50 protein-coding genes are annotated in these 57,305 nt (G+C 67.4%); 30 read left to right on the plus strand and 20 right to left on the minus strand.

Going from position 1 to position 57,305, the window contains the following annotated elements:
• Positions 1-572: methyl-accepting chemotaxis protein (locus B7G54_RS33975; protein ID WP_244289464.1), on the plus strand; the 572-nt coding region annotated here is incomplete at its 5' end.
• Positions 573-689: 117 nt separating this feature from the next.
• On the opposite strand, the gene gabD is transcribed toward B7G54_RS33975, so the two are convergent.
• Positions 690-2,159, minus strand: coding sequence for an NADP-dependent succinate-semialdehyde dehydrogenase (gene gabD, locus B7G54_RS33980; RefSeq protein WP_085043088.1), 1,470 nt, complete (start codon positions 2,157-2,159; stop codon positions 690-692).
• Positions 2,160-2,251: 92 nt separating this feature from the next.
• Positions 2,252-3,535: a 4-aminobutyrate--2-oxoglutarate transaminase gene (locus B7G54_RS33985; RefSeq protein WP_085043144.1), complete on the minus strand. Its 1,284-nt coding sequence runs from the start codon at positions 3,533-3,535 to the stop codon at positions 2,252-2,254.
• Between the two features lie 126 nt (positions 3,536-3,661).
• On the opposite strand from B7G54_RS33985, the gene pdxR reads away from it, so the two are divergent.
• Complete coding sequence (pdxR, locus tag B7G54_RS33990) at positions 3,662-5,173, plus strand: MocR-like pyridoxine biosynthesis transcription factor PdxR (RefSeq protein WP_085043089.1); 1,512 nt, start codon at positions 3,662-3,664, stop codon at positions 5,171-5,173.
• 84 nt (positions 5,174-5,257) lie between these two features.
• Here the strand turns inward: pdxR and B7G54_RS33995 are convergent, their stop codons facing one another.
• The 3 genes from B7G54_RS33995 to B7G54_RS34005 are packed head-to-tail and all read right to left on the minus strand — an operon-like array spanning position 5,258 to position 8,448.
• Positions 5,258-6,748 (minus strand): YfcC family protein, encoded by a 1,491-nt coding sequence (locus tag B7G54_RS33995; protein WP_085043090.1) that lies wholly within the window; start codon positions 6,746-6,748, stop codon positions 5,258-5,260.
• Positions 6,749-6,778: 30 nt separating this feature from the next.
• A complete protein-coding gene (locus tag B7G54_RS34000) occupies positions 6,779-7,552 on the minus strand; it encodes an IclR family transcriptional regulator (protein ID WP_085043091.1) in 774 nt (257 codons plus the stop codon).
• On the minus strand, positions 7,549-8,448 hold the full coding sequence (locus tag B7G54_RS34005; RefSeq protein ID WP_085043092.1) for an N-formylglutamate amidohydrolase: 900 nt from the start codon (positions 8,446-8,448) through the stop codon (positions 7,549-7,551). The genes B7G54_RS34000 and B7G54_RS34005 overlap by 4 nt, the downstream gene beginning before the upstream one ends.
• A gap of 348 nt (positions 8,449-8,796) precedes the next feature.
• Here B7G54_RS34005 and B7G54_RS34010 point away from each other — a divergent pair, with 348 nt between their 5' ends.
• On the plus strand, positions 8,797-9,900 hold the full coding sequence (locus B7G54_RS34010) for a porin (RefSeq protein ID WP_085043093.1): 1,104 nt from the start codon (positions 8,797-8,799) through the stop codon (positions 9,898-9,900).
• 33 nt (positions 9,901-9,933) lie between these two features.
• On the opposite strand, the gene B7G54_RS34015 is transcribed toward B7G54_RS34010, so the two are convergent.
• The gene (locus B7G54_RS34015) at positions 9,934-10,770 is read right to left on the minus strand and encodes a DMT family transporter (RefSeq protein WP_085043094.1); all 837 of its coding nucleotides are present in this window, start codon (positions 10,768-10,770) and stop codon (positions 9,934-9,936) included.
• A gap of 109 nt (positions 10,771-10,879) precedes the next feature.
• On the opposite strand from B7G54_RS34015, the gene selD reads away from it, so the two are divergent.
• The 3 genes from selD to B7G54_RS34030 all read left to right on the plus strand — a co-directional run bounded on the left by selD (position 10,880) and on the right by B7G54_RS34030 (position 13,929).
• Positions 10,880-11,944: a selenide, water dikinase SelD gene (gene selD, locus B7G54_RS34020; protein ID WP_085043145.1), complete on the plus strand. Its 1,065-nt coding sequence runs from the start codon at positions 10,880-10,882 to the stop codon at positions 11,942-11,944.
• Between the two features lie 72 nt (positions 11,945-12,016).
• Entirely contained in the window at positions 12,017-12,598 is a 582-nt protein-coding gene (locus B7G54_RS34025; protein ID WP_085043095.1) for a LysE family translocator, read from the plus strand.
• 251 nt (positions 12,599-12,849) lie between these two features.
• Positions 12,850-13,929, plus strand: a complete 1,080-nt coding sequence (locus tag B7G54_RS34030) for a purine-nucleoside phosphorylase (RefSeq protein WP_085043096.1) — start codon at positions 12,850-12,852, stop codon at positions 13,927-13,929.
• 123 nt (positions 13,930-14,052) lie between these two features.
• Here B7G54_RS34030 and B7G54_RS34035 read toward each other — a convergent pair whose 3' ends face one another.
• On the minus strand, positions 14,053-14,820 hold the full coding sequence (locus B7G54_RS34035) for a hypothetical protein (protein ID WP_085043146.1): 768 nt from the start codon (positions 14,818-14,820) through the stop codon (positions 14,053-14,055).
• 92 nt (positions 14,821-14,912) lie between these two features.
• On the opposite strand from B7G54_RS34035, the gene B7G54_RS34040 reads away from it, so the two are divergent.
• Entirely contained in the window at positions 14,913-15,965 is a 1,053-nt protein-coding gene (locus tag B7G54_RS34040) for an RNA-guided endonuclease InsQ/TnpB family protein (RefSeq protein WP_085043097.1), read from the plus strand.
• Positions 15,966-16,834: 869 nt separating this feature from the next.
• On the opposite strand, the gene B7G54_RS34045 is transcribed toward B7G54_RS34040, so the two are convergent.
• Positions 16,835-17,128, minus strand: coding sequence for a DUF4148 domain-containing protein (locus B7G54_RS34045; RefSeq protein WP_085043098.1), 294 nt, complete (start codon positions 17,126-17,128; stop codon positions 16,835-16,837).
• Positions 17,129-17,523: 395 nt separating this feature from the next.
• Positions 17,524-18,528, minus strand: a complete 1,005-nt coding sequence (gene ceoR, locus B7G54_RS34050; protein ID WP_085043099.1) for a putative multidrug efflux transcriptional regulator CeoR — start codon at positions 18,526-18,528, stop codon at positions 17,524-17,526.
• A gap of 174 nt (positions 18,529-18,702) precedes the next feature.
• Here ceoR and B7G54_RS34055 point away from each other — a divergent pair, with 174 nt between their 5' ends.
• Genes B7G54_RS34055 through opcM form a run of 4 tightly spaced genes read left to right on the plus strand, consistent with a single transcriptional unit; the run spans position 18,703 to position 25,590 of the window.
• Entirely contained in the window at positions 18,703-19,563 is an 861-nt protein-coding gene (locus B7G54_RS34055) for an alpha/beta hydrolase (RefSeq protein ID WP_021156405.1), read from the plus strand.
• A 32-nt stretch (positions 19,564-19,595) separates the two neighbouring features.
• Positions 19,596-20,813, plus strand: a complete 1,218-nt coding sequence (ceoA, locus tag B7G54_RS34060) for a multidrug efflux RND transporter periplasmic adaptor subunit CeoA (RefSeq protein WP_085043100.1) — start codon at positions 19,596-19,598, stop codon at positions 20,811-20,813.
• A 45-nt stretch (positions 20,814-20,858) separates the two neighbouring features.
• Entirely contained in the window at positions 20,859-24,044 is a 3,186-nt protein-coding gene (gene ceoB / locus B7G54_RS34065) for a multidrug efflux RND transporter permease subunit CeoB (protein WP_085043101.1), read from the plus strand.
• 10 nt (positions 24,045-24,054) lie between these two features.
• On the plus strand, positions 24,055-25,590 hold the full coding sequence (gene opcM, locus B7G54_RS34070; RefSeq protein ID WP_085043147.1) for a multidrug efflux transporter outer membrane subunit OpcM: 1,536 nt from the start codon (positions 24,055-24,057) through the stop codon (positions 25,588-25,590).
• A 103-nt stretch (positions 25,591-25,693) separates the two neighbouring features.
• Here opcM and B7G54_RS34075 read toward each other — a convergent pair whose 3' ends face one another.
• Positions 25,694-26,026, minus strand: a complete 333-nt coding sequence (locus tag B7G54_RS34075) for a hypothetical protein (protein ID WP_244289465.1) — start codon at positions 26,024-26,026, stop codon at positions 25,694-25,696.
• Between the two features lie 136 nt (positions 26,027-26,162).
• On the opposite strand from B7G54_RS34075, the gene B7G54_RS38390 reads away from it, so the two are divergent.
• Positions 26,163-26,411: a hypothetical protein gene (locus tag B7G54_RS38390; RefSeq protein ID WP_244289466.1), complete on the plus strand. Its 249-nt coding sequence runs from the start codon at positions 26,163-26,165 to the stop codon at positions 26,409-26,411.
• 65 nt (positions 26,412-26,476) lie between these two features.
• Here the strand turns inward: B7G54_RS38390 and B7G54_RS34080 are convergent, their stop codons facing one another.
• A complete protein-coding gene (locus tag B7G54_RS34080) occupies positions 26,477-27,367 on the minus strand; it encodes a LysR family transcriptional regulator (protein WP_085043102.1) in 891 nt (296 codons plus the stop codon).
• A 99-nt stretch (positions 27,368-27,466) separates the two neighbouring features.
• On the opposite strand from B7G54_RS34080, the gene B7G54_RS34085 reads away from it, so the two are divergent.
• Positions 27,467-27,916, plus strand: a complete 450-nt coding sequence (locus B7G54_RS34085; protein ID WP_085043148.1) for a PACE efflux transporter — start codon at positions 27,467-27,469, stop codon at positions 27,914-27,916.
• 146 nt (positions 27,917-28,062) lie between these two features.
• Here B7G54_RS34085 and B7G54_RS34090 read toward each other — a convergent pair whose 3' ends face one another.
• From B7G54_RS34090 to B7G54_RS34110, 5 genes are all read right to left on the minus strand, one after another.
• Positions 28,063-28,914, minus strand: coding sequence for an alpha/beta fold hydrolase (locus B7G54_RS34090; RefSeq protein ID WP_085043103.1), 852 nt, complete (start codon positions 28,912-28,914; stop codon positions 28,063-28,065).
• 269 nt (positions 28,915-29,183) lie between these two features.
• Positions 29,184-29,513 (minus strand): DUF3579 domain-containing protein, encoded by a 330-nt coding sequence (locus tag B7G54_RS34095; protein WP_085043104.1) that lies wholly within the window; start codon positions 29,511-29,513, stop codon positions 29,184-29,186.
• Positions 29,514-29,535: 22 nt separating this feature from the next.
• Entirely contained in the window at positions 29,536-30,897 is a 1,362-nt protein-coding gene (locus B7G54_RS34100; protein ID WP_085043105.1) for a sigma-54-dependent transcriptional regulator, read from the minus strand.
• The gene (locus B7G54_RS34105; RefSeq protein ID WP_085043106.1) at positions 30,887-32,770 is read right to left on the minus strand and encodes a sensor histidine kinase; all 1,884 of its coding nucleotides are present in this window, start codon (positions 32,768-32,770) and stop codon (positions 30,887-30,889) included. The genes B7G54_RS34100 and B7G54_RS34105 overlap by 11 nt, the downstream gene beginning before the upstream one ends.
• 115 nt (positions 32,771-32,885) lie before the next feature.
• Complete coding sequence (locus B7G54_RS34110; protein ID WP_085043107.1) at positions 32,886-34,250, minus strand: 2-hydroxycarboxylate transporter family protein; 1,365 nt, start codon at positions 34,248-34,250, stop codon at positions 32,886-32,888.
• Positions 34,251-34,684: 434 nt separating this feature from the next.
• On the opposite strand from B7G54_RS34110, the gene B7G54_RS34115 reads away from it, so the two are divergent.
• The 11 genes from B7G54_RS34115 to B7G54_RS34165 all read left to right on the plus strand — a co-directional run bounded on the left by B7G54_RS34115 (position 34,685) and on the right by B7G54_RS34165 (position 45,743).
• Positions 34,685-35,515 (plus strand): MetQ/NlpA family ABC transporter substrate-binding protein, encoded by an 831-nt coding sequence (locus tag B7G54_RS34115; protein WP_085043108.1) that lies wholly within the window; start codon positions 34,685-34,687, stop codon positions 35,513-35,515.
• 11 nt (positions 35,516-35,526) lie between these two features.
• Positions 35,527-36,939, plus strand: a complete 1,413-nt coding sequence (locus tag B7G54_RS34120) for an LLM class flavin-dependent oxidoreductase (RefSeq protein WP_085043109.1) — start codon at positions 35,527-35,529, stop codon at positions 36,937-36,939.
• Positions 36,940-36,957: 18 nt separating this feature from the next.
• Positions 36,958-38,145 (plus strand): methionine ABC transporter ATP-binding protein, encoded by a 1,188-nt coding sequence (locus B7G54_RS34125; RefSeq protein ID WP_085043110.1) that lies wholly within the window; start codon positions 36,958-36,960, stop codon positions 38,143-38,145.
• Positions 38,138-38,794 (plus strand): methionine ABC transporter permease, encoded by a 657-nt coding sequence (locus tag B7G54_RS34130; RefSeq protein WP_085043111.1) that lies wholly within the window; start codon positions 38,138-38,140, stop codon positions 38,792-38,794. Before B7G54_RS34125 ends, B7G54_RS34130 begins: the two co-directional genes overlap by 8 nt.
• 54 nt (positions 38,795-38,848) lie before the next feature.
• The gene (locus B7G54_RS34135; RefSeq protein WP_085043112.1) at positions 38,849-39,691 is read left to right on the plus strand and encodes a hypothetical protein; all 843 of its coding nucleotides are present in this window, start codon (positions 38,849-38,851) and stop codon (positions 39,689-39,691) included.
• Positions 39,688-40,899: an acyl-CoA dehydrogenase family protein gene (locus B7G54_RS34140; RefSeq protein WP_085043113.1), complete on the plus strand. Its 1,212-nt coding sequence runs from the start codon at positions 39,688-39,690 to the stop codon at positions 40,897-40,899. Before B7G54_RS34135 ends, B7G54_RS34140 begins: the two co-directional genes overlap by 4 nt.
• 135 nt (positions 40,900-41,034) lie before the next feature.
• Complete coding sequence (gene zigA, locus B7G54_RS34145) at positions 41,035-42,243, plus strand: zinc metallochaperone GTPase ZigA (protein ID WP_175130447.1); 1,209 nt, start codon at positions 41,035-41,037, stop codon at positions 42,241-42,243.
• A gap of 58 nt (positions 42,244-42,301) precedes the next feature.
• Positions 42,302-43,228: a GTP cyclohydrolase FolE2 gene (gene folE2, locus B7G54_RS34150; protein WP_085043149.1), complete on the plus strand. Its 927-nt coding sequence runs from the start codon at positions 42,302-42,304 to the stop codon at positions 43,226-43,228.
• Complete coding sequence (locus tag B7G54_RS34155) at positions 43,222-43,800, plus strand: 6-pyruvoyl trahydropterin synthase family protein (protein WP_085043115.1); 579 nt, start codon at positions 43,222-43,224, stop codon at positions 43,798-43,800. Before folE2 ends, B7G54_RS34155 begins: the two co-directional genes overlap by 7 nt.
• On the plus strand, positions 43,800-44,360 hold the full coding sequence (locus tag B7G54_RS34160) for a gamma carbonic anhydrase family protein (RefSeq protein WP_085043116.1): 561 nt from the start codon (positions 43,800-43,802) through the stop codon (positions 44,358-44,360). Before B7G54_RS34155 ends, B7G54_RS34160 begins: the two co-directional genes overlap by 1 nt.
• Positions 44,361-44,363: 3 nt before the next feature.
• A complete protein-coding gene (locus tag B7G54_RS34165) occupies positions 44,364-45,743 on the plus strand; it encodes a dihydroorotase (RefSeq protein WP_085043117.1) in 1,380 nt (459 codons plus the stop codon).
• 10 nt (positions 45,744-45,753) lie between these two features.
• Here B7G54_RS34165 and B7G54_RS34170 read toward each other — a convergent pair whose 3' ends face one another.
• Positions 45,754-46,785 carry a hypothetical protein gene (locus B7G54_RS34170; protein ID WP_085043118.1) on the minus strand — a complete coding sequence of 344 codons (1,032 nt, stop codon included), beginning with the start codon at positions 46,783-46,785 and terminating at the stop codon, positions 45,754-45,756.
• Between the two features lie 221 nt (positions 46,786-47,006).
• Positions 47,007-47,852, minus strand: a complete 846-nt coding sequence (locus tag B7G54_RS34175) for a helix-turn-helix domain-containing protein (RefSeq protein WP_085043119.1) — start codon at positions 47,850-47,852, stop codon at positions 47,007-47,009.
• A 196-nt stretch (positions 47,853-48,048) separates the two neighbouring features.
• Here B7G54_RS34175 and B7G54_RS34180 point away from each other — a divergent pair, with 196 nt between their 5' ends.
• Positions 48,049-49,002 carry a DUF2167 domain-containing protein gene (locus B7G54_RS34180; RefSeq protein ID WP_085043120.1) on the plus strand — a complete coding sequence of 318 codons (954 nt, stop codon included), beginning with the start codon at positions 48,049-48,051 and terminating at the stop codon, positions 49,000-49,002.
• Entirely contained in the window at positions 48,999-49,724 is a 726-nt protein-coding gene (locus tag B7G54_RS34185; protein ID WP_085043121.1) for a site-2 protease family protein, read from the plus strand. The genes B7G54_RS34180 and B7G54_RS34185 overlap by 4 nt, the downstream gene beginning before the upstream one ends.
• Before the next feature lie 71 nt (positions 49,725-49,795).
• On the opposite strand, the gene B7G54_RS34190 is transcribed toward B7G54_RS34185, so the two are convergent.
• Positions 49,796-51,175, minus strand: coding sequence for an MFS transporter (locus B7G54_RS34190; RefSeq protein WP_085043122.1), 1,380 nt, complete (start codon positions 51,173-51,175; stop codon positions 49,796-49,798).
• Positions 51,176-51,422: 247 nt separating this feature from the next.
• On the opposite strand from B7G54_RS34190, the gene B7G54_RS34195 reads away from it, so the two are divergent.
• Positions 51,423-53,000, plus strand: coding sequence for an aldehyde dehydrogenase (NADP(+)) (locus tag B7G54_RS34195; RefSeq protein WP_085043123.1), 1,578 nt, complete (start codon positions 51,423-51,425; stop codon positions 52,998-53,000).
• Between the two features lie 197 nt (positions 53,001-53,197).
• Positions 53,198-53,749 (plus strand): hypothetical protein, encoded by a 552-nt coding sequence (locus B7G54_RS34200; protein ID WP_085043124.1) that lies wholly within the window; start codon positions 53,198-53,200, stop codon positions 53,747-53,749.
• Between the two features lie 138 nt (positions 53,750-53,887).
• On the opposite strand, the gene kdgD is transcribed toward B7G54_RS34200, so the two are convergent.
• Positions 53,888-54,802 carry a 5-dehydro-4-deoxyglucarate dehydratase gene (kdgD, locus tag B7G54_RS34205; protein WP_085043125.1) on the minus strand — a complete coding sequence of 305 codons (915 nt, stop codon included), beginning with the start codon at positions 54,800-54,802 and terminating at the stop codon, positions 53,888-53,890.
• Positions 54,803-55,031: 229 nt separating this feature from the next.
• On the opposite strand from kdgD, the gene garD reads away from it, so the two are divergent.
• The gene (gene garD, locus B7G54_RS34210) at positions 55,032-56,585 is read left to right on the plus strand and encodes a galactarate dehydratase (protein ID WP_085043126.1); all 1,554 of its coding nucleotides are present in this window, start codon (positions 55,032-55,034) and stop codon (positions 56,583-56,585) included.
• Between the two features lie 289 nt (positions 56,586-56,874).
• Positions 56,875-57,267: a nuclear transport factor 2 family protein gene (locus tag B7G54_RS34215; RefSeq protein WP_085043127.1), complete on the plus strand. Its 393-nt coding sequence runs from the start codon at positions 56,875-56,877 to the stop codon at positions 57,265-57,267.
• The last annotated feature ends 38 nt before the right edge of the window (positions 57,268-57,305 follow it).

Below are 57,305 nucleotides of genomic sequence, written 5' to 3' on the forward strand. Positions count from 1 at the left end.
ACCAGTTGTCGGTGTCGGCGAGCGAGGCGGCCGGGCGCGGCGGGCAGGCGGTGAGCGAGGTGGTCGCGACGATGAACGACATCACCGCCAGCTCGCGCAAGATCGCCGACATCATCGGCGTGATCGACGGCATCGCGTTCCAGACCAACATCCTTGCATTGAACGCGGCGGTGGAGGCGGCGCGGGCCGGCGACCAGGGGCGCGGTTTCGCGGTGGTTGCCGGCGAGGTGCGGGCGCTCGCGCAACGCAGCGCGAATGCGGCGAAGGAAATCAAGACGCTGATCGGCGCGAGCGTCGATCGGGTCGAATCGGGCGCGCGGATCGTCGACGGCGCAGGCAAGACGATGGAGGACATCGTCACGCAGGTGAAGCGCGTGTCGGACCTGATCGCGGAGATCAGTTCGTCGACGGCCGAACAGAGCACGGGAGTCGCACAGGTCGACCAGGCGGTGGTGCACCTGGACAACATCACGCAGCAGAACGCGGCACTGGTCGAGCAGAGCACGGCGGCGTCGGAGAGCCTGAAGCAGCAGGCGACGCGGCTGGTGGAGGCGGTGAACGTGTTTCGGTGAACACGGAGACAGAGATGACGCGGGCACAACGGAGAGGGACGCCGGCCCGCGTCGGACCGCCCGGTTCCGGCCGGGCGGCCAGGGCCTGTCACCCAAGCGGCGCCAGGCCCTGAACCGTCAGACGGCGAGGCAGAGGTACTTGATCACGACGTAGTCGTCGATGCCGTAGTGCGAGCCTTCGCGGCCGAGGCCCGACTGCTTCACGCCACCGAACGGCGCGACTTCGTTCGAGATCAGGCCCGTGTTCACGCCGACCATCCCGTATTCGAGCGCTTCGGCAACCTTCCACACGCGGCCGATGTCGCGGCTGTAGAAATACGCGGCCAGGCCGAACTCGGTGTCGTTCGCGAGGTGGATCACTTCGTCATCGCTGGCGAACTTGAACAGCGGTGCGAGCGGCCCGAACGTCTCTTCCTTCGCGACCTTCATCGCCGGCGTGACACCCGTCAGCACCGTCGGCTCGAAGAAGCCGTGGCCGAGCGCGTGGCGCTTGCCGCCCGTCACGACGGTCGCGCCCTTCGCGAGCGCGTCCTCGATGTGCGCCTCGACCTTCAGCACCGCTGCTTCGTTGATCAGCGGGCCTTGCGTGACGCCCGGTTCCGTACCGCGGCCCACCTTCAGCTGGCCGACGGCTGCCGCGAGCTTCTGCGCGAACTGGTCGTACACGGCTTCATGCACATAGAAGCGGTTCGTGCACACGCAGGTCTGGCCGCTGTTGCGGTATTTCGATGCAATCGCACCCTGCACGGCCGCATCGAGGTCGGCGTCGTCGAACACGATGAACGGCGCATTGCCGCCGAGCTCCAGCGACACCTTCTTGACCGTCGCCGCACACTGCGACATCAGCAGGCGGCCGACCGGCGTCGAGCCGGTGAACGACAGCTTGCGCACGATCGGGTTCGACGTCAGCTCGCCGCCGATCGCCTTCGGGTCGCCCGTAACGACGCTGAGCACACCGGCCGGCACGCCCGCGCGCTCGGCCAGCACGGCCATCGCGAGTGCGGAGAACGGCGTCGCCTCGGCCGGCTTCACGACGATCGGGCAGCCTGCGGCGAGTGCCGGGCCGACCTTGCGCGTGATCATGGCCGCCGGGAAGTTCCACGGCGTGATCGCCGCGCACACGCCGATCGCTTCCTTCGTCACGACGATGCGCTTGTCGCTCGCCGGCGTCGGGATCGTGTCGCCGTACACGCGCTTGCCTTCTTCCGCGAACCACTCGAGGAACGATGCCGCGTAGCCGATCTCGCCCTTCGCCTCGGCCAGCGACTTGCCCTGCTCGGTCGTCAGGATCAGCGCGAGGTCGTCGGCGTTTTCCATCATCAGGTCGTGCCACTTGCGCAGGATGACCGCGCGTTCCTTCGCGGTCTTCTTGCGCCACGCCGGCCATGCGGCGTTTGCGGCTTCGATCGCGTGACGCGTCTCGGCCATGCCCATCAACGGCACGGTGCCGAGCAGGCCGCCCGTCGCCGGGTTGCGGACTTCGAACGTCTCGCCGTTCGTCGCGCCTTGCCATTCGCCGTTGACGTACGCCTGCTGGCGGAACAGCGACGGGTCTTTCAGTGCCAGGGTTTCCTGAACCGTGCTCATGTGATTCACCTGCTTCGAAAAGGACGGATGAAACGGCCGCCGCCGTCACGAAGACGGCGGCGGCGCATTCAATGGATGAAGTCGACGGGAACTCAGGCCGGCACGCCGACCGTTTCCTTCAGCACTTCCTCGAGGATCACGAGCGCTTCGTCGAACACGGCTTGCGGGATCGTCAGCGGGAACAGGAAGCGCACGACGTTCGAGTACACGCCGCACACGAGCAGCAGCAGGCCGCGCTCGAGTGCACGCGCCTGCACGCGCTTCGTGAATTCCGCATCCGGCTCGCCCGAGCCCGGCGTCAGGAACTCGACCGCGATCATCGCGCCCGGGCCGCGCACGTCGGCGATCTGCGGCACGTCGGCCTGCAGTGCGTTCAGCTTCGCCTTCAGCACGTCGCCGAGCTGCGTCGCGCGTTCGCACAGCTTCTCTTCGTCGATGATCTCGAGCACCGCGTGCGCCGATGCGACGGCCAGCGGGTTGCCCGCGTACGTGCCGCCGAGGCCGCCGGGGGCTGCCGCGTCCATCACGTCCGCACGGCCGACGACGCCCGACAGCGGCATGCCGCCCGCGAGGCTCTTCGCCATCGTGATCAGGTCGGCCAGCACGTCGTAGTGCTGCATCGCGAACAGCTTGCCGGTACGCGCGAAGCCGGTTTGCACTTCGTCGGCGATCAGCAGGATGCCGTGCTCGTTACAGATCTTGCGCAGCGCGCGCACGAATTCGGCCGGTGCGGGGTTGAAGCCGCCTTCGCCCTGGACCGGTTCGAAGATGATCGCGGCGACGCGCTTCGGATCGATGTCGGCCTTGAACAGCATCTCGATCGCCTTGATCGAGTCGGCCGTCGTCACGCCGTGCACGGCGTTCGGGTACGGGGCGTGGAACACGTCGCCCGGGAACGGGCCGAAGTTCAGCTTGTACGGGGCGACCTTGCCGGTCAGCGCCATGCCCATCATCGTGCGGCCGTGGAAGCCGCCCGAGAAGGCGATGACGCCCGGCCGGCCGGTGGCTGCACGCGCGATCTTGATCGCGTTCTCGACGGCTTCGGCGCCGGTCGTGAAGAACGCGGTCTTTTTCGGGAAATCGCCCGGTGCGCGTGCGTTGATCTTCTCGGCCAGTTCGACGTACGACGCGTACGGGACGATCTGGTAAGCGGTGTGCGTGAAGTTGTTCAGTTGATCCGCGATCGCCTTGACGATCTTCGGGTGGCGGTGGCCGGTGTTCAGCACCGCGATGCCGGCGGCGAAATCGATGAAGCGGCGGCCTTCGACATCCCACAGTTCCGCGTTCTCGGCGCGGGCTGCGTAGAAATCGCACATCACGCCGACGCCGCGCGGGGTGGCGGCGTTCTTGCGGGCCTGCAGGTCGGCATTCTTCACGGTCATCTCCTTGATGTTCTTTCCGGTGGGTAGAAAATCGGGCGCTTCGACAGCCCATGGAGGCGACTATAATCAGATTTGGCTCTGACAATCAGAGCCATTTCAATAAATATTCAGGAGCCAATCATGCGCGCGAGCGTGTTGTCGGACTGGCTGGCGCAGCGCCTCGTGCGCGGCGGCGAACAGCCGATCTACCGGCAGCTTCACCGGCTGCTGCAACAGGCGATCCTGTCGCGCGAACTGCCGGCGGGCACGCGCGTGCCGTCGTCGCGGCTCCTGGCCGCCGAGCTCGGAATCGCCCGCAACACGGTCACGCAGGTTTACGAACAACTTTCACTCGAAGGCTACGTGAACTCGGCGACGGGCCGCGGCACATTCGTCGCCGACAGCGCGCCGGACGAGATTGTCGGCGCGCCGCCCGAAGCGGCCGCCGCGCACCCGGCGCTCGTGCAGCCGTCCGCGCGGCGGCTCTCCGCGCGCGGCACGCGGCTCGTCGAAGGGGCCGGCGTGTCGAAACGTCAGGGCGGCGCGTTCATGCCGGGCGTGCCCGATGTGTCACGATTTCCGGCGCGCGTGTGGACGCGGCTGCACAACAAATACTGGCGCCGGCTGCGCCCCGACCTGCTGACCTACGCGCCGGGCGGCGGGCTCGCGCTGCTGCGCGAGGCGCTGGCCGACTACCTGCGCACGTCGCGCTCGGTGCGCTGCACGCCCGAGCAGATCGTGATCACGACCGGGATCCACCAGTCGATCGACCTGGCGGTGCGGCTGCTGACCGACCCGGGCGATGCGATCTGGACCGAGGATCCGTGCTACTGGGGCGTGCGCAGCGTGCTGAACGTGTCGGGGCTGACGACGCGGCCGATCCCGGTCGACGACGAAGGCATCGCGCCGTCGGCCGCCGATCTCGCCGAGCCGCCGAAGCTGATGCTCGTCACGCCGTCGCACCAGTATCCGCTCGGGATGGTGATGAGCCTCGCGCGGCGGCGGATGCTGCTCGAATACGCGCGCCAGCACGGCTGCTGGATCATCGAGGACGATTACGACAGCGAATTCCGCTACGGCAGCCGGCCGCTTGCGTCGCTGCAGGGTCTCGATACGGCCGGGCAGGTGATCTACGTCGGCAGTTTCGGCAAGACGCTGTTCCCGGGGCTGCGGGTCGGCTATCTGGTCGCGCCGGAGCCGCTCGCGGAAAGTTTCGCGACCGCGAGCGCCGAGCTGTATCGCGAGGGGCAGTTGCTGCAGCAGGCCGTGCTCGCCGAATTCATCGCGGAAGGGCACTTCGTGTCGCATATCCGCAAGATGCGCACGCTGTACGGGCAGCGCCGCGAGGTGCTGCTCGACGCGGTCGCGCAACGCTATGGCGACACGCTGCACGCGCTCGGCAGCGATGCGGGGCTGCATCTGGTCACGCAGTTGCCGGAAGGTGTCGACGATCGTGCGGTCGCGCAGGCCGCGCTCGAGCGCAACATCGTCGTGCGGCCGTTGTCGGGCTATTACGCGGACCGCGAACGGGCGGCGTCGGGGTTGCTGCTCGGCTATGCGTGCGTGCCGGAGGACGAGATCGCGACCGCGTTCGCGACACTCGCCGAGGCGATCGACGAGCGGGCGTTCGGCGGAGTGATCGAGGCAGCCTGAGCGGCGCATGTCGCCGCCGCATCGCGTGGGTATGGCCGTCGTCGTACCCGGACCGATCCATTCTCTCCGCATCGCTGCCGAACCTCAATACCCGACCCACACCGCGAACGTCAGCACGACGCACGACAGCGCGAGCAGGATCGCGAACAGCGGCAGCACGAAGCGGATCCACGCGCCGAAGTCGACGCGTGCCGTCGCGAGATACGCGAGCAGCATGCCGGACGTCGGCGTGACGAGGTTCGTCAGCCCGCCGCCCAGCACGAACGCGAGCACCGACGTTTGGCCGCTTACGCCGGACAGCTGCGCGATCGGCCCGATGATCGGCATGCTGACCGCGGCCTTGCCCGACACCGACGGAATGAACACGTCGAGCACCATCTGCACGCCCATCAGCCCGTTCGCGACCCACACCGGCGACTGCCCGTCCGCGAGCCGCGTGAAGAAATTGATCAGCGTGTCGAGCACGAGGCTGTTCTGCAGCAGCAGTTCGACCGATGCGGCGAGCCCCATCAGCAGCGCGGCGAGGATCATGTTCTTCATCCCGTCGACGAACGCATCGGCCGCGCTGCGCGAATCGAGCCGGCCGATGACAGCCGTCGCGATGCTCACGGCCGCGTAGAACGCCGCGAGTTCGACGTTGCCCCATTTCAGTTCGCGCGTGCCGTAGATCAGCATCGCGACGGCGGCGGCGAACACGACGAGCGTGGCCTTGTGGCGCAGCGACAGCTTCGCGGCCGCGTGCGCGGCGTGACCGGCGGCTGTTTGCCCGGCGCGATAGCCGGTGTTGCGCACATGGCGCAGCAGGTACAGGATGCCGATCGTCAGGAATACGACGAACACGGCGGCGCGCAGCGCGACGCCGCTGAACAGCGGCACGCCGACGAGCGGCTGCGCGACGGCGAGCGCGAGAGGATTCGTGACCGACGCGATGTAGCCGATCTTCGCGGCGAGGGCGACGAGCGCGACCGCAAACAGGTCGGAGAGCCCCAGGCGCCGCGCGATCACGACGACCATCGGAATGATCACGAGGTACTCGGAGATGAAGCCGAGCAGCGTGCTGCCGAGCCCGATCAGGATCATCAGCATCGGTGTCAGCAGGTACGCGTTGTTGCCGGTCAACTGCAGCAGCCGGTCGATGCCCGCATCGACGACGCCCGTGCGGCGCATCACGCCGAACATCCCCCCGACGAACATCACCATCACGATCAGCGGAGCGTTCTTCAGCAGCCCCTGCGGCACCACGACGAACGCGGACACGAGGCTCGCCGGCATCGCCTGCGTGGGCGTGCTGTGGCTGACGGCCGGCGCGACGAGCGTCGACAGCGTCGTTGTCTTCGGCACGACGTGATAGGTGCCCGGCACGACGAGCCGGCCGTTGCGCTCGAAGTGACCGGAGTCGACGATCCACGTGAGCGCGATCGCGACGGCCAGCACCCACAGCATCATCACGACCGGGTGCAGCATCTTGCCGTGCGGATGGGGCGCGTGGCCGGCGGGTGCGGCCGGATCGTCGGCCGCGCGCGTGGCGGGGGCGGCGCCGTGCGCGCCGGCCGGGTTCGGGGAAGAGGCGGACATCGGATCCTCGTCGGTCGGAGATACGGGCCGTCAGGCCGGTTGCAGCGCGGCGCGCGCCGGGACGTAGCCGAGTTCGGCGGAAATCGCTTGGCTGCACGCTTGCAGGCGTTCGAGATAGTCGGGAATGTCTGCGTGGCTCACGCGTACCTCGGGGCCCGTCACGCTCACCGATGCAACCGTCGCGCCCGTCAGGTCGCGCACCGGCACCGCGATCCCGACTGCGCCGGGCGTCACCTCGCCGCTGCTCACCGCATAGCCCTTGCGCGCGACGGCGTCGAGTTCGCCGGCCAGCTTCGCCGGATCGTCGGCCTGCCCGTTGCGGCGCAGTTGCACGAGATATTCGTCGCGCACGGCATCCGGCGCGAACGCGAGCAGCACCTTGCCCGACGCGCCGAAGTTGATCGGCCGGCGGTTGCCGACCGAGCCGACGGTGCGTACCGCGTGCGTCGTTTCGCAGCGTGCGACGCACACCGATTCGAGCCCTTCGCGCACGCGCAGCACGATCGTTTCGTTGATCGCCTGGTTGAGCGCGAGCATGTGCCGGTGCGCGGCGCGCACGAGCGCGTTCTGCTGCGACGCGGCCACGCCGATCACGAACGCCTGCGGGCCGAGCGCATAGGTGGACGTGCGCGCGTCCTGTACGACGAAGCGGTGCAGTTCGAGCGTGCACAGCATCCGGTACGTGCGCGACTTGTTGATGCCGAGCTGCGACGCCAGCTCGGTCACGCCGAGGTTCGGGTGCTCGGCCACGTAGGTCAGCAGCTTCAGCGCGCTGTCGACGGCGTCGACGATGTAGGTCGTCATGCGAGGTCTCCCGGCGACGCGATGCGCGTGCGCACGTAATCGGCGAGTGCGTCGAGGTACGCGTCGACCGAACGCTTCAGTGCGGCGAAGCCTGCGTTCCTGGCGAACGCGGCTTCGTCCATGTACAGCGAGCGATTGAATTCGATCTGGATGCTGTGGCGCCGCCGCGCCGGATCGGCGAGCGCGGTCAGCAGGTCGCCGCCCTGATACGGGTCGTTGATCTGCACGCGGTAGCCGGCGTCGGCGAACCATTTTGCGGTCCACGCGGTGAACGCCGGGTCGGCAGTCGACCCGCGCCGGTCGCTGACGACGACGTCTGGCCGCAGCGCGCCCGCGTCGACGTTCATCGCGTTGCCGCGCGACTTCATCGAATGGCAGTCGATGTGCCACAGCGCGCGGTGCGTGGCATGCAGCGCTTCGGCGATGCCGGCGAGCGCGCGGCGGTACGGCAGGTAGTACGCGTCGATCCGGTGGCGCACTTCGGCGAGCGACAGCTTGCGGTCGTACAGCGGCACGCCGGGCAGTGCGTCGCGCCGGATCAGCCCCATCCCGCGCTGCGTGTACGGCTGCGGCGAAAGCGGCTCGGGCCACGGCTCGGCGAGCAGCGTTTCATCGATGTCGGTCTTCGCGCGGTTCGGATCGATGTATGCGCGCGGGAACGTCGCGGCGAGCAGCGTGCCGCCGCGTGCGGGCGCGCCGGCCCACAGTTCATCGATGTAGGCGTCCCACGTCGTGCGGATCGCGTCGCCGGGTGCGATGGTGGCGAAGTCCGGCGGATACGCGATGCCGCTGTGCGGCGAGTCGACGACGATCGGCAGTGCGGGCGCCGTCGGCTGCGCGATGAAATACGCGGGCGATGCGCCGGCGGCCGCGTTGTTCCAATTAAACGTCACCATGGGGATCAGGTTCTTTACCTAGTTTCTCGAAGTGTCTCGTTCTTCTGTTTCAATGATTAAAACAGCGTATCAATATTTCACAACGGCCGAAAATTGCGGTCAAGGGCTTTTTTCAAAGCTGGAGCTACACGCTCATGTCGGCCTGTAATACCCGTCGTTATTGAGTTTGTTTCATTCTTCGAAACGCCTTTGGAATCGGTGGATCTGGCTTCCATGTGCGATTTTTGGCATGGCTTGACGCAGTAAATCGTCTAAATCAACAATTAATAAGACGATGTTTTATTCAATAAAACACGTCATGGGCGATTTAAATCGCTCCCCATATTCAATCGATAAAAGGGGTTGGAGATGAAGCGCAAGGAAATGGCGGTCGCGCTGGCAGGCATCGCAATCGCGGCGGGCGCGCCGCACGCGCAGGCGCAGTCGAGCGTGACGCTGTACGGCGTGGTCGATTCGGGGATCACGTACACGAACAACCAGAACGGCCATGCCGCGTGGCAGGCGACCGGCGGCAACGAGCAGGGCACGCGGTTCGGGCTGCTCGGCAAGGAGGATCTCGGTGGCGGCACGCGGGCCGTGTTCCGGCTCGAGAACGGCTTCAGCATCGAGAGCGGCGCCGCGAGCCAGGGCGGCAGGCTGTTCGGGCGGCGCGCGTACGTGGGGCTGGACAATGACCGCTGGGGCACGCTGACGATGGGCCGCCAGTACAACGCGGCGCAGGAAGTGCTGGAGCCGCTGCAGATCGGCGCGACCACCGCGCTCACGCAGTACGCGCTGCATCCGTTCGACACCGACGACCTGAACAACACGTTCCGCACCAACAACTCGGTGCAGTACCAGACGCCCACGTGGTACGGCGTGCGTGCGGTCGGCCTGTACGGCTTCTCGAACTCGACGTCGTTCGCGCAAAACCGTGTGTGGAGCCTCGGCACGAGCTACGAGAACGGGCCGCTGCAACTCGGCGCGGCCTACGTGCGCGTTGATCATCCGGCACTCGACACGACCGGCGCGGCCGCGTCCGACAACTACTACACGTTCATCAAGGGCGTGACGCGCCAGCAGATCTGGGGCGCGGGCGGTGCGTATGCATGGGGCGCCGCGACGTTCGGGCTGCTGTACACGAGCTCGCTGTTCAACCTGCAGACGGGCGGTGCGATGCGCTTCAACAACTACGAGGGCAGCGTGCGCTACCTGATGACGCCCGCGCTGCAATTCGCGCTCGGCGAAACCTACACGCAGGTGCTCGCGTCGCAGGGGCCCAAGCCGAGTTCGCACTACCTGCAGACGAGTGTCGGTGCGCAGTATTTCCTGTCGAAGCGCACCGATATCTACGTGAATGCGTTTTACCAGCGCGCGTCGTCGAACGCTGTGGCCGCGATCGAAGGGATCTCCAATCCGTCGAGCACGCGTACGCAGATCGTCGCGGTGACCGGCATCCGCCACAAGTTCTGACGCGGCGGCAGGCCGCGGGCGCGCGCGTTCCGCTTACAGCCGGATCAGCGCCGCGCCCGCGACCACCAGCGCACATGCGGCGAGCCGCTGCGCGCCCGGCCGCTCGCGCATCACGAACCAGCCGATCGCGACCGCGAAGATCGAGCTGGTTTCGCGCAGCGCCGACACCGTCCCGACCGGCAAGTACCGGTACGCGAGGATCACGATCCCGTACGCGGCGAGCGAGATCGTGCCGGCGATCGCGCCCTGCTTGAGTGCCGTGCGCGAGCCGAGCACCGCACGCGGGCCGCCGCGCACCGCGCAGACCAGCACGAACTGCGGCACGCTCCACAGCACGTACACCCACGCGATGTAGCCGAGCGCGCTGCCGGACACGCGCGAGCCGATGCCGTCGCAGATCGAATACGCGGCGATGAACACGCCCGTGAGCAGCGCAAACGGCACGCCTTCGCCGGAGAACCGGAAGCCGCGCCGCAGCGCGAGCGACATGATGCCGAACGACACGAGCGCGATGCCCGCGAAGCCGAACGGCGTCGGCTGTTCGTGGAGGAAGGCGAGCGCCAGCACCGACACGAGCAGCGGCGAGATCCCTCGGGCGATCGGATAGATCTGCCCGAACTCGCCGCTGCGATAGGCGCGCGCCAGCGTGAAGCAGTATGCAACCTCGAGCATGGCCGACGCGGCGATGTACGGCCACGCGGCGGGCGCCGGCGCGGGCAGCAGCACGGCACCGGCGATACCGAACGCGAAATACGGCAGTGACATCGTGCCGAGCTGCACGAGCCGGTCTTCGCTGACGTGGAGGAAGGCATTCCAGATCGCGTGCAGCAATGCGGAGCACAGCACGAAACCGATGAAAAGGTGATCCATGGACGAAGGCGTGGACGGGAGCGGAGGGGGCGCCGTCATTATGTGGGTATCGGGCGCACTCGCACGGAATTGTCGATAATGGAGTGCTGTTATTCACCGGATGCCGACGATGACCGAAGCCACCCAAGCCCAGCCTGCCGTTCCGCGCCTCACGAGCCTGTCGCACGGGGGCGGCTGCGGCTGCAAGATTGCGCCGGGCGTGCTGTCCGAGCTGCTGAAGCGCGCGACGCCGCCCGCGCTGTTCCCGGATCTGCTGGTCGGTACCGAGACGTCCGACGACGCGGCCGTCTACCGCCTCAATGACGAGCAGGCGATCGTCGCGACCACCGATTTCTTCATGCCGATCGTCGACGATCCGTTCGACTTCGGCCGCATCGCCGCCACGAACGCGCTGTCCGACGTCTATGCGATGGGCGGCAAGCCGATTCTCGCGCTCGCGCTGGTCGGCATGCCGATCAACGTGCTGCCGCACGAGACGATCGCGGCGATCCTGCGCGGTGGTGAATCGGTGTGCGCGGAGGCCGGCATTCCGGTCGCGGGCGGCCATTCGATCGATTCGGTCGAGCCGATCTACGGGCTCGCGGCGATCGGCGTCGTGCATCCGTCGCGCGTGAAGCGCAATGCGGCCGCGCGGGCGGGCGACGTGCTCGTGCTCGGCAAGCCGCTCGGGGTCGGCGTGCTGTCGGCCGCGCTGAAAAAGAACCAGCTCGATGCCGCAGGGTACGCGCAGATGGTCGCGACGACCACCAAGCTGAACCGGCCGGGCGCCGAACTCGCCGCGCTGCCGGGCGTACATGCGCTGACCGACGTCACGGGCTTCGGGCTGCTCGGCCATACGCTCGAACTGGCGCGCGGCGCGCACCTCACCGCGCGCGTGCACTATGCGTCGTTGCCGTGGCTTACGGGTGTCGAGGCGTTCGTTGCCGACGGCGTGTTCACCGGCGCGTCGGGCCGCAACTGGGCCGCGTACGGCACGGACGTGCAACTGGCCGCCACGTTGCCGCCGGTCGCTCAGGCGCTGCTGACCGATCCGCAGACGTCGGGCGGCCTGCTGGTCGCATGCGCGCCCGAGGCCGTCGATGACGTGCTCGCGTGCTTCCGTGCCGACGGCTTCGACCGCGCCGGCGTGATCGGCGAGATGGTGGACGGGCCTGCGCGGGTCGACGTCGCATGACGCCGCAGCGCCACACCGGATTATTTTGCGGTCGCTAGAATCGATGCCTTCCATCGAAGGCATCGACGACCGATGAGCGACTTCCTGTTCGGGCTGATGATCGCGCTGTCGGTCGGGCCCGTTGCGCTGATGATCGCGACTTACGGGATGCGCGCCGGCACCGCAAGCGGCGTGCGTGCGGCGGTGGGTGTCGCGACGGCCGACGGCTGCTATGCGGTCGTCGCGTTCACGCTCGGCGCGATGCTCGCCAGCACGCTCGCGGCGCATCTGTCGCTGTTTCGTCTGGTCGGCGCGCTCGTGCTGCTCGCGATGGGCGCACGGATGCTGTGGCAGGCGCTGCGGGATCGTCGCCGCACGCTCGACGGCGATGCGCGGCCGCCGAGCAGCCGCCCGTTTGCATCGATGTTCTTCGTCACGCTGGCGAACCCGCTCACGATCCTGTTGTTCTACGGCTATGCAACGGCCGCCGCCGGTGCGCATCGGCACTGGCTGCTCGGTGCCGCGTGCGTGTTTGCCGGCAGCCTCGCGGGGCAGCTCGTGTTCGCACTCGGCGGTAGCGCGATCGGCCGGATCGTGAAGTCGCCGGGGCTGCTCGCGGCGAGCCATGTGGTTGCGGCGCTTGTCGTGCTGGGTTACGGGCTGGCGGGGCTGTAGCGGTTCGGCGGTTGATGAGCATGCAGGTGCGATTGGCGTGTCGGTGCCGATCAACCGGATAGTATTCCTTATGGTATGCCGGCGCGTGGCGACCTTCTTCGTTACGATTCACGCACGCACGCACTTCACCCGCACCGGCGCACCGCCGTCGTTTCGTAGTCGGGTTCCGCATCGGGCACGCCCGTTCTATACTCCGTCGCGCAGTCTACGAGAGCCGTTCTCACCCAACGTCATCGAAACAAGGAACGCCGATGCTGACTCGCTCCATTCTTTCCGCCGCTGCATTCTCGCTCGCAGCCTGTGCAACCGCGCCGTCGGTCGCGCAGGACAACCAGGGCAACAACGCGGGCAACAATGCATTCGCCGAGACCGGTGCACAGGGCCGCCCGGTCAAGGTCATGATCATCACGATGTTCGGTCCGGAAGGCCAGGCATGGCTCGACCGGCTCGGCCCGTGGCGTGACATCGCCGTGCCGGGCCTGTCGCCCGACTACCCGAACGTTCATTGCAACAAGCAGGACGTGTGTGTGGTCACGACCGGCATGGGCTATGCGAACGCGTCGGCGACGATCATGGCGCTCACGTTCTCGCAGCGCTTCGATCTGCGCCGCACGTACTTCCTGATCTCCGGCATTGCGGGCGTCGACCCGGCGCAAGGCACGGTCGGTTCGGCCGCGTGGTCGAAGTACCTCGTCGATTTCAGCCTGCAGTGGGAGCTCGATGCGCGCGAGATCCCGGCCGGCTGGAATACGGGCTTTCTCGGCATCAACACGAAGAGCCCGAACGACAAGCCGCCGCTCGACTACCGCACCGAAGTATTCCAGCTCAACCCGCAGCTGACCGACGCCGCTGTCGCGCTGTCGCGCAATGTCGTGCTCGCCGACAGCGCGCAGGCACAGGCCGCGCGCGCGAAGTTCACGTATGCGCCGGCGAACCGGCCGCCGACGGTGATCCAGTGCGACACGTCATCGGGCAACACGTGGTTCTCGGGCACGCTGATCGGCGAGCGCGCGCGGCAGTGGACGAAGATCCTGACCGACGGCAAGGGCACCTACTGCATGACCGCGCAGGAAGACAACGCGACGTATGAAGCGCTCAAGCGTGCGGCGAGCGTGAAGCGGGTCGACCTGTCGCGCGTTGCCGTGCTGCGCACGGGGTCCGACTTCGACCGGCCGTACGCGGGGCAGACGAGCGCCGACAACCTGCTGAACTACGCGGACCAGGGCGGCTTCGCCCCGGCGACCGAAAACCTGTACCGCGCGGGCAATCCGCTCGTGCAGGACATCGTCACGCACTGGGGCGAATGGCGCGACGGCGTGCCGCGTCGTTGAGCTGATTTGATCCGATGGGACGGTGCAGATTGATGTGCTGTCCCGTCGATCAAGTGAGCCGGATGGCCTCCGGCAGCGCAGGATGCGACCGCGCTGCCGGCGATGAGCAAAGGTCGAGGTCTGCTACGGAGTGGGCCTGTCCGGTCTCTCGATCCTGATTTCGATTTTCGTATATTCAGGCCCCAATAACTGCACGGGCCCGGTTCGACCACGTTCATCGGTCATGCCCGAATATCGGGCGGCACTCGTGCTGATCCGATAGCAGGTCCGTGCCAGCGGCCGCTTTTGATCATCCAGAAGCGTCAGCGGGTTATCGTTCGTCCGTTCGGTCCAGCGCGTGGTGGTCACGACGCGGGTGCGCGCAGGGGCAGGATCGTCGCCGCACGTCAGACGGTCGGCATCCGGAGGCGGTCCGGGCGTGGCAGGTGTTATCGCGTAGCTGGCGACTCCCTCCAGCCCCGGCGTGTTGCAAAGTTGCTGACATCCGGCCGGTGGACATTTCGGAACGAATTGCACCCAGATTTGCTTCGCGTTGTCGGCGTCGAGCTCGCCGTCCTTGCGAGCGAAGATGCGTTCTTGTACGTAGACATCGTCCGGTGCCATACCGAGTCCGACGAGAAAGGATTTCATCTGTTCGCCACGTTGCGTGGCCAATTGAGCCGGCTTGTGCTCCCATTCGTATGCAAGCGCATCGATCGTGGCCGTCGCGCCTTCCTGTGTCCACTCTCGCGCCGTCAGATAGTGCCTGACGAGGCTGAGCCTCGCGCTGTTGCTTATCTCGGTCGAGTTCAACGGCAACTTCATGCTGTCGGTGAGCAGGACTTTGCACGCGTTTGCTTGCACCGGGCCAAGCAAAAGGGCAATCAGCAAGGAGAAGAAGGTACGCTTCATCCGAATTTGCTCCGAGAAACCCCGCCATTGATGGCGGGAAGGAAAGGCGTGCCGTTGACAGGCAGCTTCTTCCACGGGTTAGGATCACCGGTATGATCCTTGTCTATCGCTACCGGGTGAAATCGCTCAACGGACTGCTCAACAAGCAGAGCCGCGCGGTGAACTACGTCTGGAACTTCTGCAACGACACGCAGAAGCACGCGCTCAAGTGGAGCAAGAAGTGGCCGACGGGTTTTGACCTGAACATGCTCACCACTGGCAGCAGCAAGGAACTCGGCATCCACTCCGGCACGATCAACGCGACGTGCGAGCAATATGCGAAGTCGCGCAGTCAGCACCGACGCCCCTACCTGCGCTATCGCGGCAGGAAATCGCTGGGCTGGGTGCCGCTGAAGGGCCGTGACCTGAAGCGCGAGGGTGACGCATTCCGTTTCGCCGGCAACACGTTTCGCGTGTTCAACAGCCGCCCGCTTCCCGAAGGCAAGATCAAGGACGGAACTAACTTTGCACAGGATGCACGCGGCAACTGGTTTCTCAACATCGTGATCGAGATGCCCGATGTTCCGGCTCGCCCGATTCGCTCTGGCGTCGGCATCGATCTCGGCCTGAAAGACTTCGCCACACTTTCGACCGGCGAGAAGCTGCCTAACGATCGGTTCGGTCGACGAGCGGCGGAAAAGCTGGCGAAAGCGCAACGGGCGCGAAAGCACAAGCGGCATATCGCGAAGCTGCACGCCAAGGTGGCGAACGCCCGCGCCGACTTCCAGCACAAGCTCGCGCTCGATCTGGTGCGGCGCTTCGATTACATCGCGGTCGGCAACGTGTCGGCCGCAAAACTCGCCAGGACCAGGATGGCGAAGAGCGTCTACGACGCGTCCTGGTCGTCCTTCCGAAACAGGCTCCGCTACAAAGCGATCGCGCACGGGGCCACGTTCGAGGAAGTCGACGAAAGCGGTTCTACCCAGTCCTGTTCGGCGTGCGGGTCGCAAGACAGTACGACGCGGCCGAAAGGTATCGCGGGACTGAGAATAAGAGAGTGGGCCTGCAGTGACTGTGGTGTCGAGCATGATCGTGATATCAACGCTGCGCTGAACATTCTCCGATGCGGACGTGCATCGCCAGGTGTGGGAATCCTCCACCTTTAGGCGGAGAAGGACGTCAAATTGGGTAGACAGCCGGTGGCGCGGTCGGCATCTGATCCGGTGCGGACGAAGTTCCTGGCGTCCAGCCTTGCCATGACGTCAGCCAGGGCGTCGAGTCCGTTTATCAGCGTGCGTCGGGTTTCGATGTCGGATGTGCCGAGCCAGTCGATGACGCGTGCTTCCGTGGGCGCTGATTATTGGAAAGTGTGAACGAGAAGGATGGCGATTAGGCGTGGTTTCTACGCAGAGGCGAACCTGCGCATGCAGCGCGTCGCGACGTGAACGCGATCAGCACCGCTGTGGGCGACGGTCGACATGGTTTGCAGCAATGGAGCCTGTTCGCGAGATTCGCTTTCCAGGGAAACCTGCGTTCGTCAAGCGCTTGGCCGAGTGGCGACGCATCTGGATTGCCGGATCGTGGCTGTCGAATGTTATCGATTGTGTCGACGCGGCACCTTTTTGCGCTGCGATGGCAGTACGCTCGCCCGTTATCGACAATGGCCGTCCTCTGTATCCGTCGAATGCGCGAGCGACTCCAGATGCACCTTCTTCGCCCCGGCAACCGAAAACCTGTATCGCGCGGGCAACCCGCTCGTGCAGGACATCGTCACGCACTGGGGCGAATGGCGTGATGGTGTGCCACGTCGCTGATCATCGCAGGACGGTATCGGTGACGCGTCGACGCGCGCTTTAATGCGATTGCTGCCCGGAACGAAACGGCGTCCACACCGGCGTGGTGTCGTCCCAGTGATCGAGCGGCGAAGGAAGTTGGTCGTTCATCATGTGCTCCTGCAACTAACTGGCTCAACGAGTCGTCGATAGGTGTGTCGCGACGCCGCGCGCGGGGCAACCCGCTGCGCGGCGTTGCACGTTTACCGGCCCCCGCCGGCGAGCTGGTTGCTTTCCGGCGTCGGGCGGTACGGGCCTTGCGCGAGTTCGAGCCCTTGCGGATACGAAGTCGCCTTGCGCAAGTACGCGAGCGTGCCGTCCTTGCGTGCCTGTTCGACTTCCGCGCTCACTTCGGCGCGCGTACGCGGGCCGTTGTGTTGCGAGTACCACGACGTGTTGCCGTAGTCGCCGGCATGCGGCGTGCCCGAATCGGCGAAGGCCGGGGCGGACACGGCGAGCGTGAGAGCGAGGGCGGAGAGAAGATGGCGGCGGTTCATGGCGTAACTCCTGGAGATGTCGGAGCGAGCGCCTGAGCGCGGACTCCGGTCCCGCCTGGCGGGATCTGTTCGATGCGCAACGGGGTGCGCGACAGGGTTTACTCTAGGTATCTGTTCCGTCGCGATAAATGCGGCAGGCGCGAATTGATTTGTCGTCGCAAAGGAACAATCGACATCCGCACCGGCTGCAGGGTTATGCGGAAATCGCCGGCAGCCCGGCGCAGCGGGGCTCACGCGGCTACGACAGCCACGCGCAGCGGCGCACGCGGGCGATTGCTGCTCGCGGCACAAAGGTTTGCTGCGGAATCGGGAAGGATCGGATGCGCCGCGCGGAACGACGGTGCGGGGGCGGGGAGACGCGCGGGCCGGGCGGCCCGCGCAGGCAGGTCAGACGATTACGCGACCCACTCGTTGATGACCGGCGTGTCGAGCGCCGGCGCGCGTTCGGCTTCCTCGAACGTGCGCTTGCTGCACGTCGCGTCGAGGCTGCCCTTGCCGCTCAGCAGCGGGCAGCGGTCGAACACCTCGGCGATCCAGTCGACGAACACGCGCACTTTCGGCGACAGATGGCGGCTGTGCGGATACACGACCGAGATCGGCATCGGCAGCGGCTTGACGCCGGGCAGCACTTCCTTGAGCCGGCCTTCGCGCAGATGCGGCAGCACCATGAAAAGCGGCGGCTGGATCAGCCCGAAGCCTTCGATCCCGCAGGTCACGTACGCATCCGCATCGTTGACCGACAGGATGCCTTCCATCTTCATCTCGACTTCCTTGCCGTCGGTCAGGAACGTCCAGTCGATCGTGCGGCCGGTGCGGCTCGAGAAGTAGTTGACGGCCTTGTGCTGGTTCAGGTCGTCGATCGTCTGCGGCTCGCCGTGGCGTTCGAGATAGTCGGGCGACGCAACCGTCACGCATTCGAACAGGCCGACCCGGCGCGCGACGAGCGACGAGTCCTGCAGTGCGCCGACGCGGATCACGCAATCGACACCTTCCTGCAGCAGGTCGACCGGCCGGTCGGACAAACCGAGCTGCAGGTCGATGTCCGGATAGCGCGTATGAAATTCGCACAGCGACGGAATCACCAGCAGCCGCCCGATCGAACCCGGCATGTCGATACGCAACTTTCCGTGCGGCTTCCGGTTGTTCGCCTGGAAGCTCGCCTCGGTTTCCTCGACGTCCGCGAGGATCCGCACGCATCGTTCGTAGTACGCGGCGCCGTCCGGCGTGAGCGATAGCCGGCGCGTGGTCCGGTGCATCAGCCGCACGCCGAGGAAGGCTTCGAGATTCTGGATGATCGTCGTGACGGACGCCCGCGGCAAGCCGAGCGTTTCTGCTGCCTTGGTGAAGCTGCTTGTATCGACGACGCGAGTAAACACCTGCATGGCCTGAAGCCGGTCCATCACAACCTCCGCAATCTAATGAGCCTCCGGAACAACAAGGCTGCGCTACCTCGTGGGTAAACGCAGCCTCGGATTGTTCGGGGGCGTTGAATTGTGTTGCCGGATTATAGGCATTTATCCCAATGTCTGCCGGACCCAGAATTCGTTCCATCTCGAAATGGATGCTGCATCGTCATGGACGCTTCTGAATTCAGCAAATTCCTGAAGGCCGCGTTGCCCGCGCAAGCCACGGCGGGCGCGGCGCTGACGGTCGCCGAAGTGGAAATTCCCGGCTACGCGCAGGACATCGTGCTGCGCCTGTACCGGCGCCCGGACAAGACCGGGCTGCCAGTAGTGCTTTATTTCCACGGCGGCGGCTTTGTCCGCGGTTCGCTCGAAGACGCCGATTTCGCCGCGCGTTTTTTAGCAGAACGCTTACCAGCGCTCGTAGTGTCGGTCGATTATTCGCTCGCGCCGGCCTTTCCTTTTCCGGCCGCGCCGGAGGATGCGTATCGCGCCGCCGTGTGGGCCGCGACGCGTGCCCGCGCGTTCGGCGGCAACCCGAAGAAGATCGGCGTCGCGGGTCACGACGCGGGCGGCCAGCTCGCGAACTGCCTCGCCTTCATCGCACGTGACCGCGGCGAAGTGTCGATCGCCGCGCAGGCGCTGTTCGGGCCGATGCTCGACCCGAGCATGACGCGCATCGGCGACGCCGAGCGCCTCGCGTCCGACATCACCGCGCGCGAATGCGCGGCCTGCTATCGCGCGTATCTGCCGCAGGCCGCGCAACGCATGCACCCGTATGCGGCGCCGCTCGAATCGGTGCGCCTCGCGGGGCTGCCGCCGACGCTCGTCGTCACCGCGCAGAACGACGTGCTGCACGTCGAAGCGGAGAAATATGCGGGCTGCCTGATCTCGTCGGGCGTGCTCACGCAGGTGATCCGCTATCCGGACATCACGCACGCCGCGCTCGCGACGCACGAAGCCGCATTCGAGGAAGCCGTGCGCTTCTTCCAGTGCCGCTTCCAGGCGCGCCAGCCGAACCGTTCCGAATAACCAGAACCAATCCACGCTTACTGGAGATCCACATGGCCATCCTACGCACCTCCCGTTCCCGAATCGCGACAGCGGCGATCGTGACGCTCGCCGTCGTCGGCCTCGGCACGTTCGGCGCGATGCGCGTGAACGCGAACGCCCCCGACAAAGCGGCGGCGCCGCTGCCCGAAGTCGACGTCGCGACCGTCGTGCCGCAGACCGTGACCGACTGGCAGAGTTATTCGGGCCGCCTCGAAGCGGTCGAGAAAGTCGACGTGCGCCCGCAGGTGTCGGGCACGATCGTCGCGGTGAACTTCAAGGACGGCGCGCTCGTGAAGAAGGGCGACGTGCTGTTCGTGATCGACCCGCGGCCTTACCAGGCCGAAACCGATCGCGCGGCCGCGCAGCTCGCGGCCGCGCAGGCGCGCAACGGCTACGCGCAGACCGACTGGCAGCGCGCGCAGCGGCTGATCGGCGACAACGCGATCGCAAAGCGCGACTACGACGAGAAGCAGAATGCGGCCCGCGAGGCGACGGCGAACCTGAAGGCCGCCGAAGCCGCGCTGGAAACGGCGCGCATCAACCTCGGCTATACGCGGATCACGGCGCCGGTTTCGGGCCGCGTGTCGCGTGCGGAAATCACGCTCGGCAACGTCGTGTCGGCCGGCGCGTCGGCCGCGCCGCTGACGACGCTGGTGTCGGTGTCGCCCATCTACGCATCGTTCGACGCGGACGAGCAGACCTACCTGCAATACATCAACGGCGCGCGCAACGGCCGCAAGGTGCCTGTCGAACTCGGCCTCGCGAACGAAACCGGCTACTCGCGCAGCGGCGAGATCGACTCGGTCGACAACCGGCTCGACACGTCGTCCGGCACGATCCGCGTGCGGGCGCGCTTCGACAACGCGGACGGTGCGCTCGTCCCGGGCCTCTACGCACGCGTGAAGGTGGGCGGCAGCGCGCCGCACGAGGCGCTGCTCGTCGACGATGCCGCGATCAACACCGACCAGGACAAGAAGTTCGTGTTCGTCGTCGACCAGCAGGGCCGCGTGTCGTACCGCGAAGTGCAGCAGGGGATGCAGCACGGCAACCGGCGCGTAATCGTGAGCGGCCTCGCGGCCGGCGATCGCGTGGTCGTGAACGGCACGCAGCGCGTACGACCCGGCGAGCAGGTGAAGCCGCACATGGTCCCGATGACGGGCGGCGATGCGCCGTCCGCGCCGCTCGCGAGCACCGCGAAGCCGGCCGCATCGGCGAAGGCGGATTCGTAAGCGGCTCGCCGCTTCGCATCCGCGTTCAACCAGACAGAGCCACACATGAACATTTCAAAATTCTTTATCGACCGGCCGATCTTTGCAGGAGTCCTATCGGTGATCATCCTGCTCGGCGGGGTGATCGCGATGTTCCTGCTGCCGATCTCGGAATATCCGGAAGTCGTGCCGCCTTCCGTGATCGTGAAGGCGCAGTATCCGGGCGCGAACCCGAAAGTGATCGCCGAGACGGTCGCGTCGCCGCTTGAAGAGCAGATCAACGGCGTCGAGGACATGCTGTACATGCAGTCGCAGGCGAACAGCGACGGCAACATGACGATCACCGTCACGTTCAAGCTCGGCACCGATCCGGACAAGGCCACGCAGCTCGTGCAGAACCGCGTGAACCAGGCGCTGCCGCGCCTGCCGGAAGACGTGCAGCGGCTCGGCATCACCACGGTGAAGAGCTCGCCGACACTGACGATGGTGGTCCACCTGATCTCGCCGGACAACCGCTACGACATGACCTACCTGCGCAACTACGCGCTGATCAACGTGAAGGATCGCCTGTCGCGGATCCAGGGCGTCGGCCAGGTGCAGCTGTGGGGTTCGGGCGACTACGCAATGCGCGTGTGGCTCGATCCGCAGAAGGTCGCGCAGCGCGGGCTGTCGGCCGAGGACGTCGTGCAGGCGATCCGCGAGCAGAACGTGCAGGTCGCGGCGGGCGTGATCGGCGCGTCGCCGTCGCTGCCGGGCACGCCGCTGCAGCTGTCGGTGAACGCGCGCGGCCGTCTGCAGACGGAAGACGAGTTCGGCGACATCGTCGTGAAGACGACGCCGGACGGCGGCGTCACGCACCTGCGCGACATCGCGCGGATCCAGCTCGACGCATCCGAGTACGGGCTGCGCTCGCTGCTCGACAACAAGCCGGCCGTCGCGATGGCGATCAACCAGTCGCCGGGCGCGAACTCGCTGCAGATCTCGGACGAAGTGCGCAAGACGATGGCCGAGCTGAAGCAGGACATGCCGGCGGGCGTCGACTACAAGATCGTCTATGACCCGACGCAGTTCGTGCGTTCGTCGATCAAGGCCGTCGTGCACACGCTGCTCGAAGCGATCGCGCTGGTCGTGATCGTCGTCATCGTGTTCCTGCAGACCTGGCGCGCGTCGCTGATTCCGCTGATCGCGGTGCCGGTGTCGATCATCGGTACGTTCTCGCTGCTGCTTGCATTCGGGTATTCGATCAACGCGTTGTCATTGTTCGGGATGGTGCTCGCGATCGGGATCGTGGTCGACGATGCGATCGTGGTGGTCGAGAACGTCGAGCGCAACATCGAGAGCGGGATGAACGCGCGGCAGGCGACCTACAAGGCGATGCAGGAAGTGAGCGGGCCGATCATCGCGATCGCGCTGACGCTCGTCGCCGTGTTCGTGCCGCTCGCGTTCATGTCGGGCCTGACCGGCCAGTTCTACAAGCAGTTCGCGATGACTATCGCGATCTCGACGGTGATCTCGGCGTTCAACTCGCTGACGCTGTCGCCGGCGCTGTCCGCGATCCTGCTGAAGGGCCATGGCGACAAGGAGGACTGGCTCACGCGCGTGATGAACCGCGTGCTCGGCGGCTTCTTCCGCGGCTTCAACAAGGTGTTCCATCGCGGTGCGGAGAACTACGGCCGCGGCGTGCGTGGGGTGCTGTCGCGCAAGACGCTGATGCTCGGCGTGTACCTCGTGCTGGTGGGGGCGACCGTGCTCGTGTCGAAGGTCGTGCCGGGCGGCTTCGTGCCCGCACAGGACAAGGAATACCTGATCGCGTTCGCGCAGTTGCCGAACGGTGCATCGCTCGACCGCACCGAGAAGGTGATCCGCGACATGGGCTCGATCGCGCTGAAGCAGCCGGGTGTCGAGAGCGCGGTCGCGTTCCCGGGGCTGTCGGTGAACGGCTTCACGAACAGCTCGAGCGCGGGCATCGTGTTCGTCACGCTGAAGCCGTTCTCGGAGCGGCACGGCAAGGCGCTGTCGGCGGGCGCGATCGCGGGGGCGTTGAACCAGAAGTACGGCGCGATGAAGGACTCGTTCGTCGCGGTGTTCCCGCCGCCGCCGGTGCTCGGCCTCGGTACGCTCGGCGGGTTCAAGATGCAGATCGAGGATCGTGGCGCGGTCGGCTATGCGCGGCTCGCGGATGCGTCCAACGACTTCATCAAGCGTGCGCAGCAGGCGCCTGAACTCGGGCCGTTGTTCACGAGCTACCAGATCAACGTGCCGCAGCTCAACGTCGATCTCGACCGCGTGAAGGCGAAGCAGCTCGGCGTGCCCGTCACCGACGTGTTCAACACGATGCAGGTGTATCTCGGCTCGCTGTACGTGAACGACTTCAACCGCTTCGGGCGCGTGTACCAGGTGCGCGTGCAGGCCGATGCGCCGTTCCGCCAGCGCGCGGACGACATCCTGCAGCTGAAGACGCGCAACGACCGTGGCGAGATGGTGCCGCTGTCGTCGCTCGTCACGGTGACGCCGACGTTCGGCCCGGAGATGGTCGTGCGCTACAACGGCTACACGGCGGCCGACATCAACGGCGGCCCGGCGCCGGGCTTCTCGTCGGGGCAGGCGCAGGCCGCGGTCGAACGCATCGCGCATGAAACGCTGCCGCGCGGCGTGCGGTTCGAATGGACCGACCTCACGTACCAGCAGATTCTTGCAGGCGATTCGGCGATGTATGTGTTCCCGATCAGCGTGCTGCTCGTGTTCCTCGTGCTCGCGGCGCTGTATGAAAGCCTGACGTTGCCGCTCGCGGTGATCCTGATCGTGCCGATGAGCATTCTGTCGGCGCTGACGGGCGTATGGCTCACGCAGGGCGACAACAACATCTTCACGCAGATCGGCTTGATGGTGCTGGTGGGGCTGTCGGCGAAGAACGCGATCCTGATCGTCGAATTCGCGCGCGAGCTCGAACACGACGGCAGGACGCCGCTCGAGGCCGCGATCGAGGCGAGCCGGCTGCGGCTGCGCCCGATCCTGATGACGTCGATCGCCTTCATCATGGGTGTCGTGCCGCTCGTCACGTCGACGGGGGCCGGTTCGGAAATGCGCCATGCGATGGGTGTCGCGGTGTTCTTCGGGATGCTCGGCGTGACGCTGTTCGGGCTGATGCTGACGCCGGTGTTCTACGTCGTGCTGCGTACGCTCGCGGGCGGCAAGATTCACGTTGCCGGCAAGGATTCGGCGGGTTACGGCGTGCCGGCTCCCGATGCTTGAGGATAAGAAGATGAACAACTTGCACAACACGAACGGCCTGATGCGCTTCGCGAAGGTGGCGGCCGCGAGCACCCTGCTCGCGACGCTGCTCGCCGCGTGCGCGGTGGGCCCCGACTACAAGCGCCCGGATGCGCCGACGCCCGCCGCGTTCAAGGAAGCACCGACGCTCGCCGCCGGCGAACAGGCCGGCACGTGGAAGACGGCCGAGCCGTCGGACGGCGAACATCGCGGCGAATGGTGGAAGGTGTTCGGCGACCCGGTGCTCGATTCGCTCGAGACGCAGGCGCTCGCCGCGAACCAGAACCTGAAGGCCGCGGCTGCACGTGTCGAGGAAGCGCGCGCGGCGACACGTTCGGCGCGCTCGCAGTGGTTCCCGCAGATCGGCGCCGGCTTCGGGCCGACGCGCGAAGGGCTGTCGTCGGCGTCGCAGTTCCAGCCGCAGGGCACGGGGCCGACCAATGCGACGCTGTGGCGCGCGCAGGGTACGGTGTCGTACGAAGCCGACCTGTTCGGCCGCGTCGGCCGCAACGTCGAGGCGTCGCGTGCCGACCAGGCGCAGAGCGAAGCGCTGTTCCGTTCGGTGCAGCTCGCGCTGCAGGCGGATGTCGCGCAGAACTACTTCGAACTGCGCCAGCTCGATTCCGACCAGGACCTGTACCGACGCACGGTGGAGCTGCGCGACCAGGCGCTGAAGCTCGTGCAGCGCCGCTTCAACGAAGGCGACATCAGCGAGCTCGACGTGTCCCGTGCGAAGAACGAGCTGGCAACCGCGCAGGCCGATGCGGTCGGCGTCGCGCGCCGGCGTGCGGCGTCCGAGCATGCGCTCGCGATCCTGCTCGGCAAGGCGCCCGCGGATTTCGCGTTCAAGGAAACGCCGATCGTGCCGGTTGCGGTGAAGGTGCCGCCGGGCCTGCCGTCCGCGCTGCTCGAACGCCGCCCGGACGTGTCGGCGGCCGAGCGCGCGATGGCAGCCGCGAACGCGCGGATCGGCCTCGCTAAATCGGCGTACTTCCCGAAGCTCGACATCACCGGGGCGTTCGGCTATGAAGCGTCGACGCTCGGCAACCTGTTCCTGTGGTCGAGCCGCACGTTCCTGCTCGGGCCGTTCGCCGGCACCGCGCTGACGCTGCCGCTGTTCGACGGCGGGCGTCGTGCGGCCGGCGTGCAGCAGGCGCGCGCGCAGTACGACGAGCAGGTCGCGAACTACCGGCAGCAGGTGCTCGTCGCGTTCCGCGAGGTCGAGGACAATCTCGCCGACCTGCGCCTGCTCGACGACCAGATCCGCGCGCAGGATGCGGCTGTCAACGCGTCGCGGCGCGCCGCAACGTTGTCGCGTACGCAGTATCAGGAAGGCGAGGTTGCGTATCTCGACGTGATCGACAGCGAGCGCTCGGTGCTGCAGTCGCAACTGCAGTCAAACCAGTTGACCGGCGCACAGGCGGTGTCGACCGTGAACCTGATCCGCGCGTTGGGCGGTGGATGGGGGGCGGCGCCGACGGCGGTGGGCGATGCGGCGTCCGTCAAGGCGGAGGTGGCTGCGCGTTGACGTACCGGCCCGCACCGGCCCGCGACGGGCCGTCGTAACGGGCAGTCGATCGAAGAACCCCGATCCGTGACGACGCGGATCGGGGTTTTTTATTGGCAGCCGGTCAGGCCTGTTGCTCCGGCTGCACGTCCGTGCGTTCCGCGATCACCACTGCGTAGCGGCCGACCGCATTGGCGATGCGCTCCGCCATCTCGGGATCGCGCACCGCGCGCGCGAGCGTGACACCGCCCGACAGCAGCGCGAGGAACGCGATCGCGCGATCGTCGTCGGGGGTGTCGCCCATCCCGGACGACACTTCGTCGACGATCTGCCGCAATGCCTGCTCGTACGCGTCGCGCGTTTCGTCGTCGGCGCGCATCACTTCCGGGGACAGGCTCGGCAGCGCACAGCTTTCGCCGAGTTCGCAGGTACGCCGCGGCCCGAGGTAGAACGACACGAACGGGCGCCGCCAGCGCGCGCCGTGCTCGGCCTTGAGCGTCGCGACGCCTTGCCGGAGCTGGGCGAGGCCATCGAGGACGACCTGGCGGAACGCTTCGCCCTTCGTCTTGAAATGGCCGTAGAACGCGCCGTTGGTGACGCCCGCCGCGTTCGTCGAGCTGAAGCTGCCCGCGGTGGCGCTCGCGGCGCCCGACCGGCAGCGGCAATTCGTCGAACGGGCGACCGCGATCGTGCTGCGCCGGGCCGGTGGGCGGCTGACGCCCGCGCAAGTCTGGGTGAACGTCGTTCATGCGGCCGACGGCGGATGGGGGATTGCCGGACGACGCTACGACAACGCATCGCTTGTCGATTCGGTCCAGAGTGCGGCGGCGGTAGCCCACTAATCGCAACTAACGGTCAAGTCGTCAGATGTCGACCGACGGCGTGGCGGCGTTCGCCGCCACGCCGGTCATTTTTCGTCGCCTGCAGCCCGCAGCGCGCGGACCAGTTCGCTGGCGGCCTTGCCCAGCCCTGTGTGCTGCGGCCGCCGCAGGTACACAGGCAGCGGCAGCCCGTTCCGGATGTTCGCGAACACGAGCGGTGCGAGCTCGCCGTCGGCGACGTATCGGCCGATCACGGCGGCGGGCAGGTTCGCCCAGCCATGTCCGGCCTTCACGAGCGCGATCGCGGTGGCCATGTCGGTGACCTTCCACGTGCGGTTGCCGATCAGCGGCCGCACGTCGGTGAGCGGCCGCTCGGGATCGGCGATCACGATCTGCCGAAAGCCCGACAATCGCTCGATCGCCTCGGGTTGCGCGCATTCGGCGATTGCCGGATGGCTCGGCGCGGCGACTGCGACGAGCATCTCGGTCCACAGCGCATGAATCTGTTCCTGCGGATGCAGGTCGAGCCCGCCGTACGCGACGCACAGATCGACGGCGCCGCGATGCAGCGCATCGACGATCACGTCCTGCGGTGCCGTGACGAGGCTGATCGCGAGCGCCGGGTATTTCGCGGCGACGGCCGTCAGCGCACGGGCGACGGGCGTGCCGTCGAGTTCGGCGGCGAGGCCGAGCCGCAACGTATCTTCGACGCCTTCCGACAGGTGCTGCGCATGGGCGCGCAGCGCGTGCAGCCGTTCGGCGATCGAGCGCGCATCGGGCAGCAGTGCGGCCATCGCGGCGGTCGGCGTCGGTTCCCGCGTGCCGCGATCGAACAGCACGAGGTCGAGTTCGGCCTCGAGGTTCGCGATCGCCATGCTGATCGCCGACGGCGTGCGGCCGAGCGCACGCGCGGCGGCGGAAAACGAGCCTTTGTCGATGACGGTCAGCAGCATGTCGATGTGATCGCTGGTCAGCATGCACCGGCCTCCTGTCAGAAAAATTGAAAGGACCTGACTTTTGCGGACGCGCTACCCGCTGATAGTCTCGCCACCATGTTCGATAGAAGGTGGATGGTCATGCAAGGATGGAAGAGGCGCATAGTCTACGTCGTGATGTTCGAGGTGCTCGGCATCCTGATTGCATCGTCGGTGCTCGGCATGCTGAGCGGCGCGGGCGTGGCGACGAGCGGCGTGATGGGGGTGATGATCTCGACGACGGGCGTCACCGTCAATTTCCTGTACAACCTCGCGTTCGAGGCGTGGGAGCGGAAAAGCGCGGCGACGACGCGCACGGTCGGGCGCCGCGTGCTGCATGCGATCGGCTTCCAGGCCGCGCTCGTGACGTTCCTGATCCCGCTGATCGCGTGGTGGCTCGACGTGTCGCTGCTGCAGGCGTTCCTGTATGACGCGGTGCTGATCGTGTTCTTCCCGATCTTCACGTTCGTGTACAACTGGTCGTTCGACAGCGTGTTCGGGTTGCCGGATTCGGTCACGCGCAAGGCGGAGCCGGGGCCGGCAGCGTGGTAAGCCGCGCGGGCGGAATTGCGCAGGCAGATTGACGGGACGGACGCGCCGGTGACGCACGGCGCTTGATGAAGCGGCGGTGCGGCGCGTATCCGCATCGTCGTTGAACTGCGAGGAGAACAGGCGGCGCAGAAGCCGCCCGAACGCATTTACGCGGTGACGAACTCGTGCACGAAGCGGTTGAACACGGTGGGGCTCGCCGCATTCATTCCGTGCGATGCGCCGGCGACGGTCTGTCGTTGCGCGTGACCGATCCATTGCGACAGCGTATCGACGTTGTTGCGGAACATCTTCGGGCTGCGCTGGCCGTCGATCAGCAGCGTGCGGCATGCGATGTCGCCGGCCGTGTGCTGCGAATACGCGGGCAGCGGGTCGCGCAACTGCTTCGGCAGCGTGCTCGCGTTGTCGATCGCCATCGTGCGGAAGCGCGACGTGCTCTTCTTCCATGCGCCGGGCAGGCTCACCGAGTCGACGAACATCTCGAGACCGGCTTCGACGTCGCCTTGCCCGATCAGGTTCACGGCCTTCGTGCGCAGCGCGATCGCGGCGGCCGGCAGCGCGGCTTCGCGCACGCCCGGCTGTTGCAGCGGGCCGCCCGGATCGGCGAGCGTCAGCGACTCGACGAGGTGCGGATGCTGGCGCGCGACGTTGAACGCGACGCTGCCGCCGCGCGAGTGGCCGACCAGATGCACGGGGCCGAGATCGAGCGCGTCGATGAATTCGGCGAGTTCGTCGACGTGGTTCTGCCAGCTGAACTCGTCCTGGATGCCCGCTTCGACGGCCGGCCAGTAGTGGCTCAGGCTCGGCGCGATGCAGCGGTAGTGGGCCGACAGCGAGGCGAGTTGCGGATCCCAGTAGCGGTAGTCGCACAGCGAGCCGTGCACGAACACCATCGGCGCACCGCTGCCCCGCTCGACATACGGCAGGCTGATGCCTGACGAAAGCGTCGCAAATTGCAGGTCGGGGTTCGCGAGCACGGACGGCTCGATTCGCATGTTCATGACTGAAAGACTCAAAGGTGCGTCAACACGACGCAACTATGCATCACCGCGACCTGCAAGGAAAACGCATAATTTTCATCGTGACGATCAATTTTATTGATGACTCGGCCGCAAACCCTTGTCGGAAGGGGATGGGTGTCGATGCTTTCAATCGTCTAACGATTGATCGCAAAGCCGGACTGGCCTGAAACGGGCGTGTGGCGGCCTGCGCATCTGCGCATCTCAACGGGGAAAAGGGGAAGGCACGAGCCGCGAACGCGGCCCGCGTTTCACCGCACCGCCAGCACGGGCGCGGTCTGAAGCTCGACGGGGAGGTCGTTGTCGGCGGCGAACTGCATCGCGAAATCGAATGCGTCCGCGCATACGGTGCGCAATTCGTCCGACACGAACAGGCATTTGACGCCGCCGTCGACGGCGGGCATCGCGAGCCGCGACAGCGCGCACGGATAGCCGGGCCGCCGTTCGCCGACGAACAGCGTGATGACACCCGCGAGACGTTCGGGCCAGTCGCTCGGGCGGAAGGTTTTCTGCGCGCGCGTGACGCCGCGGATCAGGTGGCCGGCGACGCGGCCTTGTTCAGTGACTTCGATGCGATCCATGCTGTGCGTGTCCTCGTTCGCGTCATTCGCCGCCGTCGGCCGCCGCGTCGCCGCGCGCGGGAATCCGCAGGTTGCGCAGCTTGTGATAGAGCGTCTTCTTCGGCATGCCGAGCGCTTCGCTCGCCTCCGCGACGTTGCCGTTGTGACGCTGCAGCATGTCCTCGATCAGCATCCGCTCGAAATACGCGAGCTGTTCCGCGAGCGTGCCGCCCGCGGCCGGCGTGCCGCCGGACGACAGCAGGCTGTCGCCGGTCAGGCCGAGCACGAATCGGTCGGCCACGTTCTGCAGTTCGCGCACGTTGCCGGGCCACGGATGCGTCATCAGTTCGGACACCTGCGCAGCCGTGACGACGGGCGCCGGCTGCCCGAAGCGCCGCGCGGCTGCGAGCACGAAATGCTCGAACAGCAGCGGCACGTCCTCGCGCCGCTCGCGCAGCGGCGGCAGCTCGATCTGCGCGACGTTCAGGCGATACAGCAAGTCCGCGCGAAAGCGGCCGTCGGCCGCGAGTTCGGCGAGATCGGCCTTCGATGCGGCGACCACGCGGCAGTCGACCGGAATCAGCTCGTTGGCGCCGAGCCGCTCCACCACGCGCTCCTGCAGCACGCGCAGCATCTTGATCTGCAGCGTGATCGGCATCGTCTCGATCTCGTCGAGGAACAGCGTGCCGCCGTCCGCCCATTCGATCTTGCCGATGCGCTTCTTGATCGCGCCGGTGAACGCGCCGGCTTCATGACCGAACAGTTCGCTCTCGAAGACCTGCTCGGGCAGGCCGCCGCAGTTCAGTGCAACGAAATGCGCGTCGCGCCGGCCGCCGAAGTCGTGCAGGCTGCGCGCAATCAGCTCCTTGCCGGTGCCCGTCTCGCCGGTGATCAGCACCGACACCGACGTATCGGCGAGGCGCAGGATCTTCTTGCGCACGTCGGCCATCGCGGGCGACTTGCCGAGCACGAACGCCTCGATGCCCTGCCAGTTGTTCAGCGCGGCGCGCAGCCCCTGCACCTCGAGCGTCAGGCGGCGTTTCTCGACCGCGCGCGCAACGCGGCCGGCGATCACGTCCGACGAGAACGGCTTCTCGATGAAGTCGTACGCGCCGACCTGCATCGCGCCGACGGCCGTCGAGATATCGGCGTGGCCGCTGATCAGCACGACCGGGATCTGCGCGTCGATGGCCATCACGCGATCGAGCAGCTGCAGCCCGTCGATGCCCGGCATCCGCACGTCCGACACGATCACGACCGGTGCGCCGGGCGCGACGTGATGCAGCGCGTCGGCGGCCGACGCGAAAGCGTCGACTGCGAAGCCGGCCAGCGCAACCGCCTGCTCGACGCCGATCCGGACGTTTTCATCGTCCTCGACGACCAGCACCCGAATCTCATCTTCCATGCTCTGTCCTTTGCAGCGTTGCCGCCGCGAATTCGATACTGAACTGCGCGCCGCCTTCGTCGCGGTTCGTCGCGGCGATCTTCGCGCCGAATGCCTCGACGATGCGCGACGTGATCGCGAGGCCGAGCCCGAGGCCCTGGCCGCGCGGCTTGGTCGTGACGAACGGCTCGAACAGGTGCGGCAGCACCTCGGGCGCGATGCCCGCGCCGCTGTCGGCAACCGTGAAGCGCACGCGGCCGGTTTCGTCCGGCCCGGCGGCCTCGATGACGATGCGGCGCACCGGCGCGTCGTGCACCGCGTCGAGCGCGTTGCCGAGCAGGTTCACGATCACCTGCTGCAGCTGGCTCGATTCGGCCGACACGGCGGTGCCGGGCGCGATGTTCACGTCGAGCTGCACGCCTTCGTCGCGGATCCGCGCGTCGTAGATGAACCGCGCATGCGCGACGGCCTCGTTCAGCGAGACCGCGACGCGCTCGACGTCGGGCTTGCGCGCGAAGGTCTTCAGCTCGCCGGTGAGCACGGCCATGCTGTCGACGAGCTTGCCGATCCGTTCGAGATTGGCGAGCGCCGGCGCCGGCTGGCCGCGCTCGAAGAACGTGCGCGCGTTGTCGCACAGCGTGCGGATCGCGACGAGCGGCTGGTTCAGCTCGTGCGTGAGGCCGGCGGCCATCTGCCCGAGCACCGCGAGCTTGCCCGCGTGCACGACTTCCTGCTGCGACGCACGCAGCCGCTGCTCGGTGCGCTCGCGCTCGACGATTTCGCGCTGCATCCGTTCGTTCGCGGCCGTCAGTGCGGCCGTGCGCTGGGCGACGGTCAGCTCGAGCTGGTCGTTCGCGCGGCGCAGCGCGTCCTGCGCGTTCAGCCGCGCGACGATCGCCCGGCGGCGCTGGATCGCGTAGCCGGCCAGCAGCGCGGCGATCAGGAACGCGCCGGTGACGAACACGAAGGCCGTCTGCTGCTGGCGCCGCGCGCCCGCGATGTCGAGCAGCACCATCAGCGAATCGCCGGCCTGCGGTGCGGGGCGCGCCATCACGAGATAGCGCGTGGTGCGGCCGGTGCGGCGCGGATCGGGGAAGGTGCCGAACCACGCGGCCGCGCTGCGATCGCCGATGCGGCGGTACGGCAGCGCGTCGACCGTGCGGCCCGCGTATTGCCGCGACGCCTGGATGTCGCGCTGCTGCTGCGCGGTGATCGGGCGCAGCGCGGTGAATTTCCATGCGGGTTCGGTCGAGATCACGACCACGCCATTGCTGTCGACGACCATCGCGGCGACGCCCGGCGCGCGCCACGCCGATTCGAGCGAATCGACGCTGATCTTCACGGCGGCCACGCCGATCGGCACGCCGCCGTCGCGCACCGCACTGGCGAAGTAGACGCCCGGCACGCCGGTGTTGGTGCCAATGCCGAAGAAGCGGCCGCTGCCGCGCGCGAGCGCGTCCTTGAAGTACGGCCGGTACGACACGTTGGTGCCGACGAAGCTGAGCGTCTCGTTCCAGTTGCTGGCGGCGATCACGTCGCCCTGCAGGTCGATCACGTCGACCGCACCGCTGCCCGCGTCGCGGTTCACGGCTTCAAGGTAGGTGTTGACCGTGTGCACGAGCTCGGGGGCGTCATGCGGCGCGGTTTTCAGCATCGTGCGCACGCCGTCCTGTCGCGCGACCAGGCCGGGCAGGATCTCGAAGCGGCCAAGTTCGCTCTTCAGGCTCGACGCATACAGGTCGAGCCGGTGCGCGCCGGTTTCCTCGAGCGCGTCGATCGCGCGTTCCCACGCGAAATCGACCGCCGCGGCTGCGACGCACACATACAGCACGCCGGCCGATGCCCAGCCCCACCACGGGATTCCCTTGAAGCTCTTCTGCACGTTCGCCCTCATCGAAGCCCGCAACCGCCCGCCCCGAACGATGCCCGGAACGACGCGCGCCGCGCGCCGGCTGGGCCGGCGGCGGCGCGTGCGAAGCGGCCGGCGCGACGGTGCGCGCGGCGGCGCGTCATCCGAAGTGTGCGATCAGGATCAGCGTGACCGTGACGACGATCGCGCCGCCGATACGCGTCGCGATCTGCGCGAACGGCATCAGCTGCATCCGGTTCGCGGCAGTCAGGATCGCGACGTCGCCGGTGCCGCCTTGCCCGCTATGGCAGGCGTTCACGATTGCGGTGTCGATAGGGTACATCTTCATCAGGCGGCCGACCACGAAACCGGTGCCCATCAGCGTCGCGACGGTCGACACGATCGTGACGACGTTGACGATCGTGAACGCGGCGGTCAGCTTGTCCCACGGCGTCATCGCGACGCCGATCGCGAACAGCAGCGGATACGTGACGGCGGTCGAGAAGAACTTGTAGACGACGAATGCGCCTTCCTGCAGCGGCGGGGACACCGCGCGCGCGAGCTTGACGAGCACGGCGAGGAACAGCATCGCGACCGGCGCGGGCAGGCCGAACAGCTTGTGCGCCATCAGGCCGACCAGGTACAGCGTGATGGCCGTGATGCCGGCGCCCGCGATGTGCGAGACGTCGACGTGGCCGCGGATCTCCTCGTTCTCGGGCGTCATGTCGCCCGATTCGCCGACCTGCAGGCGACCGTTGCCGGTCAGGTGCGGGAAGCGCTTGCCGAGCATGTCGAGCGCGCCCGACAGGATGATCGCGGTCAGGCTGCCGAGCATCACCGGCGGCAGCACCATCGCGAACATCTCGCCTTGCGGCAGGTGCATCAGTTCCGAGTAGCCGATCGACAGCGGAATCGCGCCTTCGCCGACGCCGCCTGCCATGATCGGCACGACGATGTACAGCAACGTGTGACGCGCGCCGAGGCCGAGTGCGGTGCCGACCGCCGTGCCGACGATCGCGGCCGCGACCGAACCGGCCGCGAGCGGGATGAAGATCTTCACGAAGCCCTGGATCAGCACGCGGCGATCCATGCTCAGGATGCTGCCGACGATGATCGACGCGATGAACAGGTACAGGAAGTTGGTCGACTTCGTGAACTCGACCGTCAGGTTCAGCACCGGCTTCGGCAGCACGTGGTAGTACGTGAGCGCCGACGGCACGAAGGTCGCAAAGATCGCCGCCGCGCCGATGTTGCGCAAGAGCGGCAGGCGCTTGCCCAGTTCCGCACAGGTGAAGCCGAAGAACGCGAGCACCGCGATCGCCATCGAGATCTCGCCGGGCACCTTGCCGGTCACCGAGAAGCCGACGATCAACGCGAGCAGGATGAAGTAGACGGGCAGCGGAATGATGCCGATGCGGATTTCCATCAGTTTCCACCAGCCTTCCGGCCAGAAGCGCTCGCGCGGGGCGGCGACGGCGTCGGAAACCGGCTCCGGATGGGACGGGGTATGGATTGAGGTCTGCAAGACGTGTCTCCTGATGTTGGAATGCCTGCATGGCTTCGCGGCATCGTGTGCCGTCTATTACGCAACCCCCGTGCCAGGAATCCGGCCTGCCGGAATATTTTTAATTCATTGATTTATAAGGTATTTGTTTCGTCTGCGGAAAGGGTGGCCCGACCGGCTGGCCGAGATTTCGGAATTCGCCCGGCGCCCAGGCCGAGATTTCGGCCAGGCGGCCGGCCGGGCGTCCGGTCAGGCCCCCGATCCAGCGTGGCCGCCCGCCATATCGCCGCACGCGATTTTCTTCGCACAATCGCTTCGTAGACCGCCCCCGCGCCGCTCTCTATCATCGGCTGATCCTTTTCCGACGCGTTTGACCCCTGTCCGGAGAACGCCCGCGCGTTCGCCGCGGCATCGCTCATCCGTCGATACCGTCTTTGGACAGGAGAGTGGTTTCCATGCTGCATGCCGTTTTTTCCGCCCGCTTTTCCGCCGGCCGCGTTGCGCGTCTGCTGGCCGCCACCCTGCTTGGCGTCGCGCTGCTCAATGGCGCGCAGGCCGACACCGCGCCGCTGAAGGTCGGCATCTCGACCAGCCCGCAGATCGAAGCGCTGAAGGTCGCCGCGAAGGAGGCGAAGGCGCAGGGGCTCGACGTGCGGATCGTCGAATTCACCGACTGGAATACGCCGAATGCGGCGCTCGCGAACAAGGACATCGACGTCAACTACTTCCAGCACCTCCCGTTCCTCGAGAACGCGAACAAGCAGGGCGGCTATAACTTCGTGTCGATCGCGCCCGGCACGATCATGAAGATCGGCCTCTATTCGAAGAAGGTGAAAAGCTTCAGCGAGCTGAAGGACGGCGCGAAGGTCGCGATCGCGAACGATCCGGTGAACGGCGGGCGCGGGCTGTTGCTGCTGCAGCGCGCGGGCTTGATCACGCTGAAGCCGGGCGCCGACTACCGCGCGACGACGCACGACATCGTCGCGAACCCGAAGCATCTGAAGATCATTCCGCTCGAAGCGTCGCAACTCGCCCGTTCGCTCGACGACGTCGATCTTGCGCAGGGCTACCCGAGCTTCATCAAGCTCGCCGGCACGACCGACCCGAATAGCGCGCTGCTGTTCGACGGCACCGAGAACAAGATCTTCGCGATCCAGTGGGTCGTGCGGCCGGACAGCGTGAACGACCCGCGCATCCGCAAGTTCATCGCGATCTACCAGCAGTCGCCGGCCGTGCGCAAGGCGCTCGACAACGCGTTCGGCTCGCTGTACGCGATCGCGTGGTGACGGAGGCGGGCATGACGACGGCGAACCGCAAGAAGATCCTGCTCAACGCGTTCAACATGAACTGCGTCGGGCACATCAACCACGGGCTGTGGACGCATCCGCGCGACCGCTCCGCGCACTACACCGATCTCGACTACTGGGCCGACCTCGCGAAGACGCTCGAGCGCGGCAAGTTCGACGGGATCTTCCTCGCGGACATCGTCGGCGTGTACGACGTATTCGGCGGCGGGCCCGACGCCGCGCTGCGCGAATCGGTGCAGGTGCCGGTCAACGATCCGCTGCTGCTCGTGCCCGCGATGGCGCAGGTCACGCGGCACCTCGGCTTCGGCGTGACCGCGAACCTGACCTACGAGCCGCCGTACCTGTTCGCGCGCCGCATGTCGACGCTCGATCATCTGACGAAAGGGCGCGTGGGCTGGAACATCGTCACCGGCTATCTCGACAGCGCCGCGCGCGGGATGGGCCTCGCGCAGCAGATCGGCCACGACGATCGCTACGAACGCGCGGACGACTACATGGACGTCGTCTACAAGCTGTGGGAACAGAGCTGGGACGACGATGCGGTGATCCGCGACGCACAGGCGCGCGTGTTCGCGCAGCCGGGCAAGGTGCGGCGCGTGAAGCACGACGGGCCGTTCTATTCGATCGATGCGATCCACCTGAGCGAACCGTCGCTGCAACGCACGCCGGTGCTGTACCAGGCCGGCTCGTCCGCCCGTGGCGTCGAGTTCGCGGGCCGTCACGCGGAATGCGTGTTCGTGAACGGGCAGAGCAAGGCCGCCGCGCGCGCGGCAGCACTCGACATCCGCGCGGCCGCCGCGCGGCAGGGGCGCGACCCGGCGTCGATCAGGATCTTCGCGGGGGTGAGCGTCGTGACGGCCGAGACCGAGCGGCTCGCGCGCGAGAAGTTCGACGAATACCGGCGCTACGCGAGCCCGGAAGCCGGCCTCGCGCATTTCGCGAGCTCGACCGGCATCGACTTTGCGAAGTACGGCCTCGACGAGCCGATCTCGTACGTGAAGACCGATTCGATCCAGTCGGCCGTCGACGCGATCTCGCGCAAGAGCACGACCGGCACGTGGACCGTGCGGCGGATGCTCGAACAGATGTCGCTCGGCGGCCGTTATGCGCCGATCGTCGGCTCGCCGTCGCAGGTCGCGGACGAGCTGCAGTCGTGGATCGACGAAACCGGCATCGACGGCTTCAACCTGACGCGCACCGTGATGCCCGAGTCGTTCGAGGATTTCGTCGACTGGGTCGTGCCCGAGTTGCAGAACCGCGGCGTCTACAAGGAAGACTACGATCCCGCGCCGACGCTGCGCGAGAAGCTGTTCGGCGCGGGTCCGCGCCTGCCCGCGTGGCACACGGGCGCGCAGTACCGGCCCGCTGCGGTGCCCGAACCCGCGCATCCCGCGCATGCCTGAACGTCACGGAGCGAAGCGATGACGCAATTGTTCGATACGCTGGGTTTCATCGACGCATCGGCCGCGGGTGCCGGCGCCACTGCCAGGGCGCATGACGAAGCGGCCGCGTCGGCCGAACCGGCCGGCGGAGTCGCCGTGTCGCTGGAGCAGGTCGGCAAGGTGTTCGCGACGCCGCGCGGCCAGGCCGCCGCGCTGCGCGACGTGACGCTCGACGTGCGGCGCGGCGAGGTATTCGGGATCATCGGCCGCAGCGGCGCCGGGAAGTCGACGTTGCTGCGGCTCGTGAACGGGCTCGAACGGCCGAGCTCGGGCCGCGTGCGCGTGCAGGGCGTCGACGTCGGCGCGCTCGACGAGGACGGGCTCGTCGCGCTGCGGCGTCGCACCGGCATGGTGTTCCAGCATTTCAACCTGCTGTCCGCGAAGACGGTGTTCGAGAATGTCGCGCTGCCGCTGAAGATCGCCGGCGTGCCGAAGGCCGAGCGCGTGCGCAAGGTCGAGGCGCTGCTCGAACTCGTCGGGCTCGCCGCGAAGCGCGACGCGTATCCGGCCAGCCTGTCGGGCGGGCAGAAGCAGCGCGTCGGCATTGCCCGCGCGCTCGTGCACGATCCCGAGGTGCTGCTGTGCGACGAGGCGACATCGGCGCTCGATCCGGAGACGACGCAGTCGATCCTCGCGCTGCTCGCCGACATCAACCGCCGCCTCGGGCTGACGATCGTGCTGATCACGCACGAGATGGAAGTGATCCGCGCGGTGTGCGACACGGTCGCGGTGATCGAACAGGGCGAAGTCGTCGAAACGGGCCCCGTGTGGCGCGTGTTCGGCGATCCGCGCCACGGCGCGACACGCGCGCTGCTCAGCACACTCGTGCACGACCTGCCGGCCGAACTGGCCGCGCGTGTGCAGCCGCTGCCCGATCAGGCCGCGCTGCCCGACGGCGCGCAGGTCGTGCTCGACGTCCGCTATACGGGCGAGAGCGGCGGCGAGCCGGATGTCGGCGCGCTCGCGGTGGCGCTCGGCGGTTCCGTGCGGTTCCTGCACGGCGGGATCGAGCGCATCCAGGGGCATGCGCAAGGGCGGCTCGTGATCGCGGCAGCGCCGCGCGCGGAGGACGCCGGCCAGCCGCCGGCCCGCGGCGGCGCGGTTGCCGCGCTGCTCGAACGCGCGCGCCGCCACGCGAATCATGCGGAGGTGCTCGGCTATGTTTGACCTCTGGTGGCCCGAACTGCTCGACGCGATCCGCGACACGCTGTCGATGGTCGCCGCGTCGGCCGCAATCGCGGCGCTGCTCGGCATCCCGCTCGCGGTGATCCTCGTGACGACCGCGCCCGGCGGCATCTATGCGCGGCGCGGCGTGAACGCGGTGCTCGGCGCGCTCGTCAACGTGTTCCGCTCGACACCGTTCATCATCCTGCTCGTCGCGCTGCTGCCGTTCACGCGCGTGCTGATCGGCACGACGATCGGCGTCTGGGCGGCCGTCGTGCCGCTGTCGATCGCCGCGATCCCGTTCTTCGCGCGGATCGCCGAGGTGAGCCTGCGCGAAGTCGATCGCGGGCTGATCGAGGCCGCGCTCGCGATGGGCGCGAAGCGCCGCCACATCGTCTGGCACGTGCTGCTGCCCGAAGCGTTGCCGGGCATGCTCGGCGGCTTCACGATCACCGTCGTCGCGCTGATCGGCTCGACCGCGATGGCGGGCGCCGTCGGCGCGGGCGGTCTCGGCGATCTTGCAATCCGCTATGGCTATCAGCGGTTCGACACGACCGTCATGGCGACCGTGATCGTGATCCTGATCGCACTCGTTTCGGCCGTGCAAATCACGGGCGACCGCCTGGTCCGACGCGTGACCCGGCGTACCTGAGCGGCGCCACAAGCGTCAGCTCGCTTCATTCATGATCCTGAGAGAAAGAACCCTATGACCTTGCCCATCGGCGCCCCGCGCGAATGGAACGGACAATTCGAGGAAGCGCTGTTTCTCGACGTGGCGCGACGCCATCGTCCGGGCTTCCCTGACAAGCTCGCCACGCCGCCGCGCGAGCCGCGCAACGACGACGAGCTGGCCGCCGTCGCCGATTACTACACGAAGATGGCGTCGCACGACCTGTTCATCGTGCAGGTCGTCGCGAAGGCGATCGACACGCTGTTTCGCGACGATCCGCATTTCCAGCTGATCCTGTCGCGCCAGCTCGGCGACGACGGCGCGCACGCGGTGATCGGCCGCGAACGCGTGACCGAACTGACGGGGCGTGATCCGCTGCCGGAAGTCGAGCGGCTCGTTGCCGCGCACTGGGCGCGCATCGGCGACATTGCGGTGCGCGACGTCGCGGGCTTTCTCGCGTTCGAATGGCATTACGAGCTGCACATCCTCGCGAAGCTGTGGATCCAGCGCAAGACCGGCCGCATCGGCGACAGCGCGATGCGCGAGCATGGCGAGAACCGGATCCGGCCGGACGAGGAGTGGCATCGCGTGCAGATCGTCCAGTGGTGGTTCGACACGTTGAAGGCGCTGCCGGCGGCGGAGCGCGACGCGCTGATCGATCGCGTGATCGCGGCCGACGAGGAAACGCAGGCGCGGCTCGACGATTATCTGCACGACGAGTACGCGCATACCGCACTGGTGTTCGGCGCGGATATCGCCGAATATCGTGCGATCTACGACGACTGGCGGCGCGAGATCCTGTCGCGGCTGACCGGCCGTCCGCTCGGCACGCTGGTGCCGCTGTCGGGCGCAACCGTTGAACAGGAAGCCATTGCATGAACGATCCACGCGGCCCGGCGACGCTGGCGCCGGATACCGATGCACCGGCCGTCGACCGCGAGGCGCTGGCACGCGCGATCGACGCGCTGCGCGCCACTGCCGCCGCGCGCGACCGCGCGGGCGGCCACGCGGCGCAGGAGAAGCAGTGGCTCGCCGATGCGGGCCTGCTGACGCTCGCGGTGCCGCGTGCGTTCGGCGGGCAGGAAGCCGCGTGGCCCGAGATCTACGAGGCGATCCGGCAGATCGCGCGCGTCGACAGCGCGCTCGCGCATCTCGTCGGGTTCCAGTGCCTGCAGGTGGTGAGCGTCGACGTGTGGGGCAGCCGCGCGCAGCGCGAACGCTATCTGCGCGGCACGGTCGACGAGCGCTGGTGGTGGGGCAATGCGGTCAATCCGCTCGATACGCGGCTCGTGGCCACGGCGACGCCCGACGGCGGCTACCGGCTCGATGGCGTGAAGGGCTTCTGTTCAGGCACGCGTGGCTCGCAGCGGATGACGGTGTCCGCGCTTGATCCGGACACCGGCCGCACCGTGTTCGGCGTGGTGCCGACCGATCGTCCGGGGATCACGGTCAATGAAGACTGGGATCCGATCGGCCAGCGCCAGACCGATAGCGGCAGCGTGCGCTTCGACGGCGTGACGCTCGCGGCGGACGAGGTGCTGCATCGTTCCGAGGCACCGCCGACACCGCGTGCGACGCTGCGCACGCTCGTGTCGCAGCTCGTGCTGACGAACCTGTTCGTCGGGCTCGCGGAAGGCGCGCTGGCGGAAGCGCGCGACTACGTGCTGAAGCATGGCCGCCCGTGGATCCAGTCGGAGGTCGAGCAGGCGAGCGACGATCCGTACACGCTGCAACGCTTCGGCGACATGCGTGTGCGGGCGATCGCCGCGGCGGCGCTGGCCGACCGCGCGGCCGCCGCGTTGCAGCGTGCCTGGGCGCGGCAGGATGCGCTGACGGCGGACGAGCGCGCCGAGGTGGCGCTCGCGGTATCGGAAGCGAAGATCGTCGCGCAGCGCGCGGCGCTCGAGAACGGCGAGGCGCTGTTCGACGCATGCGGCGCACGCGCGACGGCCGCGTCGCTCGGCCTCGACCGTTTCTGGCGGAATGCGCGCACGCATACGCTGCACGATCCGCTCGACTACCGGCTGCGCGATGTGGGCCGGTTCGCGTTGGCCGGGGAATTGCCGCCGGCGTCGCTCTATACGTGACGGATTGACACCGGAGCGGGCGTGGCCTGCTCCGGTGTCAATCCAACCGGATGGCTGGACGTTCAAAATGATATGTTATATCGTTGCGATACTATATATCATTCGATCCTCAACGTCCTCTACCGGAATCCCCCGATGAGCACCGTATTCCATCCGTCCACGCGGCTTCCCGTGACCGTCCTGTCCGGCTTCCTCGGCGCCGGCAAGACGACGCTGCTCAACCACATCCTGAACAATCGCGAGGGCCGGCGCGTCGCGGTTATCGTCAACGACATGTCCGAGGTCAACATCGACGCCGCGCTCGTGCGCGACGGCGGCGCGGGTCTGTCGCGAACCGACGAGAAGCTGATCGAGATGAGCAACGGCTGCATCTGCTGCACGCTGCGCGAGGATCTGCTGATCGAGGTCGACCGGCTCGCGCGCGAAGGGCGGTTCGACCAGCTCGTGATCGAATCGACCGGCATCTCGGAGCCGCTGCCGGTGGCCGAGACGTTCACGTTCGAAGGCGAGGACGGCCGCAGCCTCGGCGAAGTCGCGCGGCTCGACACGATGGTGACGGTGGTCGATGCATTCAATTTCCTGCGCGACTACGCATCGCGCGACAGCCTGCAGTCGCGCGGCGAATCGATGGGCGACGAGGATGCGCGCACGGTGGTCGATCTGCTGATCGACCAGATCGAGTTCTGCGACGTAATCGTGATCAACAAGATCGACCTGATCGACGCAAGCGCGCGCGAGCGGCTGGTCGCGCTGCTGCGCGGGCTGAATCCGCGGGCGCGGATCGAGATCGCCGAATTCGGCCAGGTGCCGCTCGAGCGCGTGCTCGACACGGGCCTGTTCGATTTCGACGCGGCGTCGCGCGCGCCGGGCTGGCTGCAGGAGATGCGCGGCACGCACACGCCCGAGACCGACGAATACGGAATTCGCAGCTTCGTCTATCGCGCGCGGCGGCCGTTCCATCCGCAGCGTTTCTTCGATCTCGTCGAAAGCGAATGGCCGGGCGTTGTCCGCTCGAAGGGGTTCTTCTGGCTCGCCACGCATCCGACCGTCGCCGGTTCGTGGTCGCAGGCCGGCGCGGTCGCGCGGCACGGGCCGGCCGGCTACTGGTGGGCGGCCGTGCCGCCCGAGCGCTGGCCGCAGGACGCGGAAGCCGTCGCGCAGATCCGCGCGCGCTGGGACGAGCACGTCGGCGACGCGCGGCAGGAACTCGTGATGATCGGCATGGACATGGACGAGCCCGCGCTGCGCGCACGCTTCGACGCGTGCCTGCTGACCGACGCCGAGATGGCCACCGGCCCCGAACACTGGACCACGTGGGACAACCCGTTTCGCGACTGGCCCTGACCTGAACGCGCTTCCTGCATCGATCCGGATGGAGAAGGCGCTCCACCGGATCCCCAGCATGAATGCACCCCTTCCCGATATTTCCCTGACCGATGCCGCGCCGGGCGGCTGCCCGCTCGAATGGGTCGGCATGCAGGGCATCGACCTGCCCGTCGCGGTGGCCGAGCCCGGCTGCCGGCGCGACGTGCATGCGCGCGCCGACGTGCAGGTCGATCTGCCCGCGCCGCACGTGAAGGGCATCCACATGTCGCGGCTGTACCGGCTGCTCGACGGGTTCGGCGATGGCGCGGCGCTGTCGCCGGCCGGCCTTCAGCGTGTGCTGCATGCGATGGTCGACAGCCATTGCGACTGCGATACGCGCAGTGCGCGGCTGCGGCTGCGCTTCGACCTGCTGGCACGCCGCGCCGCGCTGGTGACCGACGGGCTGGCCGGGTGGAAGGCTTATCCGGTCCGGATCGACGCGACGCTGGCCGGCTCCGGGTTCGAGCTGCGCGCACAGGTGACGGTCGTCTATTCGTCGACGTGCCCGTGCTCGGCCGCGCTGTCGCGGCACTGGGTCGAGCAGGCATTCCTGGCGGCGTTCGGCCGCGACGATCGCGTGGAGCCGGCGGCGGTCGCCGCGTGGCTGAGACGGCACGCGACGGCGGCCACGCCGCACAGCCAGCGCAGCGAAGCCGTCGTCAGCGTGGGGCTGCCCGCCGATGGCGCGACGCTGGGGCTGATCGACCTGATCGATCGCATCGAGCACGCGCTCGGCACACCGGTGCAGACGGCCGTCAAGCGCGCGGACGAACAGGCGTTCGCGGTGCTGAACGGCGGGAACCTGATGTTCGTCGAGGATGCCGCGCGCCGGGTCCGGGCCGCGCTGGATGGCCACGGCCACCATGCGAACCCGCGCGTGCACGTGCGCCATCTGGAAAGCCTTCATCCGCACGATGCGGTGGCCTGGGCCGCGCCGGTTCGCGAAGGCGTCGACGCATGCTGATCCGCAAGCTGTTCCGGTTCGAGAACGCGCACGTCGTGCGCGGCTGCAGCACGCGGCGCTGCTCGCATTCGATCCATGGCCATTCGTACCGCGTCGAGCTGCTGCTCGAAGCGCATGCGCTGGATCACGGGCAGATGATCTACGACTTCGGGCTGCTCAAGGGCGATGTGCGCGACCTGATCGACGCGTTCGACCATGCGGTGACGCTGTGGTCGGATGATGACCCCTGCTATGTCGAGAGCATGCGCCGGCATTCCGAACGCTGGGTGCTGCTGCCCGTGTCGCCGAGCGCCGAGCAGTTCTCGCGCGTGTTGTTTCGCCTCGTCGATGCGGCGCTGTCCTGCACCCGCATGTCGAACGGCGAAGCCGACGTGCGGCTGCATTCGGTCATCGTTCACGAGACCGAGACCGGTTACGCGCAATGTTTTCGCGACGATGCGTTCAACCCGCGCATGGGCCGCATCGACCTGGACGCGATCGTCTTCGCGCCGGCCATCGCCGGGCAGTGGCGCGATCCGGGCCTGTTCGAGCGGATCAAGCGCGGCCGCCCCATTTCAAGTCAGGCATCCTGATGATCAGAAAAAACCCGCGCGGCGACCTGCCGCAGATTCACCCGAGCGCATTCGTCGATCCGACTGCCATTCTGTGCGGGCGCGTGATCGTCGAGGAGAACGTGTTCATCGGCCCGTACGCGGTGATCCGCGCCGACGAAACCGATGGCGGCGGCCGGATCGCGCCGATCGTGATCGGTGCGCATTCGAACATCCAGGATGGCGTGGTGATCCATTCGAAGTCGGGCGCGAGCGTCACGATCGGCCGGCATACGTCGATCGCGCATCGCGCGATCGTCCACGGGCCGTGCAAGGTTGGTAACGGTGTGTTCGTCGGCTTCAACAGCGTGCTGTTCAACTGCACGATCGACGATGGCTGCGTGGTGCGCTACAACGCGGTCGTCGACGGTTGCCACCTGCCGCCGGGTTTCTACGTGCGTTCGACCGAGCGCATCGGGCCGGAAACCGATCTCGCCGCCTTGCCGCAGGTGACGGCCGACGCGAGCGATTTCTCCGAGGACGTCGCGCGCACGAACAATGCGCTGGTGCTGGGCTACAAGCACATCCAGAACGAGTTCTGAGTCATGGATTCCATTCGACGCGAAGGGGGCGCAAGCGACGCGCTGCAGCGACGTCACGCCGGCCTGCTCGTGCACGGCGGCACGGCGATGACGCCCAACGGCCCGGAACGGATCGACGTCGCATGCGCGGATGGCCGTGTCGTCGCGCTGGGCGCGTTGCACGGCACCTGGAGCGCCGATGTCCTGCTGAATGCCGGCGGCCTGCATGTGCTGCCGGGCGTCGTCGACAGCCAGGTGCATTTCCGCGAACCGGGCCTCACGCACAAGGAGACCCTCGAGGCCGGCACGCGCGGCGCGGTGCTCGGCGGCGTCACGACGGTCTTCGAGATGCCCAACACGCATCCGCTGACGCTGACCGCGCAGGACCTGCAGGCCAAGCTGGATCTCGCGCGCGGCCGTGCGTGGTGCGACTACGCGTTCTACCTCGGCGGTTCGGCCGCGAACGCCGAACGGCTGCCGGTGCTCGAGAACCTGCCGGGCTGCGCGGGCGTGAAGGTCTTCATGGGCAGTTCGTTCGGCGACCTGCTGGCCGACGACGATGCCGTGTTGCGCCGGATCGTGCGCAACGGGCGGCGGCGCATGGCCGTGCATGCGGAAGACGAGGCGCGGCTGCGCGAACGCCGGGCGCTCGTGGAGGCGAGCGGCGACGTGCGTGATCATCATCGCTGGCGCGACGTGCAAAGCGCACTGGCCGCGACACGGCGCATCGTCGGGCTGGCCGCCGATGCGGGCCGCCGATTGCATGTGCTGCACGTGTCCACTGCCGAGGAAATGGCGTTCCTGGCGCGGCATCGGCATCGCGTGACGGTCGAGGTCACGCCGCATCACCTGAGCCTGCACGCGCCCGATTGCTACGAGCGGCTCGGCACGTTCGCGCAGATGAATCCGCCGGTACGCGAACGGCATCATCAGGACGCGCTGTGGCAGGCCATTCGCGATGGCATGGTCGACGTGATCGGCAGCGATCACGCGCCGCATACGCGCGATGAAAAGCGCCGGCCCTATCCGCAGTCGCCGAGCGGGATGACCGGCGTGCAGACGCTGCTGCCGCTGCTGCTCGATCACGTGCATGCGGGCCGCCTGAGCCTCGCGCGGCTGGTCGACCTGACCAGCGCCGGGCCGGCGCGGATCTTCGGCATCGCGGGGAAGGGGCGGATTGCGGTGGGCTACGACGCCGATTTCAGCATCGTCGACTTGCGCGCGCGCCGCATCATCCGCGACGAATGGATCGCCAGCATGAGCGGCTGGACGCCGTACGACGGGTGCGCGGTCACGGGCTGGCCCGTGCATACGGTCGTGCGCGGGCAGGTCGTCGTGCGCGATGGTGCGCTGAACGGACAGCCGGTCGGGGAGGCCGTCACGTTCCAGGAGGTGACGACGTAGCGTTGCACGTTCATTGCGCGCGATTCCGGAGGCGGGTGTAGACGGTGCCCGAAGGCGCCTGCACGACCGAGGTGTCGTCGGCGATCGTGCCGTCCGACTTGCTGACGGCCGGCTGGCCCGGTGCAGGCGTGAAGACCCAGGCGCCGGGATATTTGTCGCGGAGTCCGCGCCGGGCAGACGAAACCCCGGTTCCGGCTGGGTAGGTGATGTCGCCGACGGTGGCTGCGTGTGCCAGGGTAGTGGAGTCGAAGGCGAGCACGCGATGTTGCCGGTCGAGATTCAGTATCGGGTGCCGCAAAGATAGCCTGTCCAGTTCGAACACGGCGCCGTCGGCAACATCGACGCGCCAATAGTCGTTGTCGTGCAGGCCGTCGCCATAAGTGGTCGTGCTCCTCATCAGGGTCGAGCCGGCCGGGATGACCGAGTCGCCTGCCCGGTTGCCTTCGGCCAGACGGCACAGCCAGAGCGTTTTGATTCGCGCATCGTTGCGCAGGACGATTCTCATCGGTTCGCCGCCGGCATCGCACGTCCAGCCGTCGAGTGTCCGGGGGCCGGTGATGGCAAGCGCCAGCGCAGTGAGCATGGTGGGGTGCTGGTTGTTCCACGGTGCTTCATCGTCGAATTCCGACCCGGCCGTCAGCGCCACGGCGGGTATTCCGTAGACGCTGACCGCGTGCGGAAATTCGGCGGCCGTGAGCGACGCCATGTCGCCCGCGGTATAGAGCGACAGTCTGGTCGCGGGCGGCATGTCGATACCCAGCAGGTGGGTGGACTTTTCGAGTAACGGATGCTTGGCGGCCTCCGTCTTTCTGGATTCCAGCTCGATCTGCAGATAGCCGACGGCCATCGCAACAAACAGGCTGCCCGCCCAGCACAGCACGCCGAGCAAAACGGACCAGCGGATCCGATGCGCGCCAAACGCTCGCCGTGCGCGTGGAAACACGGCCAGCGCGACGGCCCAGGCCAGCACCGATACGGCGGCCAGAAACGAAATGCCGAGAACGATGAAGAAGGCGCCGGAGAAAATCGGAGCGGGAATCATCGGAAGCGCGAACGGCTGAATGGAATCATTGTTGGAATTGTCCCGACGCCGCGGGACATGCCGGCATCGTCAGGTGAAGGTCGCTGCCACACGTGCGGCCCTCGGTGGCGAACGATACTTCAAGGTCTGATGCGATTGGCGCACATTGTAGTGTTCAAACGCGATTGTCCGGCGAGAGCCGCGTGCACATCCGGCACGTTCGGTCACTACGCGGGCAACAACTACCCCGGCAACGCGTCCGCCAGCGCCCGCATCGCGTCCACCGTCTCCGGGTTCGCCGGAAAGAACGCCTCGATCGCGAGTTCCGACAGCGTCACGTCGACCGGTGTGCCGAACACGGTCGTCGTGCTGAAGAACGTCAGTTCGCCGGCCGCCGTGCGCAGCCGCAGCGGCACGGCGATATCCGCGAAGTCGGTGCGCGTGTGCGTGTCGTCGGGCTGGCCGGCCGGCGCCGGATACGCGGCGAGTTCGTCGCGCAGCGTGTGCAGCGTGCGGTCGCCGCTCGCATCGATCTGCCGCTGCAACCGATGCAGGATGTGTGCGCGCCATTCATGCCAGTTGACGATCTGCGACGCGAGGCCGTCCGGATGCAGGCTCAGCCGCAGCACGTTGACGGGCGGCTGCAGCAGCGCCGGGTCGGCCTGCGCGACCAGCGCGCCGAGCATCCGGTTCGCGGCGAGCAGCGTCCAGTGGCGGTCCACGGCGAGCGCCGGGTAGGGCTCATGGCCGCGCAGCACGGCTTCGACCGCATGGCGCGCGGCATCCAGTTGCGGATCCGAAAACGGCCGTTCGCGGAACAGCGGCGCGAAGCCGGCCGCGACGAGCAGCGCATTGCGTTCGCGCAGCGGCACGTCGAGACGCTCCGCGAGATGCAGCACCATTTCGCGGCTCGGCTGCGCGCGGCCCGATTCGACGAAGCTCAGGTGGCGCGCGGAGACTTCCGCGTCGAGCGCGAGCGCCATCTGGCTCAGGCGCCGGCGTTGCCGCCACGTGCGCAGCAGCGGGCCGATGCCGGCCGCGCGGCCGGCGGACGGGGAGGGCGAATGGAGGGCGGCGGTCGGGTTCATGCAGCAGATGATAGGCAATCCCGCGCACCTTGGGCATTACCTGCGACGTAAGCATCGCGCCGTTCCCCGGGTGCGTCACCGCGCTGCGTTACCATAGCCCCCGTGCCAACTGAGAGACGACGCCGGACCCGCGATTGAAAGCGCCTGGGCCGGTGCCGTGCATATTTACGACAAGGCATTCCAGGGGAATCCAACAATGAAAAAACTTGCCGTCCGGCTCGCCTGCGTGGCGACGCTTGCATTCGCCGCGACCACCGGCCACGCGCAGACCGAAGCTGCGCAGGTGGAAATGCGGGCCGCCGCCGCGGCCGCCAACGACGCGGTCGTGAAGGGCCCGACCGATATCGACGTGAAACACGAAGCCGTGCTGAAGCTGAAGGCCGGCGAATCGTTCGTGCCGGCCGCCGAAGCCGGCCGCTACCTGCGCTCGATGGGCAACTCGATCGACGAAACCAAGCTGGTCGGCCTCGTGCTGCCCGACGATCCCGATGCCGACTGGATCTCGGTCGTGTCGTTCGAGCCGAGCGGCTATATCCGCGACGACGACGCGAAGGACTGGAAGCCCGACGAGCTGCTGAAGAGCCTGCAGTCCGGCACCGAGGAAGACAACCCGGGGCGCAAGGAGCGCGGCCTGCCGGAAACCGAGGTGGTCGGCTGGGCGAAGGCGCCCGCGTACGACGCGGCCACGCACCGGCTCGTGTGGTCCGCGATCATCCGCGACAAGGGCGCGGCCCCGAACGCCGAGAACGACGGCGTGAACTACCGGACGCTCGTGCTCGGCCGCGACGGCTACCTGTCGCTGACGATGGCGTCGACGCTCGCCGACCTGCCGAAATACAAGGGGGCGGCCGACGAGCTGCTGTCGAGCATCAGCTTCAACGACGGCAAGCGCTACGCCGATTTCAACAAGTCGACCGACCACGTCGCCGAGTACGGCCTCGCGGCGCTGATCGTCGGCGTCGGCGCGAAGAAGCTCGGGCTGCTCGCGCTGATCGGCGCGTTCGCGGTGAAGTTCTTCAAGGTCGGCGCGGTCGCGCTGCTGGCCGGCGGCGCGGCGCTGAAGCGCTTCTTCGGGCGCAAGCCGAAGGCGGCCGCGGTACCGGCCGTCGCCGACGCATCCGGCGCATCCGGCGCGGAGCGCAAGGAATGACGAAGCTGTTGCTGCTGATCTTCGGCGGCCTCAAGCTCGGCAAGGTGCTCGTATCGGCGGGCACCATGCTGGCCTCGCTCGCGGTCTACGCGCTGTTCTACGGCTGGCGGTTCGCGGCCGGTTTCGTTGCGCTGCTGCTGGTGCACGAGGCCGGCCACTACATCGCCGCGCAGCGGCGCGGGCTCGACGTCGGGCTGCCGACTTTCATCCCGTTCGTCGGCGCGTGGATCCAGTTGAAGGAGATGCCGCACGACGCGGAAACCGAGGCGTACGTTGGGCTCGCCGGGCCGTTCGTCGGCACGCTCGGCGCGCTGGCCTGCTACGCGGCTGCACGCCACTACGACAGCAACCTGCTGCTCGCGCTGTCGTACACGGGCTTCTTCCTCAATCTGTTCAACATGATTCCGCTGTCGCCGTTCGACGGCGGGCGGATCACCGCGGTGCTGTCGCCGCGCATCTGGTTCGCGGGCGTGCCCGTGCTGATCGCGCTGTTCGTGTATCGCCCGAGCCCGCTGCTGATCGTGATGGCGATCCTCGCGCTGCCGCAGTTGAAGCGCGCGTGGCGCTACGATCCCGACGCGCCGGAGAACCGCGTGTACTACGCGACGTCGATCGAGACGAAGACGACGTACGCGCTCTGCTACGTCGGCCTGCTCGCGTTTCTCGCGTTGATGACGTCCGGCGTGCACGACATGCTGCGCGTCGCGCATTCGTCGATCTGATACCCGGGACCTGATGCAACCACGGCGGCCGTTTTTACGTGGCCGCCGTGGTTTTGTGTCGAAGTTGAACGTCAGGTGTCGCGATGACGCAGTTCGACACGCCTGATGTCCTTCACGATCACGAGATAGCTGAACACGGTGACGAGCGCGTTCAACCCGACGAACACAAGTGCGCCGTTGAACGAGCCGCTCGCGCCGACGAGGTAGCCGATCGTGATCGGCGCGACGATGCCCGCCGTGTTGCCGAACATGTTGAACAGGCTGCCCGACAGGCCGATCGCTTCCTTCGGTGCGGTATCCGCGACGACGGCCCAGCCGAGCGAGCCGATCCCCTTGCCGAAGAACGACACGGCCATCAGCACGATCACCAGCACTTCGCTGTCGACGTAATTGCAGCCGATGATGACCATCGACAGCGCCATCCCGCCGACGATCGGGATCTTGCGCGCGAGCGTGAGCGACACGCCGCGGCGGATCAGCCCGTCCGACAGCATCCCGCCGAGCACGCCGCCGAGGAACCCGCAGATCGCGGGCAGCGAGGTCATGAAGCCGGCTTTCAGCAGCGACATTCCGCGCGCCTGCACGAGGTAGATCGGGAACCACGTGAGGAAGAAGTAGGTGAGCACGTTCACGCAGTACTGGCCGAGGTACACGCCGATCAGCATCCGGTTCGACAGCAACTGGCGCACGTAGTACCAGCCGGCCACGCGGCTGCCTTCCCGGCGCGCGCCGTTGCTGCCGCGCGCGGCGGTGCGCACCAGTCCGCCGCCCTGCTCGATGTGCTCGAGTTCTGCGCGGTTCACGGCCGGATGGTCGGCCGGGTCCTTCATGACCCGCAGCCACAGGAACGCGAGCGCGATGCCCGCGAGACCGAGCCACAGGTACACCTGGTGCCAGCCATACGCGTGCGTGAGCCACGCCATCAGCGGCGAGAACACCACGGCCGCGAAGTACTGCGCGGCGTTGAAGATCGCCGACGCGGTGCCGCGCTCGGCGGTCGGGAACCAGCTTGCGACGACCTTCGCGTTCGCGGGAAATGCGGGGGCTTCGGCGATGCCGACCGCGAAGCGCATCGCGAACAGCGCGGCGACCGCGAACGCGGCGCTGCCGCCGAGGCCGATCGTGCTCTGCAGCAGCGTGAACGCCGACCACAGGAAGATGCTGGCTGCATAGACGCGGCGCGCGCCGAAGCGATCGAGCAGCCAGCCGCTCGGCAGTTGCGCGAGCACGTACGCCCAGCTGAACGCCGAGAAGATGTAGCCCATCGTCACCGGATCGATGCCGAATGCCTTGCGGATCGGCGTGCCGGTGATCGACAGCGTCGCGCGGTCCGCGTAGTTGAGCGTCGTGACGACGAACAGCATCGCCAGGATCCAGTAGCGCACGGCGGTCCGGCGCGCGGTGCGCGCGAGGTCGAGCGGCAGGTCGCGTGGGGAGGTCTGATTAGGCACTTTGATGTACGTCGTCGTATGACATGGCGGCAGTTTATCGGCAATAATCAGACGCAGAAACCTCGGGTTTTCCCTCTGAGAGATGACGTGAAATGGTAAAAATCCCGGGGAATATCCTGTGATACAAGGATTTCGCGCGCATCGGCGCCGGTCCGGCGGTTGGCGTGAATATTGATGTTTGGTGGGCGGACATCATATCTGTTGGGCTACAATGAGCAACCTATTCCCGAACCACGGAGCACACCCCATGCAACTGACAGGAGAGATGCTGATCGGCGCCGACGCGGTGGCCGGCTCGGCCGGCACCTTGCACGCGTTCGACCCGACGAAGGGCGCGCCGATCGACGCACCGGCGTTCGGCATCGCGACGCAGGCCGACGTCGACCGCGCGTGCGAACTCGCACGCGACGCGTTCGATGCGTACCGCTCGCAGCCGCTCGCGGCCCGCGCCGCGTTTCTCGACGCGATCGCGGATGAAATCGTCGCGCTCGGCGACGCGCTGATCGAGCGCGCGCACGCCGAAACGGGTCTGCCCGTCGCGCGGCTGCAGGGCGAGCGCGGCCGCACCGTCGGCCAGCTCCGGCTGTTCGCGCGCGTCGTGCGCGACGGGCGTTTCCTCGCCGCGTCGATCGATCCCGCGCAGCCCGAGCGCACGCCGCTGCCGCGTTCGGACCTGCGGCTGCAGAAAGTCGGGCTCGGCCCCGTCGTCGTATTTGGTGCGAGCAATTTCCCGCTCGCGTTCTCGGTGGCTGGCGGCGATACGGCCTCGGCGCTCGCGGCCGGCTGCCCGGTGATCGTGAAGGCGCACGAAGCGCACCTCGGCACGTCCGAGCTGGTCGGCCGCGCGATCCGCGCCGCCGTCGTGAAAACCGGCATGCCGGACGGCGTGTTCTCGCTGCTGGTCGGCCCCGGCCGCGTGATCGGTGCGCCGCTGGTCGGCCATCCGGCGGTCCAGGCGGTCGGCTTCACCGGTTCGCGGCAGGGCGGCATGGCGCTCGTGCAGATCGCGAACGCGCGCCCGCAGCCGATTCCCGTGTACGCGGAAATGAGCAGCATCAACCCGGTCGTGCTGTTCCCGGCGGCGCTCGCCGCGCGCGGCGACGCGATCGCAACGGGCTTCGTCGATTCGCTGACGCTCGGCGTCGGCCAGTTCTGCACGAACCCGGGCCTCGTGCTCGCGATCGGCGGCCCCGATCTCGACCGCTTCGAAACTGTTGCCGCGCAGGCGCTCGCGAAGAAGCCGGCCGGCGTGATGCTCACGCGCGGCATTGCCGATGCGTATCGCAACGGCCGCGGCAAGCTGGCCGAGTTGCCGGGCGTGCGCGAAATCGGCGCGGGCGAGGCGGCGCAGACCGACTGCCAGGCCGGCGGCGCGTTGTACGAAGTCGGCGCGCAGGCGTTCCTGGCCGAGCCGGCATTCAGCCACGAGGTATTCGGGCCGGCGTCGCTGATCGTGCGCTGCCGTGATCTCGACGAGGTCGCGCGCGTGCTCGAAGCGCTCGAGGGCCAGTTGACGGCCACGCTGCAGATGGACGCCGACGACAAGCCGCTCGCGCGCCGGCTGCTGCCGATCCTTGAACGCAAGGCCGGGCGCCTGCTCGTGAACGGCTATCCGACCGGCGTCGAGGTGTGCGACGCAATGGTGCACGGCGGGCCGTTCCCCGCGACGTCGAACCCGGCCGTCACGTCGGTCGGTGCGACGGCGATCGAGCGTTTCCTGCGGCCCGTGTGCTACCAGGATTTCCCGGACGATCTGCTGCCGGAAGGGTTGCAGGAGAAGAACCCGCTCGGGATTCCGCGGCTGCGGGACGGGAAGGCGGAGTGACGTGCAGCGGCCTGGCGGCAATCGCCGGGCCGCGTGCCGAATGGACGAAAGCGGAGGCGGCCGACTGGCCGTCTCCGTTTTTTTCAACGTGCCTTCCGTGGCGCCGGAATTTCTCCTACAGTAGCGAAGCCTCGGGCCGCCCGGCCCGCAGGCGAAGCCTGAGAGCGCGAGAAAAAGTCCAAGAGGGTACTGAATCCATGAACATCAACAAGCGTGGCGACCACCTGTTCGCGGCCGGATTGTGGAAGGCGATCGGCGATGTCGCGAAATCCGTGCGCACCCAGGTCGGCCAATACAGCGAAGGGCGCGTGCTCGCGAATGCGCTGCTGGAATTCCAGCGCGACCTCGGCGGCAGCGAATTCGACGTGACGATCAACCAGGGGCGGCTCGTCACGGGCGCCGACGCGCATTCGCTCGTGTTCGGGCAGGCCGTTCGCCGTTTCCGCCAGGACATGGAAGCGCTGGTGTTCGCGCTCCAGTACCGGCGCAGCATCGACGAACGCGACCCGAGCCTGCGCACCGACGCGCTGATCCAGGCGAACAGCCAGCTCGCGACTGCGAAGCAGTCGGCGACGATCACGGTCGGCCGGTTCTTCGATGCGGTTGTCGACCGCGATGTGCTCGGGCAAATCCTCGACGGCGAATCGAATGCGCGCGCGCGGGCGGGCACGCAGGGGCAGATCGAGGCGACGCGGGTCAGGCTCGCGAACGTGCGTCACCGGATCGTCGGGATCATCACGCAGATGTGACGGCGGCGGCGCGCATCGCGGCGGATGCATGCGCCATCGCGGAGAGGATACAAACGGTCGCGGCCGGCAAGCGCCGGCCGCGATGCAACACTGCCGGCCGCGGCGCCGATGAAGGCCCGCGCCGCCGGCCGCGCCCGCTTACTGCGGGCCCATCTTCCTGATCAGCACGTCGAGCTCCGCCACTTCGTCGTCGTTGAGGTCGACGAGCGGTGCGCGCACCGGGCCCGCGTCGTGGCCGACGAGCTTCGCACCCGCCTTCACGATGCTGACCGCATAGCCCGCGCGGCGATTGCGGATCTTCAGGTACGGCAGGAAGAACTCGTCGATCAGGCGGCCGACCGTGGCGTGGTCGTCCTTCGCGATCGCTTCGTAGAATGCCATCGCCGTCTTCGGGATGAAGTTGAACACGGCCGACGAATACACCGGCACGCCGAGTGCCTTGTACGCGGCGGCATAGACTTCGGCCGTCGGCAGGCCGCCGAGGTACGCGAAGCGGTCGCCGAGGCGGCGGCGAATCGTCACCATGCTCTCGATTTCGCCGACGCCGTCCTTGAAGCCGATCAGGTTCGGGCAACGGTCGGCGAGGCGCTCGAGCATGTCGGCGTTCAGCTTCGAATTCGCGCGGTTGTACACCACGACGCCGATCTTCAGGGCGCGGCACACCTGCTCGACGTGGTCGGCGATCCCTTCCTGGCTTGCTTCGGTCAGGTAATGCGGCATCAGCAGCACGCCGCTCGCGCCGAGGCGCTCGGCCTCCTGCGCATATTCGATCGCGACGCGCGTCGCGCCGCCCGCGCCGGCGAGGATCGGCACCTTGCCCTTGCAGGTTTCCGTCGCGACGCGGATCACGTCCGAATACTCGCGCTGCGTGAGCGAGAAGAATTCGCCGGTGCCGCCGGCCGCGAACAGCGCGCTCGCGCCGTACGGCGCCAGCCATTCCAGGCGTTCCGCGTAGGTGGACGGGCGGAAGCTGCCGTCGGCGTCGAAATCCGTCAGCGGAAACGACAGCAGGCCGTGAGAGATGATCTGTTTGAGTTCTTGCGGTGAAGTCATGGTTGGGTCGTCCGTCTAGCGCGAGTGCTGGGTTCGTCGGGAACGGCATACGAGCCACATTGGCGATGTCGTTGTATGTCATCGTACAACGAGGGGAAGGGGGACGCAAGCGGTTTGCGGCTGCTTAAATAGTAGGGTCTTTCCGGATAAGGGTTTACGCAGCATCGCGGCCTGGGGTTGAATGTCGTATGATGACTAACGATATGGTCGATAGCTTCCAGGAATTCCGATGACTGCTTCCCCGCTCTACATCCGCGTGCATCCCGACGACAACGTCGCGATCGTCGTCAACGACGGCGGCTTGCCCGAGGGCGCGACGTTCGCCGACGGGCTGACGCTGCGCGAAGGCGTGCCGCAGGGGCACAAGGTCGCGCTGGTCGATCTCGCGGCCGGCGATCCGATCGTCCGCTACAACGTGGTGATCGGCTATGCGCTGGTCGAGCTGCGGCGCGGCAGCTGGGTCAACGAGCGCACGATGCGCATGCCCGAGCCGCCGGGTCTCGACGACCTGCCGCTCGCGACGCGCGCCGCGCCGCCGCTGCCGCCGCTCGAAGGTTATACGTTCGAAGGCTTCCGCAATGCCGACGGCTCGGTCGGTACGCGCAACATCCTCGCGATCACGACGACCGTGCAGTGCGTGTCGGGCGTGGTCGAGCACGCGGTGAAGCGGATCAAGGCCGAACTGCTGCCGCGCTATCCGAACGTCGACGACGTGGTCGGGCTCGAGCACACGTACGGCTGCGGCGTCGCGATCGACGCGCCCGACGCCGACATCCCGATCCGCACACTCCGCAACATCAGCCTGAATCCGAACTTCGGCGGCGAGGTGATGACCGTGAGCCTCGGCTGCGAGAAGCTGCAGCCCGAGCGCCTGCTGCCGCCCGGCACGATTCCGGTGGCCGCCGATGGCGCGACCGACAACGGCGGTGTCGTGTGCCTGCAGGATGCCGCGCACGTCGGCTTCAACTCGATGATCGACTCGATCATGAAGATGGCCGAACCGCATCTCGAGCGGCTCAACCGCCGCCGCCGCGAGACGTGCCCTGCGTCGGATCTCGTCGTCGGCGTGCAGTGCGGCGGCAGCGACGCGTTCTCGGGGCTCACCGCGAACCCGGCCGTCGGCTTCGCGGCCGACCTGCTGGTGCGCGCGGGCGCGACGATCATGTTCTCCGAGGTGACGGAAGTGCGCGATGGCGTCGCGCAGCTCACGTCGCGCGCGGCGAACGAGGACGTTGCACGCGAGATCATCCGCGAGATGGACTGGTACGACCGCTACCTGCAGCGCGGTCGCGTCGACCGCAGCGCGAACACGACGCCCGGCAACAAGAAGGGCGGCCTGTCGAACATCGTCGAGAAGGCGATGGGGTCGATCGTGAAGTCGGGCAGCGCGCCGATCGCCGGCGTCGTGCGTCCCGGCGATCGCGCGAAGCAGAAGGGGCTGCTGTACGCGGCGACACCCGCGAGCGACTTCATCTGCGGCACGCTGCAGCTCGCGGCCGGGATGAACCTGCACATTTTCACGACCGGGCGCGGCACGCCGTACGGTCTCGCACAGGTGCCGGTGATCAAGGTCGCGACGCGCAGCGACCTCGCGCGCCGCTGGCACGACCTGATGGATCTCGATGCGGGACAGATCGCGACCGGCGCGGCCACGATCGAGGACACCGGCTGGGAACTGTTCCGGCTGATGCTCGACGTCGCGAGCGGCAAGCGCCGCACGTGGGCCGAGCAATGGAAACTCGCGAATGCGCTGACGCTGTTCAATCCGGCGCCGGTGACCTGACGCATCGGGTCGGAGCGGCAGACGATACGGGCGCCCGAGGGCGCCCGTTTTCATTGCGGCGGCGCAAACGTCGGCGGGATACCCGCGATGCGGAGAACCGGCTTCATGGCGGGGCACGTCCGGAGTGCGGAGCGGCCCTCCGGCTCGACGCGACCGACGCGACCGGCGCGATTTCCTTACCTTGTACGTAATCGACCGCCCGCGCGAGGCCGGCGACGATGACTGCACGCGAATACGAAACACGCCATGTTCGCGACATCGTCCTCTCATCGACACAAGGAGCCTCGCCATGAACACCACCCAGTCCGCATCGTCCGTTCACGCCGACCTGATCGACCGCTACTTCGACGCGTGGAACGAACCCGACGTCGCGCGCCGCCGCGCGCTGATCGATGCGACCTACGCGAGCGACGCGGCCTATCGCGATCCGCTGATGGCCGGCGACGGCCACGCCGGCATCGACGCGATGATCGCGGCCGTGCAGGCGCGCTTCCCTGCGTTCCGCTTCCGCCGCACGACCGACGTCGACGGGTTCGGCCAGCACCTGCGGTTCTCGTGGGCGCTCGTGTCGCCCGACGGCGCGGCGATCGTGAAGGGTTCGGACTTCGGCACCGTCGACGCGTCGGGCCGCCTCGCGTCGGTCACGGGTTTCATCGACGAAATGCCGGCCGCGGCGTCGTGATGCGAGCGAAGCACGCGCAGCGGCCACCGGGATCGGGT

It is taken from the genome of Burkholderia puraquae (genome assembly GCF_002099195.1).
GTDB classification, from domain to species: domain Bacteria; phylum Pseudomonadota; class Gammaproteobacteria; order Burkholderiales; family Burkholderiaceae; genus Burkholderia; species Burkholderia puraquae.

What these genes read in the sequence shown, in the direction of transcription:
- gabD (WP_085043088.1), bottom strand. Translation starts at nt 2,159, where the DNA reads ATGAGCACGGTTCAGGAAACCCTGGCACTGAAAGACCCGTCGCTGTTC.
- pdxR (WP_085043089.1), top strand. Translation starts at nt 3,662, where the DNA reads ATGCGCGCGAGCGTGTTGTCGGACTGGCTGGCGCAGCGCCTCGTGCGC.
- B7G54_RS33995 (WP_085043090.1), bottom strand. Translation starts at nt 6,748, where the DNA reads ATGTCCGCCTCTTCCCCGAACCCGGCCGGCGCGCACGGCGCCGCCCCC.
- B7G54_RS34000 (WP_085043091.1), bottom strand. Translation starts at nt 7,552, where the DNA reads ATGACGACCTACATCGTCGACGCCGTCGACAGCGCGCTGAAGCTGCTG.
- B7G54_RS34005 (WP_085043092.1), bottom strand. Translation starts at nt 8,448, where the DNA reads ATGGTGACGTTTAATTGGAACAACGCGGCCGCCGGCGCATCGCCCGCG.
- B7G54_RS34010 (WP_085043093.1), top strand. Translation starts at nt 8,797, where the DNA reads ATGAAGCGCAAGGAAATGGCGGTCGCGCTGGCAGGCATCGCAATCGCG.
- B7G54_RS34015 (WP_085043094.1), bottom strand. Translation starts at nt 10,770, where the DNA reads ATGGATCACCTTTTCATCGGTTTCGTGCTGTGCTCCGCATTGCTGCAC.
- selD (WP_085043145.1), top strand. Translation starts at nt 10,880, where the DNA reads ATGACCGAAGCCACCCAAGCCCAGCCTGCCGTTCCGCGCCTCACGAGC.
- B7G54_RS34025 (WP_085043095.1), top strand. Translation starts at nt 12,017, where the DNA reads ATGAGCGACTTCCTGTTCGGGCTGATGATCGCGCTGTCGGTCGGGCCC.
- B7G54_RS34030 (WP_085043096.1), top strand. Translation starts at nt 12,850, where the DNA reads ATGCTGACTCGCTCCATTCTTTCCGCCGCTGCATTCTCGCTCGCAGCC.
- B7G54_RS34035 (WP_085043146.1), bottom strand. Translation starts at nt 14,820, where the DNA reads ATGAAGCGTACCTTCTTCTCCTTGCTGATTGCCCTTTTGCTTGGCCCG.
- B7G54_RS34040 (WP_085043097.1), top strand. Translation starts at nt 14,913, where the DNA reads ATGATCCTTGTCTATCGCTACCGGGTGAAATCGCTCAACGGACTGCTC.
- B7G54_RS34045 (WP_085043098.1), bottom strand. Translation starts at nt 17,128, where the DNA reads ATGAACCGCCGCCATCTTCTCTCCGCCCTCGCTCTCACGCTCGCCGTG.
- ceoR (WP_085043099.1), bottom strand. Translation starts at nt 18,528, where the DNA reads ATGGACCGGCTTCAGGCCATGCAGGTGTTTACTCGCGTCGTCGATACA.
- B7G54_RS34055 (WP_021156405.1), top strand. Translation starts at nt 18,703, where the DNA reads ATGGACGCTTCTGAATTCAGCAAATTCCTGAAGGCCGCGTTGCCCGCG.
- ceoA (WP_085043100.1), top strand. Translation starts at nt 19,596, where the DNA reads ATGGCCATCCTACGCACCTCCCGTTCCCGAATCGCGACAGCGGCGATC.
- ceoB (WP_085043101.1), top strand. Translation starts at nt 20,859, where the DNA reads ATGAACATTTCAAAATTCTTTATCGACCGGCCGATCTTTGCAGGAGTC.
- opcM (WP_085043147.1), top strand. Translation starts at nt 24,055, where the DNA reads ATGAACAACTTGCACAACACGAACGGCCTGATGCGCTTCGCGAAGGTG.
- B7G54_RS34080 (WP_085043102.1), bottom strand. Translation starts at nt 27,367, where the DNA reads ATGCTGACCAGCGATCACATCGACATGCTGCTGACCGTCATCGACAAA.
- B7G54_RS34085 (WP_085043148.1), top strand. Translation starts at nt 27,467, where the DNA reads ATGCAAGGATGGAAGAGGCGCATAGTCTACGTCGTGATGTTCGAGGTG.
- B7G54_RS34090 (WP_085043103.1), bottom strand. Translation starts at nt 28,914, where the DNA reads ATGAACATGCGAATCGAGCCGTCCGTGCTCGCGAACCCCGACCTGCAA.
- B7G54_RS34095 (WP_085043104.1), bottom strand. Translation starts at nt 29,513, where the DNA reads ATGGATCGCATCGAAGTCACTGAACAAGGCCGCGTCGCCGGCCACCTG.
- B7G54_RS34100 (WP_085043105.1), bottom strand. Translation starts at nt 30,897, where the DNA reads ATGGAAGATGAGATTCGGGTGCTGGTCGTCGAGGACGATGAAAACGTC.
- B7G54_RS34105 (WP_085043106.1), bottom strand. Translation starts at nt 32,770, where the DNA reads ATGAGGGCGAACGTGCAGAAGAGCTTCAAGGGAATCCCGTGGTGGGGC.
- B7G54_RS34115 (WP_085043108.1), top strand. Translation starts at nt 34,685, where the DNA reads ATGCTGCATGCCGTTTTTTCCGCCCGCTTTTCCGCCGGCCGCGTTGCG.
- B7G54_RS34120 (WP_085043109.1), top strand. Translation starts at nt 35,527, where the DNA reads ATGACGACGGCGAACCGCAAGAAGATCCTGCTCAACGCGTTCAACATG.
- B7G54_RS34125 (WP_085043110.1), top strand. Translation starts at nt 36,958, where the DNA reads ATGACGCAATTGTTCGATACGCTGGGTTTCATCGACGCATCGGCCGCG.
- B7G54_RS34130 (WP_085043111.1), top strand. Translation starts at nt 38,138, where the DNA reads ATGTTTGACCTCTGGTGGCCCGAACTGCTCGACGCGATCCGCGACACG.
- B7G54_RS34135 (WP_085043112.1), top strand. Translation starts at nt 38,849, where the DNA reads ATGACCTTGCCCATCGGCGCCCCGCGCGAATGGAACGGACAATTCGAG.
- B7G54_RS34140 (WP_085043113.1), top strand. Translation starts at nt 39,688, where the DNA reads ATGAACGATCCACGCGGCCCGGCGACGCTGGCGCCGGATACCGATGCA.
- zigA (WP_175130447.1), top strand. Translation starts at nt 41,035, where the DNA reads ATGAGCACCGTATTCCATCCGTCCACGCGGCTTCCCGTGACCGTCCTG.
- folE2 (WP_085043149.1), top strand. Translation starts at nt 42,302, where the DNA reads ATGAATGCACCCCTTCCCGATATTTCCCTGACCGATGCCGCGCCGGGC.
- B7G54_RS34155 (WP_085043115.1), top strand. Translation starts at nt 43,222, where the DNA reads ATGCTGATCCGCAAGCTGTTCCGGTTCGAGAACGCGCACGTCGTGCGC.
- B7G54_RS34160 (WP_085043116.1), top strand. Translation starts at nt 43,800, where the DNA reads ATGATCAGAAAAAACCCGCGCGGCGACCTGCCGCAGATTCACCCGAGC.
- B7G54_RS34165 (WP_085043117.1), top strand. Translation starts at nt 44,364, where the DNA reads ATGGATTCCATTCGACGCGAAGGGGGCGCAAGCGACGCGCTGCAGCGA.
- B7G54_RS34170 (WP_085043118.1), bottom strand. Translation starts at nt 46,785, where the DNA reads ATGATTCCCGCTCCGATTTTCTCCGGCGCCTTCTTCATCGTTCTCGGC.
- B7G54_RS34175 (WP_085043119.1), bottom strand. Translation starts at nt 47,852, where the DNA reads ATGAACCCGACCGCCGCCCTCCATTCGCCCTCCCCGTCCGCCGGCCGC.
- B7G54_RS34180 (WP_085043120.1), top strand. Translation starts at nt 48,049, where the DNA reads ATGAAAAAACTTGCCGTCCGGCTCGCCTGCGTGGCGACGCTTGCATTC.
- B7G54_RS34185 (WP_085043121.1), top strand. Translation starts at nt 48,999, where the DNA reads ATGACGAAGCTGTTGCTGCTGATCTTCGGCGGCCTCAAGCTCGGCAAG.
- B7G54_RS34195 (WP_085043123.1), top strand. Translation starts at nt 51,423, where the DNA reads ATGCAACTGACAGGAGAGATGCTGATCGGCGCCGACGCGGTGGCCGGC.
- B7G54_RS34200 (WP_085043124.1), top strand. Translation starts at nt 53,198, where the DNA reads ATGAACATCAACAAGCGTGGCGACCACCTGTTCGCGGCCGGATTGTGG.
- kdgD (WP_085043125.1), bottom strand. Translation starts at nt 54,802, where the DNA reads ATGACTTCACCGCAAGAACTCAAACAGATCATCTCTCACGGCCTGCTG.
- garD (WP_085043126.1), top strand. Translation starts at nt 55,032, where the DNA reads ATGACTGCTTCCCCGCTCTACATCCGCGTGCATCCCGACGACAACGTC.
- B7G54_RS34215 (WP_085043127.1), top strand. Translation starts at nt 56,875, where the DNA reads ATGAACACCACCCAGTCCGCATCGTCCGTTCACGCCGACCTGATCGAC.